The 57,671-nt window shown below is 70.5% G+C and carries 50 protein-coding genes and 2 pseudogenes (1 of these 52 running past the window's edge); 24 read left to right on the top strand and 28 right to left on the bottom strand.

The window, feature by feature from the left end; translation table 11 throughout:
* The 3 genes from GWK61_RS09605 to GWK61_RS09615 form a co-directional block, all read left to right on the top strand.
* On the top strand, nt 1–681 hold a 681-nt coding region (locus tag GWK61_RS09605), incomplete at its 5' end, for an MFS transporter (RefSeq protein WP_194907296.1).
* A gap of 51 nt (nt 682–732) precedes the next feature.
* A complete protein-coding gene (locus tag GWK61_RS09610) occupies nt 733–1,362 on the top strand; it encodes a TetR/AcrR family transcriptional regulator (RefSeq protein ID WP_194907300.1) in 630 nt (209 codons plus the stop codon).
* Nucleotides 1,363–1,428: 66 nt separating this feature from the next.
* Entirely contained in the window at nt 1,429–3,570 is a 2,142-nt protein-coding gene (locus GWK61_RS09615) for a RecQ family ATP-dependent DNA helicase (RefSeq protein ID WP_194907303.1), read from the top strand.
* Nucleotides 3,571–3,849: 279 nt separating this feature from the next.
* On the opposite strand, the gene GWK61_RS09620 is transcribed toward GWK61_RS09615, so the two are convergent.
* The 4 genes from GWK61_RS09620 to GWK61_RS09635 form a co-directional block, all read right to left on the bottom strand.
* Entirely contained in the window at nt 3,850–4,761 is a 912-nt protein-coding gene (locus tag GWK61_RS09620; protein WP_194907305.1) for a trypsin-like serine peptidase, read from the bottom strand.
* Nucleotides 4,762–4,829: 68 nt separating this feature from the next.
* Nucleotides 4,830–5,810, bottom strand: coding sequence for a hypothetical protein (locus tag GWK61_RS09625; RefSeq protein ID WP_194907307.1), 981 nt, complete (start codon nt 5,808–5,810; stop codon nt 4,830–4,832).
* Complete coding sequence (locus GWK61_RS09630) at nt 5,807–6,763, bottom strand: STM4015 family protein (RefSeq protein ID WP_323747478.1); 957 nt, start codon at nt 6,761–6,763, stop codon at nt 5,807–5,809. The genes GWK61_RS09625 and GWK61_RS09630 overlap by 4 nt, the downstream gene beginning before the upstream one ends.
* A gap of 36 nt (nt 6,764–6,799) precedes the next feature.
* A complete protein-coding gene (locus GWK61_RS09635) occupies nt 6,800–7,558 on the bottom strand; it encodes a GntR family transcriptional regulator (RefSeq protein ID WP_194907309.1) in 759 nt (252 codons plus the stop codon).
* A gap of 125 nt (nt 7,559–7,683) precedes the next feature.
* Here GWK61_RS09635 and GWK61_RS09640 point away from each other — a divergent pair, with 125 nt between their 5' ends.
* Nucleotides 7,684–8,649: a bile acid:sodium symporter family protein gene (locus GWK61_RS09640; protein WP_194907499.1), complete on the top strand. Its 966-nt coding sequence runs from the start codon at nt 7,684–7,686 to the stop codon at nt 8,647–8,649.
* Between the two features lie 26 nt (nt 8,650–8,675).
* On the opposite strand, the gene GWK61_RS09645 is transcribed toward GWK61_RS09640, so the two are convergent.
* Nucleotides 8,676–9,458: an IclR family transcriptional regulator gene (locus GWK61_RS09645; protein ID WP_194907311.1), complete on the bottom strand. Its 783-nt coding sequence runs from the start codon at nt 9,456–9,458 to the stop codon at nt 8,676–8,678.
* A 120-nt stretch (nt 9,459–9,578) separates the two neighbouring features.
* Here GWK61_RS09645 and GWK61_RS09650 point away from each other — a divergent pair, with 120 nt between their 5' ends.
* The 16 genes from GWK61_RS09650 to GWK61_RS09725 all read left to right on the top strand — a co-directional run bounded on the left by GWK61_RS09650 (nt 9,579) and on the right by GWK61_RS09725 (nt 28,123).
* Complete coding sequence (locus GWK61_RS09650) at nt 9,579–10,235, top strand: ABC transporter permease (RefSeq protein ID WP_194907313.1); 657 nt, start codon at nt 9,579–9,581, stop codon at nt 10,233–10,235.
* Entirely contained in the window at nt 10,228–11,250 is a 1,023-nt protein-coding gene (locus GWK61_RS09655; protein WP_323747480.1) for an ABC transporter ATP-binding protein, read from the top strand. The genes GWK61_RS09650 and GWK61_RS09655 overlap by 8 nt, the downstream gene beginning before the upstream one ends.
* A complete protein-coding gene (locus GWK61_RS09660) occupies nt 11,247–12,047 on the top strand; it encodes an ABC transporter permease (RefSeq protein WP_323747481.1) in 801 nt (266 codons plus the stop codon). Before GWK61_RS09655 ends, GWK61_RS09660 begins: the two co-directional genes overlap by 4 nt.
* A 57-nt stretch (nt 12,048–12,104) precedes the next feature.
* The gene (locus GWK61_RS09665; protein ID WP_194907315.1) at nt 12,105–13,049 is read left to right on the top strand and encodes a glycine betaine ABC transporter substrate-binding protein; all 945 of its coding nucleotides are present in this window, start codon (nt 12,105–12,107) and stop codon (nt 13,047–13,049) included.
* Nucleotides 13,049–13,648, top strand: a complete 600-nt coding sequence (fae, locus tag GWK61_RS09670; RefSeq protein ID WP_194907317.1) for a formaldehyde-activating enzyme — start codon at nt 13,049–13,051, stop codon at nt 13,646–13,648. Before GWK61_RS09665 ends, fae begins: the two co-directional genes overlap by 1 nt.
* A complete protein-coding gene (locus GWK61_RS09675) occupies nt 13,645–14,748 on the top strand; it encodes a mandelate racemase/muconate lactonizing enzyme family protein (RefSeq protein ID WP_194907318.1) in 1,104 nt (367 codons plus the stop codon). The genes fae and GWK61_RS09675 overlap by 4 nt, the downstream gene beginning before the upstream one ends.
* A gap of 5 nt (nt 14,749–14,753) precedes the next feature.
* Nucleotides 14,754–16,247: an aldehyde dehydrogenase family protein gene (locus GWK61_RS09680; protein ID WP_194907320.1), complete on the top strand. Its 1,494-nt coding sequence runs from the start codon at nt 14,754–14,756 to the stop codon at nt 16,245–16,247.
* A gap of 14 nt (nt 16,248–16,261) precedes the next feature.
* On the top strand, nt 16,262–17,167 hold the full coding sequence (locus GWK61_RS09685; protein WP_194907322.1) for an NAD(P)-dependent oxidoreductase: 906 nt from the start codon (nt 16,262–16,264) through the stop codon (nt 17,165–17,167).
* The gene (locus GWK61_RS09690; protein ID WP_228562022.1) at nt 17,164–18,345 is read left to right on the top strand and encodes an iron-containing alcohol dehydrogenase family protein; all 1,182 of its coding nucleotides are present in this window, start codon (nt 17,164–17,166) and stop codon (nt 18,343–18,345) included. The genes GWK61_RS09685 and GWK61_RS09690 overlap by 4 nt, the downstream gene beginning before the upstream one ends.
* Complete coding sequence (locus GWK61_RS09695; protein WP_194907324.1) at nt 18,342–19,796, top strand: NAD-dependent succinate-semialdehyde dehydrogenase; 1,455 nt, start codon at nt 18,342–18,344, stop codon at nt 19,794–19,796. The genes GWK61_RS09690 and GWK61_RS09695 overlap by 4 nt, the downstream gene beginning before the upstream one ends.
* A 213-nt stretch (nt 19,797–20,009) precedes the next feature.
* Nucleotides 20,010–20,828: an HAD family hydrolase gene (locus GWK61_RS09700; protein WP_194907326.1), complete on the top strand. Its 819-nt coding sequence runs from the start codon at nt 20,010–20,012 to the stop codon at nt 20,826–20,828.
* Between the two features lie 80 nt (nt 20,829–20,908).
* A complete protein-coding gene (locus GWK61_RS09705) occupies nt 20,909–21,751 on the top strand; it encodes a class I SAM-dependent methyltransferase (protein ID WP_194907328.1) in 843 nt (280 codons plus the stop codon).
* A 415-nt stretch (nt 21,752–22,166) separates the two neighbouring features.
* On the top strand, nt 22,167–23,147 hold the full coding sequence (locus tag GWK61_RS09710; protein WP_194907330.1) for an ABC transporter permease: 981 nt from the start codon (nt 22,167–22,169) through the stop codon (nt 23,145–23,147).
* The gene (locus GWK61_RS09715) at nt 23,147–24,085 is read left to right on the top strand and encodes an ABC transporter permease (protein WP_194907332.1); all 939 of its coding nucleotides are present in this window, start codon (nt 23,147–23,149) and stop codon (nt 24,083–24,085) included. The genes GWK61_RS09710 and GWK61_RS09715 overlap by 1 nt, the downstream gene beginning before the upstream one ends.
* Entirely contained in the window at nt 24,082–26,322 is a 2,241-nt protein-coding gene (locus GWK61_RS09720) for a dipeptide ABC transporter ATP-binding protein (RefSeq protein WP_194907334.1), read from the top strand. Before GWK61_RS09715 ends, GWK61_RS09720 begins: the two co-directional genes overlap by 4 nt.
* A 58-nt stretch (nt 26,323–26,380) precedes the next feature.
* Nucleotides 26,381–28,123, top strand: coding sequence for an ABC transporter family substrate-binding protein (locus GWK61_RS09725; protein ID WP_194907336.1), 1,743 nt, complete (start codon nt 26,381–26,383; stop codon nt 28,121–28,123).
* A 151-nt stretch (nt 28,124–28,274) separates the two neighbouring features.
* Here GWK61_RS09725 and GWK61_RS09730 read toward each other — a convergent pair whose 3' ends face one another.
* Both GWK61_RS09730 and GWK61_RS09735 read right to left on the bottom strand, forming a co-directional pair.
* Entirely contained in the window at nt 28,275–30,005 is a 1,731-nt protein-coding gene (locus GWK61_RS09730) for a S53 family peptidase (protein WP_194907339.1), read from the bottom strand.
* Nucleotides 30,006–30,110: 105 nt separating this feature from the next.
* Nucleotides 30,111–30,863: a class I SAM-dependent methyltransferase gene (locus GWK61_RS09735; protein ID WP_194907341.1), complete on the bottom strand. Its 753-nt coding sequence runs from the start codon at nt 30,861–30,863 to the stop codon at nt 30,111–30,113.
* A gap of 77 nt (nt 30,864–30,940) precedes the next feature.
* Between GWK61_RS09735 and GWK61_RS09740 the strand changes: the two genes are divergently transcribed.
* Nucleotides 30,941–31,597 (top strand): pentapeptide repeat-containing protein, encoded by a 657-nt coding sequence (locus GWK61_RS09740; protein WP_194907343.1) that lies wholly within the window; start codon nt 30,941–30,943, stop codon nt 31,595–31,597.
* 10 nt (nt 31,598–31,607) lie between these two features.
* Here GWK61_RS09740 and GWK61_RS09745 read toward each other — a convergent pair whose 3' ends face one another.
* Entirely contained in the window at nt 31,608–32,369 is a 762-nt protein-coding gene (locus GWK61_RS09745) for a GNAT family N-acetyltransferase (protein WP_194907346.1), read from the bottom strand.
* A 92-nt stretch (nt 32,370–32,461) separates the two neighbouring features.
* On the opposite strand from GWK61_RS09745, the gene GWK61_RS09750 reads away from it, so the two are divergent.
* Nucleotides 32,462–34,774 carry an FdhF/YdeP family oxidoreductase gene (locus GWK61_RS09750; protein WP_194907356.1) on the top strand — a complete coding sequence of 771 codons (2,313 nt, stop codon included), beginning with the start codon at nt 32,462–32,464 and terminating at the stop codon, nt 34,772–34,774.
* A 227-nt stretch (nt 34,775–35,001) separates the two neighbouring features.
* On the opposite strand, the gene GWK61_RS58420 is transcribed toward GWK61_RS09750, so the two are convergent.
* The 10 genes and pseudogenes from GWK61_RS58420 to GWK61_RS09805 form a co-directional block, all read right to left on the bottom strand.
* Nucleotides 35,002–35,337: an RNA polymerase-binding protein RbpA gene (locus GWK61_RS58420; protein ID WP_194907358.1), complete on the bottom strand. Its 336-nt coding sequence runs from the start codon at nt 35,335–35,337 to the stop codon at nt 35,002–35,004.
* Nucleotides 35,338–35,716: 379 nt separating this feature from the next.
* Nucleotides 35,717–36,502 (bottom strand): response regulator, encoded by a 786-nt coding sequence (locus GWK61_RS09760; RefSeq protein ID WP_228562024.1) that lies wholly within the window; start codon nt 36,500–36,502, stop codon nt 35,717–35,719.
* Entirely contained in the window at nt 36,499–38,136 is a 1,638-nt protein-coding gene (locus GWK61_RS09765; RefSeq protein ID WP_194907360.1) for a sensor histidine kinase, read from the bottom strand. The genes GWK61_RS09760 and GWK61_RS09765 overlap by 4 nt, the downstream gene beginning before the upstream one ends.
* Before the next feature lie 147 nt (nt 38,137–38,283).
* Nucleotides 38,284–38,988 (bottom strand): response regulator transcription factor, encoded by a 705-nt coding sequence (locus tag GWK61_RS09770; protein WP_194907362.1) that lies wholly within the window; start codon nt 38,986–38,988, stop codon nt 38,284–38,286.
* Between the two features lie 60 nt (nt 38,989–39,048).
* The gene (locus tag GWK61_RS09775; protein WP_194907364.1) at nt 39,049–39,648 is read right to left on the bottom strand and encodes a hypothetical protein; all 600 of its coding nucleotides are present in this window, start codon (nt 39,646–39,648) and stop codon (nt 39,049–39,051) included.
* Between the two features lie 94 nt (nt 39,649–39,742).
* Nucleotides 39,743–40,177 carry a hypothetical protein gene (locus GWK61_RS09780; RefSeq protein ID WP_194907368.1) on the bottom strand — a complete coding sequence of 145 codons (435 nt, stop codon included), beginning with the start codon at nt 40,175–40,177 and terminating at the stop codon, nt 39,743–39,745.
* A gap of 292 nt (nt 40,178–40,469) precedes the next feature.
* Nucleotides 40,470–41,573, bottom strand: coding sequence for an ABC transporter substrate-binding protein (locus GWK61_RS09785; RefSeq protein ID WP_194907385.1), 1,104 nt, complete (start codon nt 41,571–41,573; stop codon nt 40,470–40,472).
* 178 nt (nt 41,574–41,751) lie between these two features.
* The gene (locus tag GWK61_RS09790) at nt 41,752–42,630 is read right to left on the bottom strand and encodes an ABC transporter permease (protein WP_194907387.1); all 879 of its coding nucleotides are present in this window, start codon (nt 42,628–42,630) and stop codon (nt 41,752–41,754) included.
* Entirely contained in the window at nt 42,627–43,487 is an 861-nt protein-coding gene (locus GWK61_RS09795; RefSeq protein ID WP_194907389.1) for an ABC transporter ATP-binding protein, read from the bottom strand. Before GWK61_RS09795 ends, GWK61_RS09790 begins: the two co-directional genes overlap by 4 nt.
* A gap of 632 nt (nt 43,488–44,119) precedes the next feature.
* Nucleotides 44,120–44,647, bottom strand: a pseudogene (locus tag GWK61_RS09805) (TetR/AcrR family transcriptional regulator); the annotation flags it as partial.
* 91 nt (nt 44,648–44,738) lie between these two features.
* Here GWK61_RS09805 and GWK61_RS09810 point away from each other — a divergent pair.
* Together GWK61_RS09810 and GWK61_RS09815 are read left to right on the top strand one after the other, a co-directional pair.
* Complete coding sequence (locus GWK61_RS09810; RefSeq protein ID WP_194907393.1) at nt 44,739–45,623, top strand: NAD-dependent epimerase/dehydratase family protein; 885 nt, start codon at nt 44,739–44,741, stop codon at nt 45,621–45,623.
* Between the two features lie 69 nt (nt 45,624–45,692).
* Nucleotides 45,693–46,472, top strand: coding sequence for an alpha/beta fold hydrolase (locus GWK61_RS09815; protein WP_194907403.1), 780 nt, complete (start codon nt 45,693–45,695; stop codon nt 46,470–46,472).
* 284 nt (nt 46,473–46,756) lie between these two features.
* Here the strand turns inward: GWK61_RS09815 and GWK61_RS09820 are convergent, their stop codons facing one another.
* The 10 genes and pseudogenes from GWK61_RS09820 to uvrC all read right to left on the bottom strand — a co-directional run.
* Nucleotides 46,757–47,536, bottom strand: coding sequence for a MerR family transcriptional regulator (locus tag GWK61_RS09820; protein WP_194907404.1), 780 nt, complete (start codon nt 47,534–47,536; stop codon nt 46,757–46,759).
* Nucleotides 47,537–48,054: 518 nt separating this feature from the next.
* The gene (gene secG, locus GWK61_RS09825; RefSeq protein WP_194907406.1) at nt 48,055–48,300 is read right to left on the bottom strand and encodes a preprotein translocase subunit SecG; all 246 of its coding nucleotides are present in this window, start codon (nt 48,298–48,300) and stop codon (nt 48,055–48,057) included.
* A gap of 86 nt (nt 48,301–48,386) precedes the next feature.
* Entirely contained in the window at nt 48,387–49,178 is a 792-nt protein-coding gene (gene tpiA / locus GWK61_RS56195) for a triose-phosphate isomerase (RefSeq protein ID WP_228562026.1), read from the bottom strand.
* 6 nt (nt 49,179–49,184) lie between these two features.
* Nucleotides 49,185–50,378: a phosphoglycerate kinase gene (locus tag GWK61_RS56200; protein WP_228562027.1), complete on the bottom strand. Its 1,194-nt coding sequence runs from the start codon at nt 50,376–50,378 to the stop codon at nt 49,185–49,187.
* 78 nt (nt 50,379–50,456) lie between these two features.
* Nucleotides 50,457–51,482, bottom strand: a complete 1,026-nt coding sequence (gene gap / locus GWK61_RS09835) for a type I glyceraldehyde-3-phosphate dehydrogenase (RefSeq protein ID WP_194907416.1) — start codon at nt 51,480–51,482, stop codon at nt 50,457–50,459.
* Nucleotides 51,483–51,804: 322 nt separating this feature from the next.
* Nucleotides 51,805–52,755, bottom strand: a pseudogene (gene whiA / locus GWK61_RS09840) (DNA-binding protein WhiA); the annotation flags it as partial.
* A gap of 160 nt (nt 52,756–52,915) precedes the next feature.
* Nucleotides 52,916–53,791 carry an SGNH/GDSL hydrolase family protein gene (locus GWK61_RS09845; protein WP_194907430.1) on the bottom strand — a complete coding sequence of 292 codons (876 nt, stop codon included), beginning with the start codon at nt 53,789–53,791 and terminating at the stop codon, nt 52,916–52,918.
* 119 nt (nt 53,792–53,910) lie between these two features.
* A complete protein-coding gene (locus tag GWK61_RS09850; RefSeq protein WP_323747482.1) occupies nt 53,911–55,056 on the bottom strand; it encodes a gluconeogenesis factor YvcK family protein in 1,146 nt (381 codons plus the stop codon).
* A 44-nt stretch (nt 55,057–55,100) separates the two neighbouring features.
* Nucleotides 55,101–56,084, bottom strand: coding sequence for an RNase adapter RapZ (gene rapZ, locus GWK61_RS09855; protein WP_194907443.1), 984 nt, complete (start codon nt 56,082–56,084; stop codon nt 55,101–55,103).
* 5 nt (nt 56,085–56,089) lie between these two features.
* On the bottom strand, nt 56,090–57,671 hold the 3' portion of the coding sequence (gene uvrC, locus GWK61_RS09860; protein WP_194907445.1) for an excinuclease ABC subunit UvrC. The gene runs 410 nt beyond the window's last position; 1,582 of the gene's 1,992 nt are visible here — the last part of the coding sequence; its start codon lies off the right edge, out of view; the stop codon is at nt 56,090–56,092.

Below are 57,671 nucleotides of genomic sequence, written 5' to 3' on the forward strand. Positions count from 1 at the left end.
GCGCTGGTGGTGGTGGAGCGGTCAGCGACGCAGCCGTTGCTGAGGCCGGGGCTGGTGCGGGATCGTGCGGTCGTGGCCGGGGCGGCGGTGATGTTCGCAGCGACGATCCTGCTGATCACCGGGTTCTTCCTCGTCTCGTGGTACCTCCAGCACCGCGCGGGCTACTCGGCACTGCGGACCGGCGTGGTGTATCTGCCGGTGGCGGTGGCCACGGGTCTCGGCGCGCATCTGGCGTCGCACGGTGTCGGGCACCTCGGGTTCCGTGGCACCGCCGGCACCGGTTTCACCTTGGCGGGCGTCGGTGCGTTGCTGTTGACCAGGCTGCCCGCGTCCGGGAACGCGGCGCTCGCGGTGCTGCCGGGGTTCGTGCTGCTCAGTGCCGGTGTCGGGATGGCGCTGGTGACGGCCACGACGGTGGCGCTGCATCAGGCCGACCACCGCGAGGCGGGGCTGATCTCGGGGCTGGTCAACACCGGGCACGAGCTCGGGTCGGCGCTCGGCGTGGCGCTGGCGTCGGTGCTGGCGGCGGGGAGCCTCGGGGTGGCGGCGACCGGCGTCGGCGGGTTCCGGACGGCGTTCGCGGCGGCGGCCGGCATCGCCGCGGTGGCGGCGGTCGGGGCGCTGGCGGCGCTGCCTGCGGGGCGGCCGGATCCGGGGGCGCGGCCGGTGTTCGGGCACTGAGCCACACCACAGCGCGCGGCGTGGGCTCGCCCCGCACCCTAGGCTTTCCCCATGGCCGACAAGACCGACAAGCGCCCCCGATCCGGCGGCGCCCCGCCGGCGGACGGCCGTCCCGCCAAGCGTGCCGACGCCGAGCGGACCATCACCGCCATCCTCGACGCGGCCCTGGAGTGCTTCGGCACCAGCCCCGACGCCACCGTCACCGAGATCGCCAAGGCGGCCGGCGTCGGCCGGGTGACGGTCTACGGACACTTCGACTCCCTCCCCGCCATCGTCGACGCCCTCCTGGTCCGCTCCCTGACCGAGGCCGACGCCACCTTCGCCACCTTGGACCTGGAATCCGGCACCGCCGCCGAAGCGATGAACCGCCTGCTGCACGCCCCCTGGCTCCTGGGCCGCTACCAAGGCCTGCTCGCCGCCGCCACCGCCCACCTCGGCCCCGAAAAGGTCCGCCGCCTCCACGACCAAGTCTTCGCCCGCATCGAAGCCGTGGTCGCCCGCGGCCGCACCACCGGCGAGTTCCGCACCGACCTACCCCTCCCCTGGCTGACCGCGTCCATCTACGCCCTGGCCCACGCGGCCCTCGCCGAGGCCGACGCCGGGCGCGTGGGACGCGAGGAGGCGGCGGAGTTGCTGAGTCGGACGTTGCTAGGGCTGCTGCGGGAACCGGCTCAGCCTTAGCCTCGCTCCACGGTCCAGTCCGCATTCCGGTCCGCCCTGTCACTGCGAACCTGTACAAATAAGACCATGAGCAACACCAGCGCACCCGCCCCCGACTCGTCCCCCGCCGTCCGCGAGGAGGCCGAGGCGCTGCTGCGGCGGTTGGCCGGGGAGTCGGCGCGCTTGCGGGAGGACCAGTGGACGGCGATCCATGCGCTGGTGGAGGAGCGGAGGCGGGCGTTGGTCGTGCAGCGGACCGGGTGGGGGAAGTCCGCGGTGTACTTCGTCGCCACGGCCTTGCTGCGGGCTCGGGGAGCCGGGCCGACGGTGATCGTCTCGCCGCTGCTGGCCCTGATGCGGAACCAGATCGAGGCCGCTGAGCGGGCCGGGATCCGGGCGCGGACCATCAACTCGGCGAACCTGCACGAGTGGGAGGAGATCCGGGGCGAGGTCGCGGCCGGCGAGGTGGACGTGCTGCTGATCTCGCCGGAGCGGCTGAACAACCCCGACTTCCGGGACGAGGTGCTGCCGAAGCTGGCCTCGGAGGTCGGGCTGCTGGTCGTGGACGAGGCGCACACCGTCAGCGACTGGGGCCACGACTTCCGGCCGGACTATCGGAGGATTCGGACGTTCCTCGCCGACCTGCCGCCCGGCGTGCCGGTGCTGGCCACGACCGCGACGGCGAACGCGCGTGTCGTCGCCGATGTCGCTGAGCAGCTCGGCACGCACAGTGAGGCCGACACGCTGGTGCTGCGCGGGACGCTGGACCGGGAGAGCCTGGCGCTACATGTGGTGCGCCTGGGCGGCCCGGAGGAGCGGTTTGCGTTCCTGGCCGAGCAGCTGCCGAACCTGCCCGGGTCGGGGATCATCTACACACTGACGGTCGCGGCCACGGATGAGGTTGCCACGTTCTTGCGCTCGCGTGGGTTCGCGGTGGCCTCCTACTCCGGACGCACCGAGGACGCCGAGCGGCGGCAGGCTGAGGCGGACCTGCTCGGCAACCGCATCAAAGCCCTGGTCGCCACCTCGGCCCTCGGCATGGGCTTCGACAAGCCCGACCTCGGGTTCGTGGTCCACCTCGGCGCGCCGAACTCCCCGATCGCGTACTACCAGCAGGTCGGGCGCGCCGGGCGCGGTGTGGACCACGCGGAGGTGTTGCTGCTGCCGGGGCAGGAGGACCGGGCGATCTGGCAGTACTTCGCCTCCCTGGCCTTCCCGCCGGAGCAGCAGGTGCGCGCGACCCTGGACGCGCTGGCCGCCGCCGGCCGGCCGCTGTCCACCGCGGCCCTGGAGCCGCGCGTCGACCTGCGGCGCTCGCGCCTGGAGACGATGCTCAAGGTGCTGGACGTGGACGGGGCGGTGCGCCGCGTCAAGGGCGGCTGGGTCTCGACCGGCGAGGACTGGGAGTACGACGGCGAGCGCTACGCGCGCGTGGCGGCGGCCCGCGAGACGGAACAGCGCTCGATGATCGAGTACGAGACCACCACCGAGTGCCGCATGACGTTCCTGCGCCGCCAGCTCGACGACCCCGCGATCGAAGGACCCTGCGGACGCTGCGACAACTGCGCCGGCGCCAAGTTCACCGCCAGCGTCACCGGCGAAGGCGCCGAAGCCGCCCGCGCCGCCCTGGCCAAGCCCGGCGTCGAGATCGCGCCACGCAAGCTGTGGCCGACCGGCATGTCGGCGCTCGGGGTGGCACTGAACGGCAAGATCCCCGCAGGCGAGAGCGCCGAGACCGGACGCGCGCTCGGCCGCCTGACCGACCTGGGCTGGGGCACGCGGCTGCGCGACCTGCTCGCCGACGGGACCGCCGACCGCGCGCTGCCCGAGCCGATGGTCGACGGGATCGTGAAGGTCCTCGCCGCCTGGGACTGGAAGCAGCGCCCGACAGGAGTGGTCTCGATCGGCTCACACAGCCGACCCACCCTGATCGCCGACACCGCACGCCGCATCGCCGCTATCGGTCGCCTGGAGTACCTCGGCACTGTGGACCCGTCCCCGGCCCCGGGACAGGCACGCCGCGGAAACAGCGCGCAACGACTGAAGCAGGTGCACGACGCCTTCACGATCAGCCCGGAGCTGGCCGAGGCGGTGGCAGCGCATCAGGGCCCGATCCTGCTGGTCGACGACCGGGTGGACACCGGCTGGACGATGACGGTCGCGGCCCGGATGCTGCGGCAGGCTGGCGCTGATGACGTACTGCCGTTCGCGCTGGCGATGGAGGCCTGAGGAGGCGGATACAGGCAGAACGTAGCGCGCGCCGCAAGCGGGGCGAGACGCTCACGGCACGCGACCTCCGGGACCTCCAGCTCGTGCAGGTCCAGACCGCCCCGGCCGGCCGCCGGCCGGCGCGCGGGAGGCGACGGCGCCCGAACGTCCATATCCGCATCCTGCGATGCCACCCCGCCGCACGTCCAGGCCCGGCGCCCGAACCCGGAGTTCAGACCCCGGCAGCCGAGCCCGGCGCCGGGGCCACGTCGACAAGACGCCCGACCGAACGGCAACCGATCAAGACCCGGCGGTGGCCCGATAAATCTGCGCGATCTTGTCCGAGAAGTAGATGCTGTACGAGGTGTTCGGCGTGTTCCCGCCCTGCTCGTACCCGCCGAGCACACCGACCAGCCGGTCCCCCGAAGCGATGAACGGACTCCCGCTGGCCCCGTCCGGCAGCCCCTCGCAGTCCAGCTCCAACTGCGTGTCGGAGGCCTTCTTCGTCTTGTTCGCGCACCCGACCGGCTTCGAGGCCGTCAGCGGATAGGCCGCCACGCTGACCGCGTTCTCGTACCCCGGCCACGTGGTGAACGTGTCCGCCCCGGTGAGGCTCTCCAACGTCTGCGACCCGCCGCCGACCTTGCGCACCTTGAGGAACGCTATGTCGGAATCCGGGTCCTCCTTGTTCACCCACCCCGCGTCCACGTACGCCTCGGTGGCCACCCACAGCCCGTACGGCGCGATGTCGTCGTGGTACCCGGGCACGAACACGACGTGGTTCTGCCATCCGGCGAACAGCTTGTCGTAAACGCAGTGCCCGGCGGTGACGATCAGGTTCCCCGACGCGCTGTGCACGACGCTGCCGGTGCAGTAGTGCGCCGAGACCACGCCGCCGACGCTGAAGAACACCGCGCCGACCTTCGGGACCCCGTCGAAGGACTGCGCGGCCACCTTCGCGTCCGCCCCGGTGCCGGTGCTGGTGCCGCTGGGTATCGGGCCGGTGCCCGGAGCCCCCGCGCGCAGGATCGTGTGCGGGTCGACGGGCTTGGACTCCATCACATGCGTGACCACCTTCGACGCGGCCGCGCTGCTGGAAGCCGAACTGGCCGCCGCGCTCTGGCCGGAGGAGCCGCCGGAGCAGGCGGTCGCCGACACCGACACGGCGAGGGCGGTTATTGCGAGCAGGAGACCATGGCGGCGGTGCTTCATGGCGGTGAGAATGCCTCCCGTGTCGGAACGTTGTCAGTCGCGCAGCATACCGGCGGCGACGACGGGGCTCAGGATCCCACAGATAGCGAGCGCAGGACCGCGACCCCCACGGAAACCCGCCCCGGCCCGCCGTTCGGCACCGCCGCGACGCGCCCGGGCAGGGACGCCCCGAACGGATCGACGTCGAGCACGTACTCCGAGCTGTCGTTGTCCATGATGAGATCGACGCCCAGCGACCGGATACCGGGAAAGTACGTAGCGGTCCGCTCGGCCACCTCCACCAGCCGCGCCCAGCGCTCCATCCCGAACCGCTCCATGAACGTCTGGATCTCGGGGCGCCGGCCGCCGTACCACTCGCGCAGGACCACCTGTTCCCGGTTGATCCCGGCGGCGTGCGTGACCAAGCCGTCGACCACCGCGAACCGCATGTCGTGGAACGCGTTGCCCAGGTATACGCGGTGCAGCGACGCGACCCGGTGGATCCCGTCGTCGGCGAGCAGTTCGACCAGCTCGTCGAACCCGTGCCGGGTGCCGGCCGCCGTGCCGGGAGCGCGCCACACCTCGTAGCCGGTGCGCGTGCGGTGCCGGTACAGCCGAGTGCCCGAGCCGTCGATCAGCCAGTCGTCGGAGCCGGCGAAACGGGGACGCAGGATGCCGCGGGCCGCCGAATCGGGCAGCCCCAACACCGGGACGCCGCTCTGGCTCAGGAACTCGTCACGCTTCGTACGGTCCAGCGCCAGCAACGTCGGCTCGACCGCCGCGGCCAGCCGCGCGCCGGCCTTCGTCACCTGGGCGTCCAACTGCCTCAAAGCAACCTCAAGCTCCGCATACCGCGCACGCTGACCGCCGACCGGGTTGTCGGTGACGCACGGATGCAGACGCTCGGCGAAGACGACTTCGCCCGGCAGGAACTCGGCCTCGGAGTCCACCACGGCCGACCACGGCACGAAGCGCGGCGGCGCCACGTCGGCGTCCTGCGCCGCCCGCGACCACTCGGCGCGCGCCGACTCGTCCTCGCGGGCGACGACCGCCCAACTCAGGGTGCTCATTCGGCCACCGCTATGAACCGGTCGGCGTCGCGCCCCAACAGTGCTTCGTCCACGTTGACGTCCACTTCGGGAAGGGCTTGCCACAGCCGGGCGATCATCTCGTCGCTGATCCAGTGGTGGTGCAGGTCCAGCCGGCGCAGGTGGGTCAGCGGCTGCCCGGCCAGCAGCGCGGCCACACCTTCGTCGCCGAGCGTGCCGAGCGACAGGTCCAGCGACTCCAGCTGGGCCACCACCGGTGCGTGAGCGAGCAGCGCCGCCAGGGCGTCGGTGTCCTCGGCGTTGCGCAGTCCCAGGTGGCGCAGGGCCGGGAACGCCGTGCCGGACAGGACGTCGGCGAGGTCGTCGGCACCGGCGCCGCCATCGTAGATCGAGGTGCCGAGGTAGAGGTCCAGGCCGGTGAGCGCCGGAAGATCGGACTGCCCGACGGTGCGCACGACCTGCGGCGGCAGGCCGCCGGTCTGCATCGTCAGCTCGCGCAGGTTCTCGTGGACCAGCGGCTGCATGTCCAGCGCGGAGGCGCCGCGCATGCCGAAAGCGACGAGGGCCGGGAAGGCGGCGAGCAGCGGTCCGGGATCGGCCTGCTCGATCCAGGAGACTTCGGTCATCTCCGAGGAGACGTCGCCGAGGAACAGCGCTTCCAGGTTCGGGAAGCGGCTCGCGTCGGCCAGGAGCGCGTCGCGGGCGTCGTCCCAGCCGGACATGGCCTCCTCGCCGTCCCAGCTGCTGAGCGTCAAGGCTCTGACGCGTGTGGTGTCGACCGAGGCGACGAACAACGCCCAGATCCGGTCGCCGGCGGCGCTGTCCATGTCTTCGCAGCCCACGCGCCAGGCCCAGGCCTCGACGTCCTCCGGGATGTCGGCCGGTTCCACGTCGGCGGCGTCGCCGTACGCGAAGGCGATGATCGGCAGCCCGTGGAACGTGGTCAGGGCGTCATGTCGGAAATCCTGAATCACCCGGGCACGGTATCGCTGTCGATAGTCGTATACAATCTAGGATTCAGGGTCCTGATCCTCGGCAATCGTCTGCGGATCCGGCGGGTCCAGCGGACGGTGCGCCCCGCGGCCCTTGGCGATGTGTCGGGTGACGACGCGCGCCGCCTTGTCCGGGTCGCCGGACTCCAGGACCTCGACGATCTCCCGGTGCTCACGCCAGGAATCCTGCGCGCGGCGCGGCAGCTTGGCCGTGTAGACCCACTCCATCTTCCATCGGAGCTGGGTGATCAGCTCGGCCAGGGTCCGACTGCCGGAGGCCTGGGCCAGCACCTCGTGGAACCGGCTGTTCAGCCGGGCCAGCTCCTCCAGGCGGCCGGCGGCCAGTGCGTCGTCGGCCAGCGCCACCAGCTCCTTGAGCCGGCCGAGCTGCTCGGGGGTGTGGCGGACGGCGGCCCGCGCGGCGCCCAGCGGCTCCAGCAGGGAGCGGATCTCGACCAGGTCCTCGGCCTCGGCGTCGTCGAGTTCGGCGACGACCACGCCGGCGTAGGGGCGCCGGGCGACGAAGCCCTCGGCCTCCAGCGTGCGCAGGGCTTCGCGGACCGGGACGCGCGAGACGCCGTAGCGCGCCGACAGCGCCTCCTCGGCCAGCCGGGCGCCGGGGGCGTGGACCCCGCGGATGATGTCGTCGCGGATGGCGCGGGTGACACCGCCGGCGCCACCGACCCCGGCGCCACCGACCCCGGCAACACTGGCGCCGGCGATACCGGCGCCGCCCCCGACACCCCCGCCGCCGTCCTTGCCAACCCTGCTGTCCATCGGCCACCTTGATTGTATACAATCGAGCCCGACCGGGAGGAGGAAGGGCTGTGGCGAACGTACTACAGCGGGGAGGGCGTACCGCGCGCGGCGCTCTGGCCAAGGTCGGGATCGATCCGCAGCTGATGGCGATCCTCGGCACGGTCGGGCTGGCGACGCTGCTCCCGGCCCGCGGCGGCACGGCGACCGGCCTGAGCCACGCGACGGTGTTCGTGATCGGCCTGCTGTTCTTCCTCTACGGCGCGCGCCTGTCGCCGAAGGCCGCGTGGGACGGCGTGAAGCAGTGGCGGCTGCACCTCGTGATCCTGACCTCGACGTTCGTGCTGTTCCCGTTGCTGGGGCTGGCCGCCGAGGCGGCGTCCGAACCGGTGCTCGGCCCGGATCTGGCCAAGGGTGTGCTGTTCCTGACGCTGCTGCCCTCGACGGTGCAGTCCTCGATCGCGTTCACGTCCTTGGCCCGGGGCAACGTGGCGGCGGCGGTGTGCGCGGCGTCGTTCTCCTCGCTGGCCGGGATCGTGGTGACGCCGGCGTTGGCCTCGGTCGTGCTCGGCGGCGCGGTGCGGGTGGACGGCAGCGCGGTGACGTCGTTGACGGCGCAGTTGCTGCTGCCGTTCGTCGCCGGGCAGGTCGCGCGCCGCTGGATCGCCGACTGGATCGGCGCGCACAAGCCGCTGCTGACCGTCGTCGACCGCGGCTCGATCCTGCTGGTGGTCTACAGCGCCTTCAGCGAGGGCATGGTCGCAGGGGTCTGGCATTCGGTGTCGCTGCCGCGGCTGGGGACGTTGGTGGTGTGCTGCGCGGCGGTGCTCGCCGCGGTGTTGATGCTGACCGGGCTGGCTTCGCGGCAGCTGGGCTTCGCCCGGCCCGAGCGCGTGACGCTGGTGTTCTGCGGGTCGAAGAAGAGCCTGGCGGCCGGGCTGCCGATGGCGGCGGTGCTGTTTCCGGGGCACGCGCTGAGCCTGATGGTGTTGCCGCTGATGCTGTTCCACCAGATCCAGCTGATGGTGTGCACGGTGTTGGCCCGGCGGTGGGGTCAGGAGTCCGTATCGCAGAAGGCTGCCGAACCGATAGTGCTGCCTGCGCCTGCCTGAGCGAATGCGAGCCCTGCTGAACCCGCCTAAGCCCGCCACCCCAGATCCCCCGACAGCCGCCGAGCCACCCCCGCGAGCCGCTGCCCGAGCGCGTCCAGCCGTCCCTCCAGCCGGCTCTTCGGCGCGGCCACGTTCAGCGAGGCCACGGCGATCCCGCGGAAGTCGTACACCGCCGACGAAGCGCCGACCAGACCCGGCTCGAACTCCTCGTCCACCGTGGCGTATCCACGAGTCTTGATACGTGTGCACTCATCAATCAGCTCCGTACGGGTCCTGATATGCCCGGTCGGCGGGACGTCGGGCAGTTCCTCGTCCGGATACAGCGCCAGCAGCGACTCTTTCCCCAACTCCGCCAACAGAACCCGGCCGGCGGTCAGCGTGTGCGCGGGGGCCTCGACGCCGACCCAGGCCAGGCCGCGGAAGCCGTGGCGCGGGATCTCCGAGTGCACCGTCACGCAGGCGATGCCGCGCAGCACGCACAGATGCACCGTCTCCCCCAGCGAGGCGACCAACTCCCGCATCACCGGCTGCGCCCTTCCGGTGAGGCGCGCCTCGGCGGTCATCGCGGCGAAGTGGAACAGCCGCCATCCGAGCCCGAAGCGGCGCGAGGTGTCGTCGCGCGCCACCAGCCCGGCCCGCTCCAACCGCGACAAAGCGCGGGAGACCTGGCTCTTCTCGCGGCCGGTGGCCACGGCTATGTCGGTGAGGCGCAGTCCCTCGCCGGTCCGGGCGATGGCCTCGGACAGGGCTTCCAGGATGTCGAGATCCCGGACAAAACCGGACTCTTTGACCTCTGATATCGGCGGCATGTTGCAACCATAGCAACTTCTGGTGACGCCTATTGAAACTTTCGCTCACGCGGTTCTAGTTTGAGCCACACCTCAAGCTCATGACCGCAACAAACCAGCGGAAGGAAAGGAGGGGGACCCGTGCCGAGCCCGTCGCTGTCGGACTACCTGAGGGTCCAGTGGCCGTACATCAGGCCCCTGTTCTGGGAGCAGATCCAGCTGGTGCTGCTGACGATGGTCATCGCCGCCGCAGTCGGCGTCACGATCGGTGCGCTGGTCTGGGACCGCCCGCGGATCTCGGGGCCGGTGATGGCACTGGCCGGGGCGCTTTTGACGATCCCCTCGCTGGCGCTGCTGACGCTGTTGCAGCCGGCCACGGGCCTGGGCTGGACGACCACCGTGATCGCGCTGGTCGTCTACGCGCAGCTGCCGATCATCCGCAACACCGTGGCCGGGCTGCGCAGCGTGGACCCCGCGGTGACGCAGGCCGCCGCCGGCATCGGGATGGGGCCGGTGCGCCGGCTGGTCCGGGTGCAGCTGCCGCTGGCCTGGCCGGTGATCCTGGCCGGGCTGCGGGTGGCCACGATGCTGGTGTTCGGCATCTCGGCGATCGCCGCCTACGTCTCCGGGCCGGGGCTGGGGAACCTGGTCTTCACCGGGCTGTCCCGGCTCGGTTCGGTCAACGCCACCAACCAGGCGGTCGTCGGCGCGTTCGGGATCGCGCTGCTCGCCTTGGCCTTCGACGCCGTGTACCTCGTGCTGCGCCGCGTCACCGTCTCCAGGGGGATCCGTGTCTGAGAACTCCGACAGCCCGCAGGCGCTCGGCATCGAGCTGGAGCACCTGACCAAGGTCTACCCCGGTCAGCCGGCCCCGGCCGTGGCCGACGTGTCGATGCACATCCCCGCCGGGGAGCTCGTCGCCTTCGTCGGGCCCTCCGGCTGCGGCAAGACCACCACCATGAAGCTGATCAACCGGCTGATCGAGCCGACCTCCGGGGTGATCCGGCTCGGCGGCGAGGACGTCACGCACACCGATCCGGTGAAGCTGCGGCGGCGGATCGGCTACGTGATCCAGTCCATCGGCCTGTTCCCGCACATGACGATCGCCGACAACGTCGGCGCGGTGCCGAAGATGCTCGGCTGGCCGAAGAAGCGGATCGCCGCGCGCTCCGAGGAACTGCTGACGCTGGTCGGCCTGGAGCCGGCGAAGTACCTCTCGCGCTACCCGCGCCAGCTGTCCGGAGGACAGCAGCAGCGCGTGGGGGTGGCGCGCGCCCTGGCCGCCGACCCGCCGGTGCTGTTGATGGACGAGCCGTTCGGCGCGACCGACCCGATCACGCGGCTGCGGTTGCAGCGCGAGTTCAAGGATCTTCAGCGCTCGCTGGGCAAGACGGTCATCTTCGTCACCCACGACTTCGAAGAGGCGCTGCTGCTCGGCGACCGGATCGCGGTGCTGGCCGAGCAGTCGCGGGTGGTGCAGTACGACCGGCCGCTGGCGCTGCTGACGAATCCGGCGGACGAGCACGTGCGGCAGTTCGTCGGCAGTACGGCGCACGTCCGGCTGCTGGCGCTGCTGCCCGCCGCGAACGCCGCCGACCCGGCGATCACGACGAGCTCGCAGGATCCTGCGATCCCCGCCGACGCGACGTTGCGCGAGGTCACCGAGCAGTTGCTGGGCACCGCGCAGGCGGTGCGGATCGTGGACGCGGCCGGGGCGACCCTCGGCGGCGCCGATTTCGCCAGCGTGCGCAAGGCGGTCGCGGCCACGCAGCTGGCCGAGGCTGAGACCGCTTCTGCGGCGGTCGGGCTGTGAGCGCCGTCGAGGCGCCGCCGACCGGCGTCGACGCCGGAAGCCTGGCGTTCACCGTGGCTCGCGACCGGACCTCGCGTCGGAACGCGCTGCGGCTGGCGACCACGCCGGTGTTGATCGCGCTGGCGCTGCTCGGTCTGTATCTGTGGGTCCACTCGCAGACCCTGGACTCCATCGAGCAGCGCACGCTGAACTGGTCGTATCTGAGCACTGCGATCGGCCAGCACCTGAAGCTGACGTTCCTGGCCGCGGGAATCACGCTGGTGATCGCGGTGCCGCTGGGCATCGTGCTGTCGCGGCCGGGGGCGCGGCTGGTCGCGCCGTTCTTCCTGGGCCTGGCCAACCTCGGGCAGGCGTTCCCGGCGATCGGCCTGCTGGTGCTGCTGACCATGAAGCTGGACGTCGGCGTGAAGGTCGCGATGATCTCGATCGTGGCGTACAGCGTGCTGCCGGTGCTGCGCAACACGATCGTCGGGCTGCAGCAGATCGACCCGGCGGTGGTCGAGGCGGCCAGCGGGATCGGGATGCGGCCCGGCGAGATCCTGCGCAAGATCGAGCTACCGCTGGCGGTGCCGGTACTGATGGCCGGCGTGCGGACCACGCTGGTGCTGGCGGTCGGCGTCACCACGCTGGCCACCTTCGTCAACGCCGGAGGCCTGGGCGACATCATCGTCAACGGGCTGAAGCTGAACCGGTTCCCCGTGCAGGTCACCGGCGCGGTGCTGGTGATGTGCATCGCCTTCTTCGTGGACTGGCTCGCGCGCATCGCCGAGGAGTTCACGCGGCCGCGCGGCCTGTAAGTACCTCCGTTTTCCCAAGCACTCCCCCTTACCCCCATTTCGAACGGAGAGCCCCTCATGCGTTCCCGCATTCTCTTGTGCGGCATATCCGCCGCGGCGTTGTTGGCCGGCACGACCGCCTGCGGCAGCTCGAAATCCTCCGGCGGCGGTTCCGGCTCCATGGGCGACGAGCTCAAGGGCGCCTCGTTCACCGTCTCCAGCAAGGACTTCACCGAGAGCATCCTGCTCGGCAAGATCACCGAGTACCTGCTCCAGGCGCACGGCGCGAAGTTCACCGACAAGACCGACATCAAGGGCTCGGTGAACACCCGCACCGCGCTGACCTCCGGCCAGGTCGACATGTACTGGGAGTACACCGGCACGGCCTGGATCACCTACCAGAAGAACACCACGCCGGTCTCGGACCCCACCGACCAGTACGACAAGGTGAAGGCCGCGGACGCCGCCAACGGCATCGCCTGGCTGAATCCGGCGCCGATGAACGACACCTACGCCTTCGCCACCCGCGCCGGCCAGGCCGACAAGCTCGGCGTGCACACGCTGTCGGACCTGGCCAAGCTCTCCCCCTCGGACGCCACGTTCTGCATCGAGTCCGAGTTCTCCACCCGCGACGACGGCTTCCCCGGCATGACCAAGGCCTACGGCCTGACCGTCGGCAAGGGCCAGACCAAGATGCTGGACACCGGCGTCATCTACACCGAGACCGCCAAGGGCGGCACCTGCAACTTCGGCGAGGTGTTCGCCACCGACGGCCGCATCAGCGCCCTGAAACTCACGGTCCTCAAGGACGACAAGCACTTCTTCCCGAACTACAACGCGGCCCTGACGCTGAAGCAGTCGTTGCTGACCAAGTACCCGGCCATCGCCACGATCGTGAACCCGGTGGCCGCCAAACTCGACGACGCCACCATGACCGAGCTGAACGCCGAGGTCGACGCCCAGGGTCTGCCGGCCGACCAGGTCGCCAAGGACTGGCTGAAGAAGAACGGGTTCACCAAGTAATGCCAGCGCAGAACGAGCCACAGCCCTTTCAGGAAATACAGATCGGCGAGTCCTTCATCGGAACGGGCGTCAACGCCGCGCACGTCAACACCGTCCTGGGTCCGCGCACCGGCCCCGCGGGCGCCGCGTGGGCCACCGCGCTGGCCACGCCGAGCGCCGGGCACGTGCCGTTCATGGCCGTGCTGGCGCCGGGGGTGGCGGTGCAGCCGCCGACGTTGTTCGTCACCAAGGCGGCGATCGAGAACGACGCCCACGGGAACCTCACCTGGGGTGCCGCGCAGGCCGGGGTCGCCGGCGGCGTGGCCGACGCGGTGGCGGCCGGGCACGTCGGCGCCGACGCGGTCGGCGGGCTGGTGCTGATCGCCGCGGTCTGGGTGAACCCCGGCGCCGACGACGAGCAGAGCGTCTACCGCAACAACCGGCTGGCGACCGCCACGGCGTTGGCCAACGGGGCGGCGGGGCTGCCCGGGCTCGACGAGGTCATGAAGTACCGCGACGCACCGGCCAACCCCTTCTTCTCCGGCGTGGCCGCGCCCGAGGACAGCGCAGTACCCACTAAGAGCGCAGTACCCACAAAGAGCGAAGCGAGTACAGCGTGAAGATCGCCGACATCCGGTTACTGCGGGCCACCCTGCCCCTGGACCCCCCGTTCGACGCCGCCTGGGACCCGGTGCCGCGCACCCGGTTCGCCGCGACCGTCGTCAAGGTGACCACCGACGAAGGCCTGGTCGGCTACGGCTCCGGGGACACCATGGACGGCTTCGAGCCCTACGCCGAGCTGTTCCTCGGCCACGACCCGCTGGCCATCGCGCGGCACGTCAGAGCCCTGGAGACGATCTCCTTCCACGCCGGCCGCTACTGGCCGCTGGAGGTGGCGCTGTGGGACATCATGGGCAAGGCGCTCGGAGTGCCGGTGGCCACGCTGTTCGGCGGCGCCACCGACCGGCTGCCGGTCTACGCCTCCACCGGCCGGATCCTGGGTCGCGAGGAGCGCGTGGAGAGCATCCTGGCCATCAAGGACAAGGGCTTCCGGGCCGCGAAGATCCGCATCCCGGCCGAGCGCGCCGACGAGGGCATCGCGACCCTGCGCGCGGTCCGCGAGGCCGTCGGCCCGGACTTCGAGCTGATGGTGGACCTGAACCAGAGCTGGCGGATGCCCGGCGACGTGCGCGCCGCCCTGGACCCGGCCGAGGTGCGCCGGATCGCCTCGGCGCTGGCCGAGCTCGGCGTGTACTGGCTGGAGGAGCCGCTGCCGCTGGACGACGTGGCCGGCCTGCGCTCGGTGCGGCAGGCCACCGGAATCCGGGTGGCCGGCGGCGAGATGGTCCGCACCTTCCCCGAACTGCTGGACCTGGTCACCGCCGACGCGCTGGACGTGTACCAGCCGGACGTGGTCCTGGCCGCCGGGATGCTGCGCACCCGCACCATCGCCGAGGTGGTGTTCTCCCGCAACCGCCGCTTCACCCCGCACACCTGGAGCAACGGCATCGGCCTGCTGGCCAACCTGCACGTCACCGCGGGCGTCGGCGGCGGCCCCTTCCTGGAGTACCCCTACGACCCGCCGACCTGGACCGAGGAGCGCCGCGACTTCATGCTGGCCGAACCGGTACGGATCACCGCGGACGGGACTCTGACGGTACCGTCGGCACCGGGGCTCGGATTCGAGATCGACGAGGAACGATTGGCGCGGCTGGCGTGACTGACATGACTGGAACCGACAAGCACTTGACAGATTGGGTCGCGAAGGCGGCCGGGCTACAGATCTCGCGCCGGGATCTGTACATCGGCGGGAAGTTCGTCCCCGCCGCCTCCGGCGAGCGGTTCACCTCCACCTCGCCGCGCGACGGCCGCGCACTGGCCGACATCGCCTCCGGCGGTGAGCGGGACGTCGACGCGGCGGTGCGCTCGGCGCACGCGGCGTTCGAGTCCGGCGTGTGGTCGCGGGCCGATCCAGCCGTGCGCAAGCGGGTCCTGCTGCGCTTCGCCGAGCTGATCGACGAGCACACCGAGGAACTGGCGCTGCTGGAGACGCTGGACGTCGGCAAGCCGATCGGCGACACGACCACGGTCGACGTCCCCAAGACCGCCGCCGCAATCCGTTGGTACGCCGAGGCGGTCGACAAGCGCTACGACGAGATCGCCCCGGCTCCGCGCAGCGCGCTGGCGCTGGTCACGCGGGAGCCGCTGGGCGTCATCGGGGTGATCGTGCCCTGGAACTACCCGCTGATGATCGCCAGCTGGAAGCTCGGTCCGGCGCTGGCCGCCGGCAACTCGGTGGTGCTCAAGCCCGCCGAGGACTCCACGCTCGGCTCGCTGCTGCTGGCCGAGCTGGCGAGCGCGGCCGGGGTGCCGGACGGCGTGTTCAACGTCGTGCCGGGGCTCGGCCCGGTGGCCGGCGCGGCGCTGGCCAAGCACGACCTGGTCGCGAAGATCGCCTTCACCGGCTCGCCGGGCGTGGGTCGCAGGCTGCTGACGTACGCCGGGGAGTCCAACGGCAAGCAGGTCGCGCTGGAGCTCGGCGGCAAGTCGGCGCAGGTGGTACTGGCCGACGCGGATCTGGACGCCGCCGCCGAGGCGATCACCTGGGGCATCTACTACAACGCCGGGCAGACGTGCAACGCCGGCTCGTTGCTGGTGACGGTGCCGGAGGTGCGCGAGGAACTGCTCGCGCTGGTCGCCGCGAAGACGAAGGACTTCGTGGTCGGCGATCCGCTGGACGCGGCCACGCAGGTCGGTCCGCTGGCCAGTGCCGCGCATCGGCGGCGGGTGCTGGGGTGGCTGGACGTGGCCGCCGAGGAGGGCGGCCGGTTCGTGGTCGGCGGGCCGGATGCGCTGGCTTCGCCGTATGTGGCGCCGACGGTGATCGACGGTGTGGCGCCGGGCTCGCGCTCGGCGCAGGAGGAGATCTTCGGGCCGGTGCTGGTGCATCTGGCGGCCTCCGACGCCGAGCAGGCAGTGCGTCTGGCGAACGGCACCCGTTACGGCCTCGCGGCCAGCGTGTGGTCGCGGGATCTGGCCACCGCGCACCGGGCCGCCCGGGAGCTGCGGGCCGGCACGGTCTGGGTGAACACCTTCGACGCCAGCGACGTGATCACGCCCTTCGGCGGATTCGGCGACTCCGGCTCCGGCCGCGACAAGTCGCTGCACGCGTTCGACAACTACACAGCCTTGAAAACGACGTGGATCAACCTCGGGTGATGGAGAGAAACGCCATGCGAGTCGCCTTCATAGGTCTGGGCAACATGGGCGGCCCGATGAGCCGCAACCTCGCCGCCGCGGGTGTGGCGCTAAGGGTTTTCGACACGGACGCGGCACGGACCGAAGCCGCGGTCGGCTACGGCGCGATCGCCGCCGGCACCGCGGCGCAGGCCGCCGAGGACGCCGACGTGGTGGTGACGATGCTGCCGACGCCGGCGATCGTCGAGGACGTGCTGCTGGGTTCCGGCGGGGTGCTGGCCGCCATGCCGGAGAACAGTCTCTGGATAGACATGTCGACATCAGTGCCCGAAGTCGCCGACCGGGTGCGCCGGCGCGCCGCCGAGCACGGTATCAGGGTGCTGGATGCCCCGGTCTCGGGGATGACGAAGGGTGCTGATTCGGGCACGCTGCAGATCTTCGCCGGCGGGGACGCCGCGGACTTCGAGGCGGCGCGGCCGCTGCTGGACGTGCTGGGCGACCCGGAGCGGGTGCTGCACGTCGGCGGGTACGGGGCCGGGTACGCGGTGAAGCTGATGATCAATCAGCTGTGGTTCGTGCAGCTGGTGGCGATCGCCGAGGCGCTGACCGTCGGGGTGAAGGCCGGCGTGGATCTCAGCGTCCTGCATCGCTCGCTGGTGGCCTCGCCGGCGAACTCGGTGCTGCTGGAGCGGGACTTCCTGCCGCTGCTGACCGCCGGGGACTACGACGAGGGCTTCGCGATCGCGTTGGCCTGCAAGGACACCGGGCTCGCGGTCGACCTCGCGCGGGCCGTGCAGGTGCCGGTGGAGGTCGGGGCGATCACCGAGCAGCTGTTCCGGCGGGCCCGGGCGGCGTACGGGGACCGGGCCGGCGAGATGACGCCGGTGCGGTTGTACGAGGACATCGCAGGGGTCGAACTTCGGATGGAGGCGGCGGCATGACCGGCATGAGTACCGATATCACGCGGCAGACGATCGGGATCGGGCCGTTCCCGCCGGCGACGTTCGCCGTGGGCGCCGTCGCCGAGCTGGCGGGCAAGGTGCGGGGGCTCGGCGCGACGCGGGCCGCGATCGTGACGGACCGGGGGCTGGTCGCCACCGCCCTGCCGTCCGATGTCGCCTCGCGGTTGGCGGCCGCGGGACTGCACGTCGAGGTGTTCGGCGAGGTGCACCCGAATCCGACCACTGATGACGTCGACGCGGGTGCGGCGGTGGTGCGGGCCCTCGGCGCCGACACCGCCGTGGTGTCGCTCGGCGGCGGCTCGGCGCTGGACGGCGCGAAGGCGATCGCGCTGGCGGCCGCGAACACCGTGCCGTCGGCGGCGCTGGGCTGGGGCGGGGCGGGACTGGCTCCGGCGCTGCCGATCGTGGCGGTGCCGACGACGTCCGGGACCGGCGCGGAGTGCAACGACTTCGGCGTGGTGACCGACACCGGGACGCACCGCAAGTGCTACCTCGGCGGGCCGAGCTGCCTGGCGCGCGCCGTGATTCTGGACCCGGCGCTGACACTGACGCTGCCGGCCGGGGCGACGGCGGCGTCTGGGATCGACTGCCTGACGCACGCGGTGGAGTCGTTCCTGTCGATCCGCGCCAACGCCTGGGCCGACGGCCTGGACCTGCAGGTGGTGCGGCTGGTCGCGCAGTTCCTGCGGCGCGCGGTGTCCGACGGCTCGGACCTGGAGGCGCGCGCGCACCTGCTGCTGGCCGCGCACACCGCCGGGTTGGCGATGAGCACGACGGGGCTCGGGATCGTGCACGGGGTGGCGCACCCGCTGGGTGGGCGCTTCGACGTGCCGCATGGCGTGGCGCTGGCGATGGTGCTCGGCGAGTGTTTGCGATTCAACCGGCCGGAGCGGGTGGAGCGGCTGGCGCGGTTGGCGGAGCCGTTGGGAGTGTTCGACGCGGGGGCTTCGGCCTCGCGCAATGCGGACGCGGCGATCGCGGCGATCGAGGAGCTGGTCGCGGACGTGCGGCTGGGGCTGCGGCTCGACGGGTTCGGGATCACGAAGGCGGATCTGCCGCAGTTGGTGGCGGATACGTTGGATGATGCGGTGATGGCGAACACGCCGCGCGCTGCCTCAGCCGAAGATGTCCACGCGATTCTTTTGGCGGCGCTGTGAATACTTCTCCCGAGCTTCCGCAGGGGTTTTCGACGAGCCCTTATATCGGCGGCGAATGGGCATCCGGCGACGGCGAGCCCTTCGACGTGCTGAACCCGGCTACCGGTGAGGTGCTGGCGACCGTGTCCGGGGCCGGGCCTCGTGACCTCCAGTCCGCGCTGGCCGCCGCCTCCGACGCGTTGCCGGGGTGGTCTTCGACCGCACCTCGCGTACGTGGCGAGGTGCTGCGCCGAGCGTTCGAGCTCATGCACGAGCGGGCCGAGGAGCTGGCCACGCTCATGACCCTCGAAATGGGCAAGACCCTCGCCGATGCCCGCGCCGAGGTCGGCTACGCCGCCGAGTTCTTCCGGTGGTTCGCCGAGGAGGCGCCGCGCATCGGCGGCGAGTTGCGGACCGCGCCCTCCGGCGCCAACCGCATCCTGACGCTGCGCAAGCCGGTCGGCGTCTGCCTGCTGGTCACGCCGTGGAACTTCCCGGCGGCGATGGCGACGCGCAAGATCGGGCCGGCGTTGGCGGCGGGGTGCACCGTGGTGCTCAAACCGGCCGAGGACACGCCGTTGACCGCGTTGTATCTGGCCGCGCTGCTCGCCGAGGCGGGGGCGCCGGCGGGGGTGGTCAACGTGCTGCCGACGGCGCAGCCCGGGCCTTTGGTGGCGGCGGGGCTGGCGGACGAGCGGGTGCGCAAGCTGTCCTTCACCGGCTCGACCGCGGTCGGGCGGCTGCTGCTGGCCCAGGCCGCGCCACGGGTCTTGCGCAGCTCGATGGAGCTCGGAGGCAACGCGCCGTTCATCGTGCTGGAGGACGCCGACATCGACGCGGCGGTCGAGGGCGCGATGATCGCCAAGCTGCGCAACGGCGGCCAGGCCTGCACCGCGGCCAACCGCTTCCTGGTGCGCGAGGAGGTCGCCGAGGAGTTCACGGCGAAGCTCACGGACCGGATGGCGGCGCTGCGCCTCGGCCCCGGCATCGACCCGGCCACCGGTCTCGGCCCGATGGTGAACCGGCGCGCCGTGGAGCGGATCACCAAGCTGGTGGACGCCGCGGTCGCGGACGGCGCCAAGCTCCGCCTCGGCGGCACCTCGCCCGACGGACCCGGCTACTTCTACCCGGCGACCGTGCTCACCGACGCCGACCCGGCCTCGACCCTGGCGACCGAGGAGGTCTTCGGCCCGGTCGCCGCGATCTACCCGGCATCCTCCGACGAGCAGATCCTGGCCCAGGCCAACGCCACCGAGTACGGCCTCACCGGCTACCTCTACACCCGCGACCTGGCACGCGGCCTCCGCATCAGCGAGCAACTGGAGGTCGGCATGATCGGCCTGAACCGCGGCCTGGTCTCGGACCCGGCGGCCCCCTTCGGCGGCGTACGCCAGTCGGGGCTCGGGCGCGAGGGCGGGTTCGAGGGGATCGAGGAGTACCTGGAAACCTCTTACATCGCCACGACCTGGTAGCCGCACAGGCTGCCGGCACGCCGGGCGACCGCCGGACTCCCTCGCCGACGGTCGCCCGGCTGGTGTGCTGAACGCGGAAGCCCGTCGCAGGGCTGCGGCCCCATAGCTCGGCGACCGGCAAGCCAAGCAGGACCAGTGCTTGGGGGTCGGGGGTCGGGGGTCGGAGGTCGGCGCGAATTCTCTCCCCAAGCCCCGCATGCCAGTCTTGATCGCGTGAACTCACCTCAAGTCATCGCCACCGACCTGGACCGCACCCTTCTGCGCAGCGACGGCACCACCTCCGTGCGCACGCGCGCGGCGCTCGATCTGGCCATGGAGCGTGGTGCGCAGGTGATCGCCGTGACCGCGCGGCCGATTCGGTGGTTGGATCGGCTCAAGCCGTGCTTTGGGCGGCTGCCGCATGTCATCGCTTCGAATGGGGCCGTGTGCTACGACCTGGCCAGTGGCGTCGCTTACGACGCGCGGCCGTTCGAGGCGGCGACCGTGGCGAAGCTGCTGGCCGGGGTGCGGGCCGCGGTGCCGGGGGCGCGGTTCGCGCTGGAGACGCAGGACGGGATGGTGCGGGAGGCCGACTATGAGCTCTCGCCGTTCGACCTGGACGGCGACGATGCGGGGCGGCGCGTCGTGCCCTACGAGGACCTGCCTGAGGCGGTGGCCGGCGCGCCGCTGCTGAAGATCCTCGCCGCCGACCGGTCGCGGAACAGTGCCGACATGTACGCCGAGGCGCTGCCCGCGGTCGGCACGCTCGGCCAGCTCACCTACTCCACCAACCGCGGCGTGCTGGAGCTGGGCCCGCCGGGGGTCGACAAGGCCTCGACGCTGGCCGCCTGGTGCGCCGCGCGCGGAATCGGCGCCGCGGACGTCGTGACGTTCGGCGACATGCCGAACGACATCCCCATGCTGCGCTGGGCCGGGCGCTCGTGGGCGGTGGCGAACGCGGTCGACGCGGCCAAGGACGCCGCGACCAGCATCGCGGCCAGCAACGACGAGGACGGTGTCGCGCAGGTCATCGAAGAGCTCTTCCATGTCTGAGGCCGGAGACCGTCGAGGTCGAGTCTCGTATATCGAGACAGTTCTTCTCAAATAACGGTCGCCTCACTAGAGTCTCCGGCATGACGACGCGGCCGGAGAACATACCCTCTAAAATCCGTCAGAACACGTACACCCACGGCCACCACGAGTCGGTGCTCCGCTCGCACCGCTCGCGCACCGCCGAGAACTCCGCGGCCTACCTGCTGCCCCGCCTAGCGGCAGGTCAAAGCCTGCTCGACGTGGGCTGCGGGCCCGGCACCATCACCGCCGACCTCGCCGAGCGGGTGGCCCCGGGGACGGTGACCGCGGTGGAGATCACCGCCGAGGCGCTGTCCCTGGCGCAGGAGGAGATCGCCTCCCGGGGCATTGACAACGTCCGCTTCGCGGTCGCCGACGTCCACGCCCTGGACTTCCCCGACGACACCTTCGACGTCGTCCACGCCCACCAGGTACTCCAGCACGTCGCCGATCCGGTGCTGGCGCTGAAGGAGATGCGCCGGGTCTGCAAGCCCGGCGGCGTGATCGCGGCGCGCGACGGCGACTACGGCGGCTTCCGCTGGTTCCCCGAGGTCCCGGCGCTCGACGAGTGGCTGCGCCTCTATCAGGCCCTGGCGACGTCCAACGGCGGCCACCCGGACGCCGGCCGACGGCTGCGCAGTTGGGCGTTGGAAGCCGGATTCCCCGAGGACGCCATCACGACTGGCGCCTCGTCGTGGGTGTACGCGACCCCGGCCGAGCGCCAGTGGTGGGCCGATCTGTGGGCAGAGCGCACCACCAAATCCTCGACCGGCACGCAGTACGTCGAAAAGGGCCTCGCCTACGTCGAGGATCTGGACGCGGTCGCGGCCGGCTGGCACTCCTGGGCGGACAAACACGACGGCTGGTTCAACGTCGTTCACGGCGAGATCGTATGCGTGGCCTGATATAGCCCGAATAGCACTCCCGGCCGTCGGAATACGCCGCCGGACGACGTTATTCGGCCCCCGAACCGTTCGGTATCCCGATATTTCCCTGCACAGCCCGGTCCTCTCGCATGCCGAGAGGGCCGGGCTGTTCGTGCACAGTCAGGGTTTTACCGCTATGGTTCCAGCCCATGGACGGCGCCGTGGTGCTCACGACTCGCGGCCACGTGGATTTCTGCCGCGTGGCCAGCGCGCTGTGTCCGCTTTCCCGATAAAGGTCCTGACCTCCCCCGGCGTCCGCATGCCGTCCTTTAGACGAGGGCTTTGCATATAAGCGGTGATTCCCGGGTACCGATCGGTCCGAGAACCGCTCAGCGCCCTGCCAAGTCCTTTCGACACGCATAAGCGTGCCCTGATACGGGAGCCACACGACGCCATGGGTCCTTTCCTGCTGCGCAGGATCGTCAACTATCTGGTTCTGATCTCTCTGGCGACGTGCCTGGGCTACCTGCTCGCGGCCTCCAGCCTGAGTCCGCGCGAGTACTTCGCGCAGCGCCAGCCCCCGCCGCCGGCGGCGTCGGTGAACGCCACGCTGAACCAGCTGAACCTCAACGACAAGACGCCGTTGGAGGACCGGTTCGGGCACTGGGCCGAGGGCGTCCTGACCGGCGACCTGGGCCGGACCATCGACGACACGTCGGTCTCGGCGGAGATGGGCCGCCGCATCGGCGTCACCCTGCGGCTGGTGCTGGTCGGCACCATCACCGGGGCGCTGGTCGGGGTCGCGCTCGGGTTCGTCTCGGCCATCAGGCAGTACCGACCATCGGACCACGCCATCACGTTCCTGTCGTTCCTGGTGCTGTCCACGCCGGTGTTCCTGCTGGCGGTGCTGCTGAAGATCGGCACCGTCAAGATCAACCAGGCCGCCGGCACCACCCTGCTCCCCTACACCAACGAGACCACGGCGGGACTGGCCGGCGGCTGGTTCCGACATCTCGTGGACCGCGGACAGCACCTGGTCGTGCCGACGCTGTCGCTGATGCTGGGGCAGGCGGCGCTGTTCAGCCGGTATCAGCGCTCGGCGATGCTCGACGTGCTCGGCGCCGACTACATCCGCACCGCCCGGGCCACCGGCATGCGGCGCGGGCCGGCGCTGGTCAAACACGGACTTCGCACGGCCCTGATACCCATGGCGACGCTATTCGCCTACCAGATGGGGTTGCTGCTCACCGGCGTGACGTTCACCGAGAAGATCTTCGGCTGGCACGGCATGGGCGAGTGGTTCGTGGACTCGATCGGACGCCAGGACGTCAACTCGGTCGCGGCGATGGTGCTGTTCACCGCAGTGCTGGTGCTGATAGCCGGGCTGCTGTCGGACATCGCGCACGCGCTGCTCGACCCGCGGGTGCGTGTCTGATGGCGACCGGGACGGAGCTCGTGGTCGCCGAGGAGGACGCGGCCAGGCCGGCCGAACCGGAGGCGCTGAGCCGGGGACGGATCGTGCTGCGGCGGTTCCTGGGCCGCAAGCTGGCGGTCGTCGGACTGGTGATCCTGGTCCTGATGTTCGCGCTGGCGTTCATCGGGCCGTATCTGACCTCGTGGAACTACAAGGACCAGGACTACGACAACTTCCTGACCGGACCGTCGGCCACGCACTGGTTCGGCACCACGCAGATCGGCTCGGACGTCTACGCGCAGACCATGCGCGGCCTGCAGAAGTCGCTGATCATCGGCCTGCTCGCGGCCGTGCTGTCGACCGGCCTGGCCGGGATCGTCGGCGCCACCGCCGGCTACTTCGGCGGCTGGACCGACAGGGTCCTGATGTGGTTCGTGGACCTGCTGCTGGTGCTGCCCTCGTTCCTGATCCTGGCGATCACCTCGCCGCTGTTCCACGGCCGCACCTGGCTGCTGTTCGTGATCCTGCTGGCGGCGTTCAACTGGATGGTGACGGCACGTATGGTCCGGGGGCTCGCGCGGTCGCTGCGGGAGCGGGAGTTCGTGACGGCCGCCGAGATCATGGGGGTGCACCCGCTGCGGATCATCACCCGGCACCTGCTGCCGAACATGGCCTCGCTGCTGATCATCGACGCCACGCTGAACGTCGGCGGCACCATCATCGCCGAGACCTCGCTGAGCTACTTCGGGTTCGGCGTGCAGCCGCCGGACGTGTCGCTGGGCACGATCATCGCCGACGGGACCGACTCGGCGCTGAACTTCCCGTGGCTGTTCTACCCCGCGGGCATCCTGCTGATCCTGACGGTGATGGCGGTGGCGTTCGTGGGCGACGGGCTGCGCGACGCGATGGACGACGCGGCCGGCACCGCGTCCTCCTCCAGCACGGGAGGTGCGGCATGAGCAGCGTGAGCACGGACGCGGTGCTGGAGGTCACGGACCTGCGGGTGTCCTTCCCCGGCGAGAAGGGCAAGCGGCTGGAGGCTGTCAGAGGCCTGAGCTACCAGGTGCGGCGCGGCGAGACGCTGGCCATCGTCGGGGAGTCCGGCTCGGGCAAGTCGGTGTCCTCGATGGCGGCGATCGGGCTGCTGCCGACGAACGCGTCGGTGACCGGCTCGGTGCGCTTCCGCGGCCGGGAGCTGCTGGGCCTCAACGACAAGGAGATGTCGCGGATCCGCGGCGCCGGCATCTCGATGGTGTTCCAGGACCCGCTGTCCGCGCTGACCCCGGTGTACCGGGTCGGCGAGGCGATCGCGGCGGCGATCCGCGTGCACCAGGACATATCTTCGGACGCTGCGATGCGCCGCGCGGTGGAGCTGCTGGAGCTGGTCGGCATCCCGGACCCGGTGCGGCGCGCGCAGGCGTTCCCGCACGAGTTCTCCGGCGGCATGCGGCAGCGCGTGATGATCGCGATGGCGATCGCCAACGACCCGGACGTGATCATCGCCGACGAGCCGACCACCGCCCTGGACGTGACGGTCCAGGCGCAGATCCTGGAGGTGCTGGCCACCGCGAAGAAGGCGACCGGGGCTGCGATCGTGCTGATCACGCACGACCTCGGCGTGGTCGCCGGCTTCGCCGACCGCGCGACCGTGATGTACGCCGGCCGGCCGGTGGAGACCGCGACGGTCGAGGAGCTGTTCGCGGCGCCGAAGATGCCGTACACGGCGGGCCTCCTGGGCTCGCTGCCCCGGCTGGACGCCGGACGCGGCGCGCGCCTGCGGTCGATCCCCGGCTCGCCGCCCTCGCTGCTGGAGCTGGGGGCGGGGTGTCCGTTCGCGGCACGGTGCGAGTTCGTGATCGACGTGTGCCGGACGGCCGAGCCGGAGCTCCTGGAGATCGGGCGCGGGAGGGCGGCAGCCTGCCATCGGACCGGCGAGGGGCTGGACCTGATGGCCGCCGAGCCGGTCGTGGCCGAGACCGACGCCGCGGTCGAGCCGATCGGTGGATCAGAGATCGAAGTCGCGACCACAGCCGACACCGATCACGAACCGAGTGTCGCAGAGTCCGTACTCACCGTCCGCGACCTGATCAAACACCACCCGCTGACCAAGGGCTCGATCATCCGCCGCCGCATCGGCACCGTCCGCGCGGTCGACGGCGTCAGCCTGGACATCGCCGCGGGCAGCACGCTGGCGCTGGTCGGCGAATCGGGCAGCGGCAAGACCACGACCGTGATGGAGATCCTGCGCCTGCACACCCCGCAGGCCGGGAGTATCAGTGTCCTGGGTCACGACCTGGACGAGCTGAACCGCGGCCGGAATGTGCGGCGCCGGGCCAAGCAGGTGCGGGCCGGGATCGCGGCGGTGTTCCAGGATCCGCTGGCCTCGCTGGACCCGCGGCTGCCGGTGGGCGACCTGCTGGCCGAGCCGCTGCGAACGCACGGGTACGCGGCGATCGCGCCCCGGGTGCGGGAGCTGCTGGAGATGGTCGGGCTGGAGGCGTCGCACGCGAACCGCTTCCCGCGCGAGTTCTCCGGCGGGCAGCGGCAGCGGGTCGCGATCGCGCGGGCGCTGGCGCTGGAGCCGCGGCTGGTGGTGCTGGACGAGCCGGTGTCGGCGCTGGACGTCTCGGTGCGCGCCGGGATCCTGAACCTGCTCGCCGATCTGCAGCGCAGGCTGGGACTGGCGTATCTGTTCGTGTCGCACGACCTGGCCGTGGTCCGGCACGTCGCCGACCGGGTGGCCGTGCTGAACCTGGGCCGGGTCGTGGAGTACGGGGATGCCGACTCAGTGTTCGAAGACCCGCGGCATCCCTATACGCGTGCGCTGTTGTCGGCCGTGCCGGTACCGGATCCGGTCGTGGAGCGCCGGCGCGAGCGCATCGTGCTGCCCGGCGACCCGCCGAGTCCGGTGGTGCTCGACGGCGACGTCGAGGCGTTGCGCGGCTGCCGGTTCCGAAGCCGGTGTCCGCTGTACGCGGCGCTCGAAGACGACGCGGCGCGCGGGCTCTGCGAATCGCAGGACCCTGAGCTGACGGCCGTCGAAGCGGCCGTCGGAACCGGCGCCGAGACCGGCGTTCCGACCCGCGTTCCGACCCGCGTTCCGACCCGCGTTCCGACCGGCGCCGACCGCTCGGCGGCGTGCCATCACCTGGGCGCCTGGGCACCCGCCCTGATCCCGCACAGCACCGTGGCGTGATCCGCCCGGCGCTGACCGACTCACACCCTCACCACCCTCACCGAAGGAGAACAGCACTGTGAGACGCTCTCCCAGTTCTTTGGTATTGAGCACGGCCGCGGCGGCCGCGCTGGCGTTGGGCCTGGCCGCGTGCGGCGGTTCCTCGTCCGGCAAGTCCGGCGGCTCCAGCACCGGCAGCTCGTCGAAGAACATCAACACCCAGCCGGGCAACGACATCAACCCGCAGCCGCGCGACAAGATCGCCGACGGCGGAACGCTGCGCTGGCCGGAGGCCGGGATCTCGGACCAGCTGAACTACAACGAGGTGGACGGCACCGACGGCTCGACGTCGGACATCATGGGCGCGGTGCTGGAGCAGCCGTTCTACGCCGACTCCAAGGGCGTGCCGCACAACAACGCCAACCTGGTCGCCTCCTACACCGTGACGCCCTCGCCGCAGCAGGTGGTGACGCTGGAGATCAACCCGAAGGCGGTCTGGCAGGACGGCGCCCCGGTCACCGAGGCCGACTTCGAGGCGCAGTGGAAGGCGCTGAACGGCACCAACGCGGCGTTCCAGATCTCCGGCACGGTCGGCTACGACCAGATCCAGAGCATCAAGCAGGGCAAGGACGCCAAGGAAGCGATCATCACCTTCACCAAGCCCTACAGCGAGTGGCAGGGCCTGTTCTCGCCGCTGTACCCGGCGGCGACCAACAGCGACCCGAAGAAGTTCGTCAACGACTTCAAGGACGCGATCCCGAACAGCGACGGACCGTTCAAACTCGGCTCGATCAACCAGACCGCCAAGACCCTGACCCTGGTGCGCAACGACAAGTGGTGGGGCGACACGCCGAAGCTGAACCAGATCGTGTTCATGTCGATCGACCTGGACGCGCAGACCGACGCGCTGGCGAACAAGGAGGTCGACCTGCAGTACGGGATCGGCTCGCACGTGTCGTACTACGCGCGGGTGAAGAACCTGCCGAACGTCACCGTGCACAAGGCCGCCGGGCCCGTGTGGTCGAACCTGACGTTCAACGGCGCCGGCACCGGCCCGCTGTCCGACGTCAAGGTCCGCAACGCCCTGACCGTCGGCATCAACCGCAAGCAGATCGACACCGCGCTGGTCGGTCCGCTGGGCGTGAGCACCGACCCGCTGGGCAACCACGTGCTGCTCACCAACCAGGCGGGTTACCAGGACAACTCCGGTGACCTGGGCAAGCAGGACGTGGCGCGCGCCAAGTCGCTGCTGGACCAGGCCGGCTGGACGAGCACGGACGGCGGCAAGACCCGGACGAAGGACGGCAAGACGCTGAACCTGCGCTTCGTCATCAACTCCACCAACGACGCCAACAAGCAGCTGGCGGAAATCGTGCAGAACCAGCTGGCCGCCATCGGCGTGGGGATCACGATCGTCCCGGTGCCCGGCGCCGACTACTACACGAAGTACGTGAACGTCGGCGACTTCGACGTCGCGCAGGTCACCTTCGGCGGCAACGCCTACCCGATCAGCACGGCGCAGCCTGAGTTCGCCAACCCCACCCCCGGCACCGGCGGCACGGTGAACATCCAGCAGAACTACGGCCGCATCGGCGACCCGGCGATCGACACCCTGTTCACGCAGGCCCTGAGCTCGCTGGGCCGCACGCAGGCCATCTCGTACGCGAACCAGGCCGACGCGGCGATCTGGAAGCTGGACACGATCGTGCCGCTGTACCAGCGCCCGCAGATCGTGGCGACGAACTCGAAGCTGGCGAACTACGGGGCGCCGGGGGTTCAGGACACGATCTACGAGAACTTGGGGTTCGTGAGCGGGAGCTGAGGTGAGGGTTGGAGCTACTGCTGGAGGTACGAACAAGCACTGAAAGGCAGTAGGCGTAAGCGGGCCGTCGGTTCTGGCCGGCGGCCCGTTGGCGTTTTCGGCGGCCACGAGCGACGTCGATGACCTCATAAACGACCCCGCAGAGCACCGCTCAGCGGGACGCCTTGCGCAGCCGGGCGACGAACGCGCCGCCGTTCGGCGTACCCACGCCGGTCACCGTGTCGTACCCCTTCGCAATGACCTGCGACTGGCCCGGACCCTGCGCGCCGAAGACGTCCAGGCTGGGAGTGAGACCGTCGGCGGCCGGAGTGTAGGCGGCCCGATCCTGCTGCGGCGCGGAGGCGCTGGGCGGCAGGACGTCGCGCACCGCCGACGTGCCGGCCAGCCGGTAAAGCAGCGGGTTGATGAAGCCGAACGGAGCCTGCTCCCCCTGCTCGGCGTCCGCGACCAACGCGGCGATCAGCGGCGTCGCCAAGCTCGTGCCGGCGTTCGGCGCGGTCTGGTACGGCCCGGGCTTGGCGTCGGTCCCGGTCTGGATGTACCCGACCAGCATGCCGGTGTCCGGGTCGGCGTCGGCGGCGATGTCCGGCGCCGCGCGGTTGACGAGCGTCTTGCCGCCGACCTGGACCTGCGACATCGACGCCGGGACGACGCCCTTCTGGTACGCAGGCTGCGCCCAGTCCAGGCTGGTGCCGCCGCCGGCCCCGCTGATGCCGAGGTCGTTCCACTTCCCGTCGTCCAGCGAGCCGGTGTCGGTGGACCAGCCGGTCTCGAAAATCCGCTCGTTGCGCGCGCCGATACCCAGGGTCGTGCCGCCGACCACCGTCGCGTAGGGGTCGGAGCCGGGCATCGTCAGGCCCGGGGTGTCGCCCGAGGCGACGTACATGCCGACGCCTTCGGCCGCGGCCCGCAGGTCGATCGCGTGCATGACCTGCTTGGGTTCGGAGCCGAGCGGGATCTGCCAGGAGTTGGACACGATGGTCGCGCCGGGATGGGTGCCGTCGCCGACCAGGACCGAGAGCGCGGCGTCCAGCAGACCCTGGTTGCAGCCGCCGCCGACGACCATCAGCTGGTCGGCGTCGGGGGCCAGCGCGTAGACGGCTTCGGAGTCCATCTGCGCCTCGTCGTCGACGCGGACCGAGTCGGCGGTGGCGTGCGCGGCAGCGATGTCGCTGCAGGTCCCGTCCTGCACCTGCCGGAACTGGGAGCTGCGCGGGAGCGGCAGGTGATTGCGCTTGGCGTACTCGGTGAGCGTCGCGAACATCGCGGCCGGGGACGAGTCCTCGGTCAACGCGATGGTGACGCCCTTGCCGGTGTTCGCGGGGGTCACGCCGTAGGCGGCGCGCAGCTGAGCGGCGGAGTAGCCGCAGATCGGGAGCGAGGCCTTGGTCAGCCCCTGGTATGCGGGCTGGACGCTTTGCACGTGCTGGGCCCAGTACTGCGAGCAGGTCGGCGCTGCGGCAAGCGTGGCCGGGGCAGCTGATTCGGCCGGGGCGGCGGGCTTGGCCGAGGCTGTCATGCTGCTGCCATCGCTGTCGTCGGCCAGCCCCGTCACGCCCAGCACGTACGGCGCGACCGAGGCCGGCGGCGTCAATCTCGTCACCGCGCCGCTCGCCGAGACGTAGTCACGGCCGCTGCTGACGTGCACCTGCTTCAGGCCCGCGCCCGCCAGCCAGTCGCCAACCGCCTTGGCGTGCGCGGCCGAGAGGCCGAACCGAGCGGTGTAAGCGTTCGGACTCAGGTACTGATGGAATCCCGGGTTCCCCGGCGTCGCCGCCGCATCGGCGAACGCCGCGGCGCCCGCGAGATCAGGCTTCAGCCATACCTGTACGGTGACCGACGGCGCACTGGCGGCGCGGGCGGTCCCAGGCAATCCGAGCATTGCTCCGCAGGCTGCTACGGCAATCACTTTGCTCACAGTTTTTGCACTCACGCTTCGTACGACGTGGTATGCACCGTTCAGGTTGACAACGACCACCCTTATGGCTCAGTGATCCCGCCTGCGGCCGATGAACACGTACTCCTTGCCCATCCGGTCAGGGGCCTCGCGGACGTCCGCGACATCGAATCCGCACTCCCCCAAGGACGATTCCAGCTCGTCGCGCTCACGGAAGCGCAGCGTCGACTCCGAAGTCAGGACGGCGTCGTCGGGGAATCGGTAGGTGTAGCGGAACGACACATACGGCAGGTCGACGCTGAACACCTCGTTCCGCTGCTCGACCGGGCCGATTCCGGACACCTCACGCACCACCGGCGCGGTGTCGGCGGCCCAGTCCTCCCACGCGCGCCGCCGGGGACGTCGGGTCTCGAACACGAAGTGGCCGCCGGGACGCAGCGCGGCGGCGATGGCGCGGAGCGTGCCGGCCCAGTCCTCGTCGGTGAGGAAGACCTGCGCGACGTTGCCGGTCATCACCGCGAGATCGGCTGCCAGCGGCGGGAGCGCGGTGGCGTCGCCTTCGACCCAGGTGACGGCGTCGGCGTGGGGCTTGCTCCGGGCGACGGTCAGCGAGGCGGCGGCCGGATCGACGCCGACGACGCGGTGGCCGAGCGCGGCGAGCCGGACCGCCAGGTTGCCGGTGCCGCAGCCGACGTCCACGATCGTGGCGGAGCTGGGGTCGGAGCCGAGGTCGGCGCCGAATTCACCGACGAGCGCGACATACGCGTCCAGGTCGGAACGGTCCCCATCGAAGGTGTCGTAGATCTCTGCGAGCCGGGGATGGGCGAAGATCGCGTCAGGCATGTCTGCCAGATTATGCGCGGGAGTGCGTGGACCGGCGGCCCGGCAACAGAATCGCACAGTGGTCCACAATGATCGGCATGCCATCTTCACAACCGGTCCCGCCGCCCCGCCCCGACCTGCCGCCCTTAGCCGAGCTGGCGCCCCTGGACTCCCGGGTGCGCGACGAGGGCCACTACGAGTACCAACGCGCCGCGGACCTGAGCTGGGACGACGTCTTCGCCAGCCATGCGCGCTTCAGCCAGTGCCTGCTGGCCGAGGTGACGCTGGTCGGCGGCGAGTGGAGCAAGACCACGTTCTCGGACGTGCGGCTGGAGGACTCGAGGCTGCTCGGGCCGGACCTGTCGGCCTCGCACTGGCGCGACACCGAACTGGTGCGGGGCATCGCCTCGGGCGTGCAGTGGCACGACGCCGACATCCGGCGCGTGCACTTCGACCAGGTGAAGCTGGACGCGGTGAACTTCCGCGGCGCGGCCCTGACCGACGTGGTGTTCACCGACTGCCTGCTGCGCGAGATCGACTTCGGCGGGGCGAAGCTGACCCGCGTGCGGTTCCCGGGCTGCACGTTCGAGGAGGCCGACTTCAGCCGCGCCAAGCTCGCCGACGTCGACCTGCGCGGCGCGCGGCTGCACTTCAAGGCCGGTCTGGACGCGCTGCGCGGGGCCACGATCGACGGCGGCCAGCTGGTGGATCTGGCGCCGGCGATGGCGGCGCACCTGGGGCTGCGGATCGCGTGAGACGAGGCGTCTACTCCTTCACCCGGAAGTAGAACGGGACCAGCTCGGTGAACCCGACCCGGCCGTACAGCCGCATCGCGGTCCCGTTCTCGTGCTCGGCCTGCAAGTACATCCGCGGCACGTCGTTCACCGCGGCCCAGTCCGCGAGTGCGGCCAGCACCGCGCCGGCCGCGCCCTTGCCGCGGGCCTCGGGGCGGGTCGCCATGTTGAACACGCCGGCCCAGCCGGCTTCGGCGACCGCGCGTCCGACCGCGACGGTCTCGCCGCCGAGGTCCACGCGCACGTAAGCGCTGCGTTCCTCGATCCGTCGCAGCAGCCGCCACTTCGGATCCGGGTCGCCGCCGGTGATGCCGTGCCAGACGTCGAACCACTCGCGCGTCGGTTCCTCGTCCAGCCGGGCGCGCAGCGAGCCGGTCGGGGCCAGGGCCAGGACCTCGGCCGTCGTGGCGATCTGCAGCGACACAGAGGTCTGACGTTCGTAGCCGCGCGCCTCCAGGATCGCGTCCAGCTCCGGCGGGACGGCTCCGGGCGTCATCTGCATCAGCGTCGGGATGCCGCGCTCGGCCGTGTAGGCCTCGGCCGCGGAGATCAGGCCGTCCAGCTCGGCCCGGGAGGAGATCGAGTTGCCGCCGTGCGGCATATGCGGCAACACCGAGCCGATCCACCACGAGCACCCCGGGGCATGCCGGAGCCACCACGGCCCGATCCGGGTCACATACTCGGCGGGCACGGCGCGTGCCGCGCGTTCCTGAAGCTCGGTGGCGCCAACCATGCCGCCCAGCCTAGTGCCGGGCCGGACATTTCCACGTCGGCGTCCGTGGCGCGACAATGGCGGGGAACCACCGAGGCAAAGGAGCCCGCATCATGGCCCGCAAAGCGCCGAAGACCGACCCCGGCGACGAGAACCTGTCCGTCGGCCACGCCAAGGACTGGGCGGCGGGGGTCCCGGCGGTCACGGTGGCGCTGCGGGACGCGGTGAACCAGATGGGCGTCAAGCGCTCGGCGGAGACGCTGCTGCGGCTGAACCAGAAGAAGGGCTTCGACTGCCCGGGCTGCGCGTGGCCGGAGGAGGACAAGCGGCACATCGCCGAGTTCTGTGAGAACGGCGCGAAGGCGGTCGCCGAGGAGGCGACGCTGCGGCGGATCACGCCGGAGTTCTTCGCCGCGCACTCCGTCGCCGAGCTGGCCGAGCGCAGCGGGTACTGGCTCGGGCAGCAGGGCCGGCTGACCACGCCGATGCTGCTGGACGACGGGGCGACGCACTACCGGCCGGTGACGTGGGACGACGCGTTCGGGGTGATCGCCGAGGAGCTGCGCGGGCTGGACTCCCCCGACGAGGCGGTTTTCTACACCTCCGGCCGGACGTCGAACGAGGCGGCGTTCCTGTACCAGGCGTTCGTGCGCTCCTTCGGGACCAACAACCTGCCGGACTGCTCGAACATGTGCCACGAGTCGTCGGGGTCGGCGCTGACCGAGACGCTGGGGGTCGGCAAGGGGTCGGTGTCGCTGGCCGACCTGGGCAAGGCCGACCTGATCCTGGTCGTCGGGCAGAACCCGGGCACCAACCACCCGCGCATGCTGTCGGCGTTGGAGAAGGCCAAGCGGGGCGGGACGCGGATCACCGCGGTGAACCCGCTGCCGGAGGCCGGGCTGCTGCGCTTCAAGAACCCGCAGAACCCGTCGGGCGTCGTCGGCAGGGGCACGCCGCTGGCCGACCGGTTCCTGCAGATCAAGGTCGGCGGCGACCTGGCGCTGTTCCGGGCGTTCGGGAAGCTGATGCTGGAGGCGGAGGAGGCCGCGCCGGGGACGGTGCTGGACCAGTCGTTCATCGACACCTACACGCACGGCTTCGACGACTACGCGAAGGCCGCGCGCGGCACCGACTGGCCGGAGATCCTGGACGCCACCGGCCTCACGCGCGCCGAGATCGAGGCGGCGTTCGAGGAGGTGCGGGCCTCCGAGCGGCTGATCGTCTGCTGGGCCATGGGCCTGACGCAGCACAAGCACGCGGTGCCGACCATCCGCGAGGTGGTGAACGTGCTGCTGCTCGGCGGGCACGTGGGGCGGCCCGGGGCCGGGGTCTGCCCGGTGCGCGGGCACTCGAACGTGCAGGGCGACCGCACGATGGGGATCTACGAGAAGCCGAAGGACGCCTTCCTGGACGCGATGGAGGCGGAGTTCGGCGTGCCGATGCCGCGCGCGCACGGGTTCGACACGGTCGACGCGATCCGGGCGATGCGCGACGGCCGCGCGAAGGTGTTCTTCGCGATGGGCGGCAACTTCGTCGCGGCCACCCCGGACACCGACGTCACGGAGGCGGCGCTGCGCAGCACGGCGCTGACGGTGCAGGTGTCGACGAAGCTGAACCGCTCGCACGTGGTGCCGGGGCGGCGCGCGCTGATCCTGCCCACGCTGGGGCGCACGGAGCTGGACCGGCAGGGCGCCGACGCACGTGACCCCGAGGGGCGGGAGCAGTTCGTCACGGTCGAGGACTCGATGGGGCTGGTGCACGCCTCGCGCGGCCGGCTGGCCCCGGCGAGCGAGGCGCTGCTGTCGGAGGTGGCGATCGTGGCCGGGCTGGCGCGCGCGGTGCTGGGGGCGGAGCACCCGGTGCCGTGGGAGGGCCTGGCGTCGGACTACGACCGCATCCGCGACCGCATCGAGCAGGTGGTCCCCGGCTTCGAGCAGTTCAACGCCCGCGTCCGCCGCGGCTCGGGCTTCGCGCTGCCGCACGCCCCGCGCGACACGCGCACCTTCCCCACCGCGACCGGCAAGGCGAACTTCACGGCGAACGCCTTCGAGGCCCCGGTGGTCCCGGAGGGACGGCTGCTGCTCCAGACGATCCGCTCGCACGACCAGTACAACACCACGATCTACGGCCTCGACGACCGCTACCGCGGCATCCACCAGGGGCGCCGCGTGGTGTTCGTGAACCCGGACGACCTGAAGGCCCTCGACATCCGCGACGCGGCGATGGTGGACCTGGTCTCGGAGTGGACGGACGGCTCGGAACGGCGCGCGCCGGGCTTCCGGGTGGTGGCTTACGACACGGCGCGGGGGTGCGCGGCGGCTTACTTCCCGGAGACGAACGTGCTGGTGCCGTTGGATTCGACGGCTGAGGTGAGCAATACGCCGACTTCTAAAGCGATCGTGGTGCGGTTGGAGGCTGCGGCGTAGTTTCGGGGGCACGCAAAAGCCCCGGCTCTCGCATTCGGGAGTCGGGGCTTCGGCACGTCAGCAGGTCAGTGCCGCGAGCGTCGGCACCGCGCGGCGCGGCACGCCAGCACATATCGCCCGACGGCCGAGTGGGGCCCGGCCGGACGGTGGTGCGGTGGTGCGGTGGTGCGGTGGTGCGGTGGTGCGGTGGTGCGGTGGTGCGGGGCTCGCCGGTCCGGGCGGGGTCCTCAGATCTGGCCGCGCAGCTTGGCCAGCGCCTCGGCAAGGATCTGGTCGCCGTCCTCGGCGGAGCGGCGCTCGCGGACGTAGGCCAGGTGCGTCTTGTAGGGCTCGGTGCGTGAGCGCGCCGGCGGGTTGTCCTTGTCCGGGCCGGCGGGGAAGCCGCAGCGGGGGCAGTCCCAGGTGTCGGGGATCTGCGCGTCGCTGGCGAAGGAGGGCTTGGTCTCGTGCTTGTTCACGCACCAGAAAGAGATGAACACCCGAGGGGCGCTCTCGCCGCGCTCGGCCTCCCCCATCGGTCCCGCACCGACGCGACTGCCTCGGATCGCGTTTCCACTTGCCACTGTCTGGTCTCCCTTGGGTTCCGATCTACACGCCCCGCCGCCCCGTGGGTGCCCGAGCGCCCGTGGAGATGCGGTGCAGACAGTGTAGGCATGTGCTGATGCACGATTCAGCAGGACCAGCCGGAAATCGCCGCCTTGGCGCTGCGATAAACGGACAAATAGGGGCGGAAGTCAGGGTTTCGTTATCGAAGCGCGACTGCTGGTGGCGTCCGTGAGGACTGTCGCCGAGGACGTCGCGCGTGCGGTTTCCGAGGGCCCGCAAGGGTTTTCGACCACGCGGCACGCACTCGCGGACACCCTGTGCGAGCGGAACCGGATCCGGGGCGGTGCGGCGGGAGAACGGGACGGGAAACGTGACGGGGAAAACGCGACCCCCGCCTCACCCCACCGCCGAATACCGGTGCTCCGGACGCCCGGTCGCCCCGTAGCGCAGCTGAAGCCGCACCACCCCGTGCCGAGTCAGATAGCTGAGATAGCGCTGCGCCGTCGGCCGCGAGATCCCCACCAGCTCGGCCACCTCCGAGGCCGACACGTCGCCGCCGGCCGCCCGCACCGCGTTGCGCACCAGCTCCAGCGTCGGCGCCGAGTGCCCCTTGGCCGGGAGCGCCGGCAGCGCCGGCTGCCCGCGCAGCAGCCCGAACAGCTCGTCCACGTCCGCCTGGTCGGCGTCCGCGTCGTCCAGCGTCTCCATCCGCCGCCGCAGGTCCAGGTAGGAGGTCAGCTTCTCGGCCATCGCCGGGTAGCCGAACGGCTTCACCAGGTAGTGCACGGCCCCGAGCTGCATCGCGGTGCGCACCGTGCTCACGTCGCGCGCCGCGGTGATCACCACGAAGTCCGGGCGCGGGCCAGCTGACCCCGACGACCCCGCCGACTCCGGCGCCTCCAGCAGCTTGCGGATCACCCCGAGCCCGTCGCCGTCGGGCAGGTAGACGTCCATGAGCACCAGGTCCGGCCGCAGCACCTCGATCAGGTCCAGGGCCGCCTCGGCGGAGTGCGCCTGGCCGCAGACGGCGAAGCCCGAGGTGCGGTCGACGTACGCGGCGTGGATCTTCGCGACCCGGTAGTCGTCGTCGACGACCAGGACCCGCACGGTCCCGGCGACGGCGGCGCGCGCGGACTGGGACTGGGGTGAAGGCGGCCCGGCGGCAGCCATAGCGGCGCTCATCGTGGTCTCCTACCTCCTCCGGTGCTCAGCAGAGTCCCCCGGTTCTCGGCAGCCTTCGGCAGCCGCACGGTGAACACCGCGCCGGGCCCCTCCGACGCCGTGATGCTACCCCCGAGACGCTGCACCAGCCGATGGACCAGGGCCAAACCGAGACCCCTTCGCATCGAACCCGTTGCCGGCTTGGTGGTGAAGCCGTCGGTGAACACGTGCTCGGCCGCCCCGGCCGGGATGCCGGGGCCGTTGTCGGCGACCCGCACGCCGATCCCGTCGTCGTCCTCGACGATCGACACCAGCACCCGCCCCTGCTTCCCGGGGTCGACGCCGGGCCCGGAGACGGCGTCGAAGGCGTTGTCGATCAGGTTGCCCAGCACCGTGGTCAGCGCCTGCACCTTGTCCGGGGTGTCGCCGAGCCAGGTGTCGTCGGTCAGCTCCAGCTCCACCCCGCGCTCCCCGGCGACCGCGGCCTTGGCCAGGATCAGCCCGACCAGCACCGAGGGCGCGATCCGCGAGCGCACCGACTCGGCGAACGCCGCCTCGGCCCCCGACAGGTCGGTCAGGAACTGCAAGGCCTCGTCGGTCTCGCCGAGCTCCAGCAGCCCGGCGACGGTGTGCATGCGGTTGGAGAACTCGTGCTGCTGGGCCCGCAGCGCGTCGGTGAGGCTGGTGACGCTGTCCAGTTCGCGCAGCAGCCCGGACAGCTCGGTGCGGTCCCGCAGCGTGACGACCGCGCCGTGCGGCTTGCCGGCCAGCGTCACCGGCATCCGGTTCACCGTCAGGTAGTGCTCGTCGGTCAGCACGACCTGGTCCTTGCCCTCGATCTCGCCGGAGAGCAGGTCCTGCAGCCGCCCGGGCGGAACCACGTCCTCCAGGTAGCCGCCGATCCCGCCGAACATCGGCAGGCCCAGCAGCCGCCGCGCCTCGTCGTTGACCATGGTGACCCGGCCGGCCCGGTCGAAGGCGATCATGCCCTCGCGGATGCCGTGCAGGACGGCTTCGCGCTCCTGCAGGAGCTTGGAGATCTCGTCGAGCTCCAGGCCGAAGGTGCGGCGCTTCAGGCGGCGGGCCAGGGCGTAGGAGGCCAGGGCGCCGACGCCGAGCGCAGCGCCGAACCACGCGGCGTAAACGGGAAGCTGGCCGACGAAGACCGAGGTCACGGAGGTCACCTTGCGCCCGACCGACACCTCGCCGATCTGGTTGCCGAGCGGGCCGTACAGCGGGACCCGGCCGTTCACCGACTCGCCGACGCTGCCCGGGTCGAACCGGACGTCGGGCCCGGTGACCAGCGGCTCCTCGATCAGCTGGCCGCGCAGCGAGGGGTTGGGGTGGGTGTGGCGGATCCGGTTCTGGTCGACGATGACGACGTAGTCGGTCTTGGTGTCGCGCTGGAGCCGGTCGGCGATGTTCTGCAGCGTCCCGTCGCAGTTCGTCTCGGGGAACGCGATGCAGGACTTGACCTCCGGCGTGTCGGCCACGGTCTGCGCGATCTGCAACGCCTCGTCCATGTACTGCCGGTCCACCTGCTTGCGTTCCTGGACCGCGAACAGCCCGAATCCCACCAGCACCACCACCAGCAGGATCGACACCTGGCTGACGAAGATCTGGCTGCTCAGCCGTCGTCCCGATCCCTGTCGCATTGGTCAGATTGTGTGCCGTTCCCGCAGATCAGACAAGGGCTGGCCCGCTGAGCAAAACGAGCAAAACAGCGAGTAACGCGGCAAACGCGGGTCGTGTGCGAAAAGCCGGCGTAACGACGGCGACGCTCTCGTCAGCCCGTCAGCCCGTCACCCCGGCACGCCGCCGGCGACCAGCAGCTTGTACCCGATCCCCCTGGCAGCCTTGATCTCGCAGTGCGGCCGCAGCTTCCGGCGGAGCGCCGTGACGTGTGATTCGAGGCTGTGGGCCGCCGAATGATCGAACACGCCCCAGATCTCGCCCAACAGTTGTTCCCGCCGGATGACCGCACCCGGCAATCTCGCCAGAATAGCAAGTATTTCGAATTCTTTGCGAGTGACCTGGATCGATTCTGATTTCACAGTGACGCACCGAGTCGTATAGTCCATCTGCAAATCCCCGCTCACCAACGCGACACTGCCGTCAAGACCCGTCTTCATTGCGCAACGCCGCAGAACCGCCGCCATCCGCGCGACGAGTTCACGAGTGGCGAACGGTTTGACGACATAGTCGTCCGCACCGAGGCTCAGCCCTTGAACGACCGATTCGCCGTCGGACCGACCCGTGACGACGATGATCGGCAGCTGCGAAACCCTCCGCATCTCGCGCAGCGACTGGAAGCCGACCGCTCCCGGAAGCGACAGGTCCAGCAGGATGATCCCGGGATCGGCCGACAGTGCGGCCACGGCCTGCGGGATCGTGCCGGCGACGATCACCTCGATCCCGTGTGCCGCCAGGAGTCGACGCTCCAGCGCCACGACCCGCGCGTCGTCCTCCACCAACAGACACTTCACGATGATCCCCCGTTCGACCACGGACGTGGACCACGTCCGCACCGTGATTCATGATCTTGCTCTGCGCTAAAGCGACAGCGGCTAGCTCAGCCGGGCCACGGCGTGGCCCGAGGAGTTGCGCCCGGTCACAGCCGCGATGTCCGTCCAGCTGATGCTGTGTTGTGCCGTCATCGGCAGCCACAGCGCGTAGGCCCCGGTGGAACCGCCCCCGCTCAGCGTCACCACCTTGGATGAGACCACATCGCCCGATGCCATGGTGACCTCGACCGACGTAACACCGCCGGTGACGAATCCGACGGCCAAGATGGTCTTCCCGTCCATGGGATGCGGTTCGCTCAGGAAGTGCGGCTTCGACCACAACACAGGCGAGCCGTTGCCCGTCGACGGCACCGCCACACAGTGGTGCTTCTCGGTCCGCGTGAAGTCGGCGGGAACCGCGCTGCCGTAACAGGCTTGGCCACTGTCGACCCAGCCGACCGCGGCTATGTCCGACGGCGTGGCGTCACCGCGGGCCGGAGCCAGCACGGACACGGCCCGTCCGCTGCTGCGATGCGTGACCACACCGACCACGGTTGCCACGCCGACGACGGCCAGCACAGCAGCCGCGACGATCCACCAGCGGCGGCGGCGATCGGAAAGTCCCGTGAGCCGGAGCGGGCCGGCTTCGGTACGAACAGTCATTGGCGGTCCTTGCGGTGGCTCGTCCGCCCTCGGCGGGTGGAGCGCCGCGCCCCATCAGGGTGCTGACCCTGGATATGGGGCGCGGCGAGTAGGATCAGTAGTAGAGGTAGATGCCGCCGGTGCTGTTGCCGGTCAGCCCGGACTGCGAGGATCCGACGACCTCGATGATCCGCTGGTAGCTGCTGGTCGGCCAGACGATCTGGTCGCAGGAGGCACCGCAGGTGTCCGACCCGCTCCCCCAGTTGGACTGGACGTACTTGGCCTGCTCGTTCCCGCCGTTGTCGACGTAGACCAGCTCCAGGTAGGTGACGCTGCAACCGCCGCCGCCGTCGGAGTTGGCCACGAACTGGCCGTGCGCCCAGCCGCCGACGGCCGTGCCGCCGCTGGTGGAGTTCTGACACCGGTCCACGGTGTGGACGCCGGACTGCCACGCGTAGGTCGGACCGTTGGCGAACGCGCCCCCCGCCGATATCACAGAAATGGCTGCCGTCGCCGCGCCGACCGCGGCCAGCTTCTTCAGAATACCCATCTGATTCCCCTTCACATATCCGGCAGTGATCTCGCGAACTCCTCGGACTCGAAGAGACTCAAAGAAAACGTGTCAGCACTCTTCGAATCCGTTCGCCGAGCCGCTCAGATTGTCGATCGGAAAAGGGGTCATGATCAAGGATCTTGAGTGTTTCTTGAACTTCACAGACCTTGAACTTCACAGACCTTGAACTTCACAGACCGGTCCGCGCACGGCGGACGCCCGGGCCACAGACCCGGACGTCTGCCGTCGTGGAACTGCTTGGGAGGCGCCGGTCGCCGCCGGCCCGGCCTCAGCCCGCGGCGCCGGCCGGCGTCGAGGTGGTCGTCGTGCCCTCCAGCTTGTTCGCGGCGATCGCGAAGTCGTTGGTGAAGGTCGTCGACAGGTCGACCTTCGAGGTGTCGACGCCGACGATCTTCTCGGTCGCGAGCACCGTCTTCGGCCCGCCGGCCGGCATGATGCCGTCCGGGAGGAACTGGCCCTTGTCCTGGGTCAGGGCCTCGATGTAGTCGGCCTTGGTGATGGTGCTGTTCTGGACGTAGGTCGCGGGCAGCGCGTTGGCGATGTCGGCGGCGGTGTGCGTGTCGATCCAGTGCATGGTCGCGACCAGGGCGTTGACCACGGCCTGGGCCTCGGTCTTGTGGCTGTTGACCCAGCTGGTCTGGGCCAGGACGCCCGCGGAGGGCCAGGTGCCGCCCATCGCGGCCGTCGCGCCCTGCGCGGTGGCCAGGTCGATCGCCGAGTAGCCGATCTTCTGCTTCTCCATCGCGAGCACCGTCGGCTGCGTCGTCATGACGCAGGCCGCCGTGCCGTGCTGCAGGGCCGCGATGGCCGTCGCGCCCGCGCCGGCGGCCAGCTTGTGGTACTTGCTCGGGGCCAGGTTGTTCTGCGCGGCCAGGAACGTCGTGAGCGTGTCGGTGCCCGAGCCCAGGTCGGTGACGCCCAAGGTCTTGCCCGCGAAGTCGGCCGCGGAGTGCACACCGCTGTTCGTGGCGCACATCTCGCGCTCGCCCGGCGCGCCGGAGAGGTTGACGATGTCCTCGACGGCCTTGCCCTTGGTCTGGAAGTCGATCGTGTGGACGTACCACGCCCCGGCCATGTCGACGCTGCCGGAGATCATCGCGTCCTCGGCGCCGACACCGCCCTGCGTCTCGGTGCTCAGCTCGACGTTGACGCCGTACTTCTTGTAGAAGCCCAGCTGGTCGGCCAGCTTGTAGGGCAGGTAGATCTGCTTGTCGATGCCGCCGACCATGAGCTTCACGGTCGGCAGGCTCCCGCCGGCGGCGGCGCCGTTGCTGGAGGAACCGGAGCCGCTGCTCTTCGAGCTCGAGCACGCGGTGACGGTGGTGACGGCGAGAGCGCAGACCGCCGCGCCGATGAGTGTCCGCTTGAACATGGCTGACGTACCTTTCGCTGAATTCGGGGTGGGATCCGCCGGCGAGGGAACCGGCGGACGGTGGTGGCGGTGGTGGTGCCACCGGGCAGTGGTGGCGGTGGTGGCAGTGGTGGTGCTGGCGAGCAGGTGCGGCCCGGTGGAAGATCAGGACCTGTGGAGAATCAGGACCGGCGCCGGATCAGATCGACGCGGTCTCCGACGGCGACGGCGGGCGCCAGGACAGCAGCCGGTGTTCGACCTGGGTGATGATCCACTCCGCGGCCAGCGCGAGGACCGCGATGACGAGCATCGTGGCGTACACGCCGTTGGAGTCGAACTTGCCCTGGTCGGTGGCGATGACCAGGCCCAGGCCGCGCTGCGCGCCGATCACCTCGCCGACGATCGCGCCGGTCAGCGCGAAGCCGAAGGCGCTGTGCAGGCTGGCGATGATCCAGGTGAGCGCCGAGGGCAGGATCACGTGCCGGACGATCGCGAGCCGCTTCGCGCCGAGCACCTTGGCGTTGGCCAGGATGTTGCGGTCGACCTCGCGGACGCCCTGGAAGGCGTTGAAGAAGACCACGAAGAACACCAGGACCGCGGCCAGCAGCAGGTGCGGGAGCTCACCCAGGCCCAGCGCGACCAGGAAGATCTCGCCGAGCACGATGCGCGGGATGGAGTTGAAGATCTTGATGTACGGATCCATGACCTCGGCGAGGAAGCGGTTCATGCCGAGCAGGACGCCCAGGACGACGCCGACCGCGGTGCCGAGCAGGAAGCCGAGCCCCGCCTCGCGCAGGGTCGTCTCGATCTGCAGCCAGTAGGAGCCGAACTCGGTGGCCTGGTCGCCCTTGGTGAAGTAGGCGTACAGGCTGTCCCAGATCAGGGTGGGCTTGCCGTAGGTGAACGGGTCCACCCCGAGCCACTTGTTGGTGGCGAACAGCTGCCAGCCGCCGAGCATGACGACGGCGAAGCCGATCTGCGCCGCGTGGATCTTCAGCTTGCGCTTGCGTCGCAGGCTCAGCCCGGTCTTCTTCGTGGCCGGCTGGACCGACGTGGACGCGATCGTGTCCGCGCTCATGCCTTCTCTCCCGTCGTGCGTGCGTAGGAGCGCTGGACCTCTTCGCGCAGCGTCTCCCAGATCTGGTGGTGGAGTTCGAGGAACCGCGTGTCGAAGCGGATCTCCTGCACCGAGCCGCGCGGGCGCGGCAGGTCGATGTCGAAGATCTCCTTCACCGTCCCGGGCCCCGCGGACAGCACCACGACGCGGTCGGCCAGCGCCACGGCCTCCTCGAGGTCGTGGGTGATGAAGAGCACCGAGGGGCGCAGCTGCTCCCACAGGCCGAGCAGCTCGTTCGACATGATCGCCTTGGTCTGCACGTCCAGCGCGCCGAACGGCTCGTCCATCATCAGGATCGACGGCTCGTTGATCAGCGCGGCGGCCATCGCGACGCGCTTGCGCATGCCACCGGACAGCTGGTGCGGGTGGTGGTCCTCGAAGCCGGCCAGGCCGACGCGGCGGATCCAGTCCCGGGCCAGCGCCTGGGCGTCCTTCTTCTTGGCGCCCTTGAAGATCGGGCCCATGGCGACGTTGCCGAGCACCGTCTTCCACGGCAGCAGCGCGTCGGCCTGGAACATGAAGCTCGTGCCGTCGGTGATCCCGGTGACCTCCCGGCCGCCGACCTTGACCGAGCCCTCGCTGGGCTTGTCCAGGCCCGCGACCAGGCCGAGCGTCGTGGACTTGCCGCAGCCGGTGGGGCCGACGACGGCGCAGAACTGGCCGGGCTCGACGGTGAAGGAGACGTCGCGCAGGGCCGTGAAAGCGTCGCCGGACGGTGTGAGGAACCGCTTGGTGACGCCGGTGATCTCGATGCGAGCGTTCTCCCGATCGGTTCGGCCGGCGGCCGGGGCTGTCGCGGAAGCGCTTCGTGCAGCCATCGAATCCGCTCCTTTTCTCATATCGGGGTTTCGTTCCGGGGTACGGAATGCAGACGCTAAGGACGTGACCTGTGTTACGTCTTCGTTTCGTCGCTAAGCCGCGATATGTGCGTTCGGAAGGGTTCTGCTCATTTAGCTCATGCCTGGTCAGGACCCCTATGAGGCTTTTGGGATCACGATCCGGTCACGGCTGGGGGAGATCTCCGGGTGCCCTTGTTGAACGGCCGTGAGAAGTTCACAATCGGCAGCGGCGACTTGGCGCCCGGAGCCGGAACCGGGCGCTCGCGGTCGCATTCCGCCTCGCGATGCGAGGGCTCCACGATCAGCACCACCGGCGGCGGGTCCCCACCCCCATCGCAGACCCGCCGCACGCCCGGGTTCCATCCCTCGCCCCGGGCGGGCCGCCGTCTCCCGGTTTCGGGAGGCGGCGGCGTTAATGCTTAGTCAAGTGCTGTTGCTGCGTCGCGTAGCAATGTGAGTGCCTGTCGCGTGTGCTCGACCAGGCTGCGCCGGGCCGCGGGATCGGCTGGGTTGGCCGGGTTGGCCGGGTTGGCCGGGTTGGCCGGGTTGGCCGGGTTGGCCGGGTTGGCCGGGTTGGCCGGGTTGGCCGGGTTGGCCGGGTTGGCCGGGTTGGCCGGATCAGCTGGGTTAGCAAGATCAGCTGGATCGACCCAGCGCTCGAAGGCCTCGTCGAAGGCCAGCATTCCCATGTCCGCCGCCAGCGCCGCGGTCCGGTCGGCGACGCCGCGTTCGCGCAGGCCGTCGGCGATGGCTGCGGCGAGGATGGCGTGCTTGAACGCGGAGCGCTCCTGAAGTTCCGCGTTGCCGGCGATCAGCACAAGCAGCTTGCTGCCGAGTTCGCGGCGGTCCTCCTCGAAGGAGCCAGCCAGGGCGTCGAGGGCTGCCGCGACCGCGGTCAGCGGGGTGGCGTCCGGCGGGGCGGCGGCGAGCGCTTCGGCGAGCAGGCGGGCGTGGGTCTCCTGGCCGGCGAACAGGACCTCGCGCTTGTCGGGGAAGTGGCGGAAGAAGGTGGTCTTCGTCAGGCCGCCGGCCCGGTCGGCGATCTGCGTGACGGTGGTCGCGTCGTAGCCCTGCTCTGTGAACAGGTCGACGGCGGCGCGGACCAGGCGTTCGCGTGCGTTCGGTTCCCATCGGGCCATGGGGACAGCCTAGTTGATGTGACTTGGTCACATCACTGCGCTACAGTCGTGATGACGTTACTGAGTCACATCACCTTTCCTGGGAGTCCCCATGCGCATCTTCGTCACCGGCGCCAGCGGCTACATCGGCTCCGCCGTCGTGCCCGAGCTTCTTCAGGCCGGGCACCAGGTCGTGGGCCTGGCGCGCTCCGACGCCTCCGCCGACGCGGTCACGGCGATGGGCGCCGAGGTCCGGCGCGGCGACATGACCGACCTGGACCTGCTGGCGTCCGCTGCCGCCGACGCCGACGCGGTCGTCCACCTGGCCTTCGACCACGCGACCATCGCGGCGGGCCGTTTCCCCGACGCCGCCGCGACCGACCTGAGCGTCGTCCGCGCCTTCGGCGACGCGTTGGTCGGTACCGGCAAGATCCTGGTCGGCATCGGCATCCGCCGCACCGGCGACGCGCAGCGTGATGCCGCCTTCGGCGCGAACCCGCGCTCGATCGTCACGGCAGCGCTGGAGGAGTACACCGAGCGCGGCGTGCACACGATCTTCATGGCCATCCCGTCGGCCACTCACAGCTCGCGCGACAAGCACGGCTTCATTCCGCAGATGATCCGCATCGCGCGGGAGCGGGGGGTTTCCGGGTACGTCGGTGACGGGGCCAACCGGTGGCCGGCCGGGCATGTTTTGGATGTCGCGCGGCTCTACGGGCTGGCGCTCGACAAGGCGCCGGCTGGAGCGCAGCTGTTCGCGGCGGCCGAGGAGGGCATCGCGGTACGGGACGTCGCCAAGGCGATCGCGCGGAACCTCGGTGTTCCGGCGGTCAGCGTTCCGACCGAGGAGGCGGCGGAGCACTTCGCCGGGTTCCCGTTCGCCGCCATGGACATCACGATGCCGAACGCTGCGACCCGTGAGTTGCTGGGGTGGGAGCCGCAGGAGGCTGGGTTGATCGCGGACATCGACGCAGGCCACTACTTCGCGGCTGCGTAATAACCGAACGGGACCGTCGGGCCGGAAAGTCGGCTGAGCAGCCGGGCGGGCCGGTATACGCTCCGGCACATGTCCAACCCCGCAGTGTCCTTCTTTTCCGCCCAAGACGGAGTCCGCCTCGCCTACCGCGAAGTAGGCGAGGGCAGGCCCTTGCTGCTTCTGCACGGTGCGCTCGGGGACAGCACGCTGTGGCTCCGCGACGACCGTGCCGCCACGATCGCGGCTCACGGGCACCGCGTGATCCTTCCCGACTTCCGCGGCCACGGCAGCAGCGCCAAGCCGCACGACGCCGGCGCGTACCCGAGCGACGTCCTCACCGACGACGCCCTCGCGCTGGTGGAGCACCTCGGGCTGGCGAAGGCCGACTACGACCTCGCCGGGTACTCCCTCGGCGCGCGCATCGTGGTGCGGATGCTGGTCCGCGGTGCCACCCCGCGCCGAGCGGTGGTCGGCGGCCAGGGACTGAAGCAGGTGGAGGGCTTCGGCGGCGGCGTGGCCCGGATGCTGCGGCGGATCGTGACGGCGACGGAGCCGCTCGAGCCGGGCTCGCCGGACGCGCGCACCGCGCAGTGGCTGCAGGGCGGCGACATGGACACCGTCGCACTGCTGCACGCGCTGGACTCGCTCGCGGCGACTCCGGCGGCGCAGCTTGGGAGCGTGCAGGTGCCGACGCTTGTGGTGATGGGCAGCGAGGATGAGCGGGCCGAGTCGGTGGACGAGCTGGTCGCAGCGCTGCCGCGGGCACGGAAGGTGATGGTGCCCGGGGATCACGGGACGGCGGTGGGCGAGCCGGCGTTTCTCGCGGCGGTGCTGGATTTCCTTGGCGATGGCAGCGAAGGCGAGGGCTGATCTGCCGGGCCACTCGCCCACCAAGCAGGCGGCGCTAAAGCAGAAAGCGGCCCGGGCGTGACGAGCCGGTTGGGCGGGGCTTGGCGTGCTGACGGGCTGGTGCTCGGCTGGCTGCTGGCTGGCGATTGGCGCTCGGCTGTGTGCCGAGGTCTGCTGGCTGGCGGCTTCTGCCTGCCGGCTTCTGCCTGCCGGCTTCTGGCTGCCGGCTTCTGGCTGCCGGCTCAACTGTGGCCAACGTCTGTCGGCTGTTGGTTGCTGGGCGGCTGGCAGATGGCGGCTGGCACTCAGCTGGCAGCCCGTCGGCAGTTCGCGATGATGGCATCGTGAACGTACTGCGACAGCCCCGGCACCATGTCGTCGTAGTTCCGTCCGCTGCGCCGGTTCGCGCGGTAGTGCTCGGCCATCTCGCGGTGCGTCTCGTAGCCGCAGTCGTGGAACCAGCGGTCCGTGTGCTGCCGAAGCTGCTCGGCCAGGTCCATCGCCGTCGGATCCGTGGCCGGGAGCCCTCGCGTCATGGTGTCGGCCAGGCCCTGGTTGATCGCCGCCAGCTCGGCGCGTAGCCGCTGCCAGTCCTGCTCTCCGTAGCGCGCGGTCCGCTGTCGGCGCTGCGTGAACTCCGGTGTGTCGCCCCACTCCCGTTCGGTATCGGCGGCGTGGTCCAGCAGCCGCTCGACGAACTGTCCCTCGCCGAAGACCTCGCGGCGCTCCCCCGGCGTCAACGCGATGCCGACGGCGCGGGCCGCCAGCTCCTTGTCGATCACCGCGAGCATGCTGCGGTAGCGGGTGATGCGCTCTTCGATCAGCTCCCGCTGGCGACGCAGGTGGTCCTCGTCGGTGGCGTTCGGGGCGGCCAGGATCTCTGCAATGTCGCCGAGTTCCAGGCCTAGTTCCCGGTAGAAGGCGACGCGTTGGAGCACCGACAGGTCGGCGTCGGTGTAGAGGCGGTAGCCCGCGGCGCTGCGGCTGCTGGGACGGGCGAGGGCGATCTGGTCGTAGTAGTGGAGGGTGCGGATCGACATGCCGGTCAGGTCGGATGCCGCGCCTACTGTGTACTCGTCGTTCATGCCGCCTACTGTGCGCCCTGACGTGGTGTGAGGGTCAAACAGGGCGCGCTTGCTGGTGCGGTTGGGGTGTGGCTTACAGGCGATTTTTACAGCTTCGCCAATGGTTGGATGGCCTCGCAGGGGACGCAGTTCGGTGAAGCGTCACGGGTTGCGCTGGCGGCTGGCGGTTTTCGTGGCCACGACCACGCATGAGTCCGAGTCACTGCGCGCGCGTTGCGTAGGCGGCAATCGTCGTGCGTGGTGGGTGCCTTGAGGCCTCTGGCGGGCCTCCTCGACGAGGGGGCGACCCGCGCGTCGGGCTGTTGGGCGGCGGCCCGTGACTGTTCGGCTTTCTATCCGCTGTTGCCTGCGTCGCGTTGGTTGGCGGCGGTGTTGCTTGTGGTCGCCGAGGTCCGGTCGGAACCGGCGAACCACGTGGCCGGTCAGGCCGCCCCGTCACCAACCGTAGCCGCACCCGCGAAAAAGGCGCCGGCCCGGAAGAATCCGGGCGGGCGCCAGTACTCCTACCCTGCTGCCGTTCAGACGTTGTGCTTGTAGAGCAGCGCGAGGCCCACGATGCACGAGATCCAGATCACCGACAGGACGACGCTGATCCGGTCCAGGTTGCGCTCCACCACCGAGGAGCCCTGCAGGCCGCCGGAGACGCCGCCGCCGAACATGTCGGAGAGGCCACCGCCCTTACCTTTGTGCAGGAGCACCGACATGATGAGGAGCAGGCTGGTCGCGACCAGGATGCCCGAGACGATCCACTGGTAAAGAGTCACTTCGGCGGTCCACTCGCTCTTCCGATAAGGACAGGGACGGGATGCCAGGGCACCCCGCCCCCTACATTACGCAATGGAACCGGCGCTCAGCCAGCGGCAACTGCGGAATCGCGGAAACGGACGATGCGGGTGAAGTCCGCGGCGTCCAGGGATGCGCCGCCGACCAGGGCGCCGTCGATGTCGGGCTGGGCCATCAGTTCGGCGGCGTTGGCGCCCTTCACGGAGCCGCCGTACAGGATGCGGGTGTTGTCCGCCACGCTCTTGTCGAACAGGACGGCCAGTTCGGCGCGGATCGCGGCGCACACCTCCTGGGCGTCCTCGGGGGTCGCGACCTCGCCGGTGCCGATGGCCCAGACCGGCTCGTAGGCGATGACCGAGGCCTGGACCTGCTCGGCGGACAGGCCGGCCAGGGAGCCGCGGGTCTGCTCGACGCAGTGCGCGACGTGTGCGCCGTCCTTGCGGATGTCCAGGTGCTCGCCGACGCAGATGATCGGGGTGATGCCGTGCTTGCGGGCGATCACCGCCTTGGCCGCGACCAGGGTGTCGGTCTCGCCGTGGTACTGGCGCCGCTCGGAGTGGCCGACCACCACGTAGTGGCAGTCCAGCTTGGCCAGCATCGGGGCGGAGATGTCGCCGGTGTAGGCGCCCGAGGGGTGCTCGGAGACGTCCTGCGCGCCGTACTGGATGCGCAGCTTGTCGCCCTGCACCAGGGTCTGGACCGAGCGGATGTCGGTGAACGGCACCAGGACCGCGACGTCGACCGCGTCGTAGTCCTTGTCGTGCAGCGAGAACGCCAGCTCCTGGACGTGCTTCATCGCCTCCAGGTGGTTGAGGTTCATCTTCCAGTTGCCCGCCATAAGGGGCTTACGCTCAGCCATGGAGACCTACTTCCCTTCCTCGAGCACGGCCAGGCCCGGGAGGGTCTTGCCCTCCAGGTACTCCAGGCTCGCGCCGCCGCCGGTGGAGATGTGGCCGAACGCGGCCTCGTCGAAGCCCAGCTGCCGCACCGCGGCCGCCGAGTCGCCGCCGCCGACCACGGTGAACGCCTCGGAGTCGATCAGGCCCTGCGCGACGGCGCGGGTGCCGCCGGCGTACGGCTCCATCTCGAACACGCCCATCGGGCCGTTCCAGAAGATGGTCTTGGCCGAGGAGAGCTTGTTCGCGAACAGCTTGCCGGACTCCGGGCCGATGTCCAGGCCCAGCCGATCGGCCGGGATCTCCGAGGCCGAGACGACCTCGTGCTCGGCGCTGGCGGAGAACTCGGTGGCGGCGATGATGTCGATCGGCAGGACGAACTCCACGCCGCGCTCGGCCGCGCGCTGCAGGTAGCCGCGCACGGTGGGGATCTGGTCCTCCTCCAGCAGCGAGCGGCCGACCTCGTAGCCCTGCGCCTTCAGGAAGGTGAAGACCATGCCGCCGCCGACCAGGATCCGGTCGGCCTTCTCCAGCAGGTTCTCGATGACCGCGAGCTTGTCGGAGACCTTCGAGCCCCCCAGGACCACCGCGTAGGGGCGCGCGACGTTCTCGGTGAGCTTCTTCAGGACCGCGACCTCGGTCTGGATCAGCAGACCGGCGGCGGAGGGCAGGAGCTTGGCGATGTCGTAGACCGAGGCGTGCTTGCGGTGCACGGCGCCGAAGCCGTCGGAGGCGAACACGTCGGCCAGGGCCGCGAGCTGCGCGGCGAACGCGCCGCGGGCGGCGTCGTCCTTGGCCGTCTCGCCGGCGTTGAAGCGGACGTTCTCCAGCAGCACCACCGAGCGCTCGGGCATCGCGGCGACCGCGGCCTGCGCGGACTCCCCGACGGTGTCGGCGGCGAAGGTGACCGGGACGTCCAGCAGCTCGCCGAGCCGCTTGGCCACCGGGGCCAGGCTGTACTTCGGGTCCGGCTCGCCCTTGGGACGGCCCAGGTGCGCCGCGATGATCACGCGCGCGCCCCTGTCCAGCAGGGCGTTGATGGTCGGGACCGAGGCGCGGATACGGCCGTCGTCGGTGATGCGCGCCCCGTCCAGCGGGACGTTCAGGTCCGAGCGCAGCAGGACCTTCTTGCCGGCGACGTCGAGGTCGTCGAGGGTCTTCATACGGAGTCCTTTGTATTCAACGAAAAACCCGCACGAGCCCGGAACGGGGCTCGTGCGGGCACGGGTTCTGTCTGCGGCTTACAGCGAGGCGCCGACGTACGCGACGAGGTCGACGAGGCGGTTGGAGTAGCCCCACTCGTTGTCGTACCAGCCGACGACCTTGACCTGGTTGCCGTTGGCCATCGTCAGCTTGCTGTCGAAGATGCAGCTGTGCGGGTCGGTGACGATGTCGCGGGAGACGATCTCGTCCTCGGTGTACTTCAGGAAGCCCTTGAGCGCACCGGTCTCGGCGGCCTTCTTGAACGCCGCGTTGATCTCTTCCTTGGTGGTCTCCCGGCCCAGGTCCACGGTCAGGTCGGTGACCGAGCCGGTGGGGACCGGCACGCGCATCGCGAAGCCGTCGAGCTTGCCCTTGACCTCCGGGATGACCAGGCCGATGGCCTTGGCCGCGCCGGTGGAGGTGGGGATGATCGACTGCGGGGCGCTGCGGGCCCGGCGCAGGTCGATGGTGCCCTTGCGGGTCAGCGCGATCTGGTCGAGCAGCTGCTGCTCGGTGGTGTACGCGTGCACCGTGGTCATGTAGCCGCGCTCGATGCCGAACTCGTCGAGCAGGACCTTCACCAGCGGCGCCAGGCAGTTGGTGGTGCAGGACGCGTTGGAGATGATCGCGTGGTTCGCCGCGTCGTACTTGTCCTGGTTGACGCCCATCACGATGGTGACGTCGTCGTTCGTGGCGGGCGCCGAGATGACGACCTTCTTGGCCCCGGCCTCGATGTGCTTGCGCGCGTCGTCACCGTTGGTGAACAGGCCCGTGGACTCCACGACCACGTCCACGCCGAGCTCCTTCCACGGCAGCGCCGCGGGGTCGCGCTCGGAGAGGACCTTGATGGCCCGGCCGTTCACGACCAGCTCGCCCTCGGTCGCCTCGATGGTGCCGTCGAAGCGGCCCAGGATCGAGTCGTACTTCAGGAAGTGCGCCAGGATCGGGGCGGCAGCGAGGTCGTTGATCCCCACGACCTCGACGTCAGCACCGGAGGCGACGATCGCGTGGAAGAAGTTGCGGCCGATGCGGCCGAATCCGTTGATGCCTACCCGGACGGTCACTGTCGCAGGGCTCCCTTCAGGTTGCCGGGCGCTCTTGTGCTCACCCGGTCGAGAGTCGACGCATAACGTGGCGATCCACCGAATCATGCGATTCGGGCCGCGCACGCTTCCGAGCCTATCGTGAACCCGGGGAAGACAACGCACCCGGCCCGACCTGCGAGACGATGGCAGAATCCGTACTCGTCGGTAGGTCGTCGGACGTCTGACCGACCGCTGGCGCGAGACCTGCGCCAGCCTGCGCGGGAACACTGAGCCGCGCGGCCAGTGCGTCGTCCTTGTAAGATACGGACTGGGGTCCGTATCCCGATCCGGAGGCCGGGACGTCGGTGCCGTCCACGCCGAGCTCGAACGCCCGGCGGTCGGCCATCGCCAGCAGCCGGCGGATCCGGCCGGCGATCGCGTCCTTGGTCAGCGGCGGGTCGGCCAGCGTGCCCAGCTCCTCCAGCGAGGCCTGCTTGTGGTCCAGACGCAGCCGGCCGGCGGCGGCCAGGTGGTCCGGGGCGTCCTCGCCCAGGATCTCCAGGGCGCGCGAGACCCGGGCCCCGGCGGCGACCGCGGCGCGGGCGCTGCGGCGCAGGTTCGCGTCGTCGAAATTGGCCAGCCGGTTGGCGGTGGCGCGCACCTCGCGCCGCATCCGCCGCTCCTCCCAGGCCAGCACCGCCTCGTGCGCGCCGAGCCGGGTGAGCAGCGCGCTGATCGCGTCGCCGTCGCGCAGCACCACGCGGTCGCTGCCGCGCACCTCGCGGTGCTTGGCGCCGGGGATGCCGAGCCGGCGCGCGGCCCCGGCCAGCGCGATCGCCGACTCCATGTTCGGGCAGTTGATCTCCAGGGCCGAGCTGCGGCCGGGCTCGGTGAGGCTGCCGTGCGCCAGGAACGCGCCGCGCCAGACCGCCTCGCAGTCGCACAGCGGGCCGTTGACCAGGTACGGAGGCAGGCCGAAGGCGGGACGGCCCTGGCCGTCGACCATGCCGATCTGCCGGGCCATCGCCTCCCCGCCGGCGGTCACCCGCAGCTGGTAGCGGTGGCCCCGGCGCAGGCCGCCGGGCGACTGGATGACCAGCTCGGCGCGGTGCGAGTAGACCTCCCAGATGTCCTTGCGCAGGCGCCGGGCCGCGGCCCCGGTGTCGAGCTCGGCCTCGATCGCGATCCGCCCGGACACGATGTGCAGGGAGCCGCCGTACCGGAACACCGAGGCCACCTCGGCCTTGCGGCAGCAGGGCTTGGTCACCGCCAGGCGGCTCAGCTCGTCCTTGACCGCCGCCGTCATCGCCATCGCGCCGCTACCCCTTTTTCGCCTGTCATCGCAGCTCAGAGTGCCGAGCCGGAACCGTTCGCCGTCAGCGGTCCACCCTAACCAACGCGAACCGGCGCCGTGTGCTTCCACCCGCGCATTCACGAGGTTGGATGACGCTCGTTCGGCCTAGTGGGACCGTTCAGAGCCTGCTGGCGATCATGGAGGCGACCGCGCTCTGCCCGGCCGGATTGGGGTGCACGGGTGCGGCGGGCTGGGCCGGGATCACGGGCTCGACCCAGCGGGTCCACGGCCACTGGCAGGCGTCACGGCCGGTCACGCCGTTGGGGTTAACACTGAGCGCTCCGTTCGCGGCGGCTTCGGTGGAGAGCATGGTGTTCAGCTTCTGCTCGATCCCGTGGAGCCAGGGTACGTCTCCGACCGCCACCGGCATGCTCGGCCAGCATCCGCCCGAGGCCGGAAGCACGGGCAAGTAGCCGACCACGACGACCGTGGCGTGCGGGGCACGCTGGTGGATGCCCTGGATCACGGCGTCGATGGTCGGCGCCAGCGCGTCGATCCGGGCCACGAGCTGGTCGGTGCCGTTGACGGTGAAGTGCTGCTGGCAGGGGTTGCCGAAGACGTCCAACGACAGCTCGCCGCAGGTGGTCACGATGTCGCCGAAGCCGATGTCGTTGCCGCCGATGCCGACGGTCACCAGGTCGGTGTCCGGGGTCAGGGAGTCGAACTGCGCGGGGTTGGTGCCGCCGATGACCGACTGCGGGCCGGTCATGTCCGCGGTCACCGCTCCCCCGCAGGAAGCGTCGACGAGGTCGGCGACGTGCAGCCGGGCCGCCAGGTCGTGCGGGAAGTTGACGCTGCTGCGGAAGCAGCCCAGCGGACCGCCGGCCGGCTGGAGCAGGTCGCCGACCGCGGTGTAGGAGTCGCCGAGGGCCACGTACTTGTGGAAGCCGGCGGCGGTGGCCTGCGCCGGGGCCGTGACCAGGGCGAGGCTCGCGGCGGAGAGGGCGAGGGCGGCGGAGAGGACGGTCTTGCGGCGGTTCGGCGTACGCAGCATGGGAGACCCCTTAGGCGATCGGAAACACCCTTGTTACCGACCAGTCAGTATGCTGCGGCACCCCCACCTCGACAATCACCCTGACGGGTGATCAGATTCTTGTGATCAAACTACTGCGATCAGACCCTTGCGAACGCCCCGCGGAACGCCTGCGCCAGCAGCGCGTGGTCGTGCCGCGGGCTCTTGTCCCCGGTCCGGTACGGCGCGGCCAGCGGAGCCAGCACGACCTGCGCCCCGAGCGCGGCGGCCGCCTTCTCCAGCGGACCGTGCACGCGCGGTGCCCCGCACGACACTTCATCGGCCAGGACCACGTCCAGGCGCAGGCCCGGGCAGTGGTCGGCAAGGACCTCGATGTGCTGCTCGGCGGAGAAGCCGTCGGTCTCGCCGGGCTGCGGGGACAGGTTGAAGACCAGCAGCTTGCGCGCCTTGGTCTCGGCCAGGGCCGCACACAGCTCCGGCACCAGCAGGTGCGGGATGACGCTGGTGAACCAGGAGCCGGGACCCAGGACCGTCCAGTCGGCGGCCCGGATGGCGGCGGCCGCCTCGGGCGCGGCCGGCGGCTCCGGCGGGCTCAGCCGCACCGAGAGCACTCTGCCGGGTGTCACCGCGAGCTCATGCTGGCCGCGGATGACGTCGGTCGCCCCCGGGTTGGCCGGGTCCACCCCGGCCACCAGGGCCTCGATCTCCAGCGGCACCGTCGACATCGGCAGCACCCGGCCGCGCGCGCCGAGCAGCCGTCCGACCCAGTCCAGGGCGCGGACCGGGTCGCCGAGGCGTTCCCACAGCGCGGCGATGAGCAGGTTGCCGACGGCGTGGCCGTGCAGGCCGCCCTCGGCCGGGCCGCCGAAGCGGTGCTGCAGGACGTCGGCCCAGGTGCGGCCCCACTCGTCGTCGCCGCACAGCGCGGCCAGCGCCATCCGCAGGTCGCCGGGCGGCAGGCCGCCGAGTTCGCGGCGGATGCGGCCGGAGGAGCCGCCGTTGTCGGCGACGGTGACGATCGCGGTGAGCGCGTCGGTGACGGTGCGCAGCGCGGCCAGGGTCGCGGACAGGCCGTGGCCGCCGCCGAGAGCGACGACGTGCGGTGCCGGACGGCCGTCGGCGGCGGTGTTGAAGGCCTTGAACTCGACGGTCGGGGCTTCTTCGAGGGCCGGGTTCCAGTTCGCGGCGGCGGCAGCGGCACCGATCATCGGGAAGCCGTCGGCAGCGCCGGTGTGCGCTCCCGCCGGCTCCGGCCGGAACAGGTTCCCGGAGATGGTCGGAACCACCTCGTTCTGTATGACCCGCCTGGACGACGCCCGATCAGCCGCCGTCACTCGCGACCCATGTCGCGGTGCACGACCACGGTGTCCACGCCCTCGGCCGACAGCCGCGCGGCGATCTGCTCGGACATGGCGACACTGCGGTGCTTGCCGCCGGTGCAGCCGATCGCCAGGGTCAGGTAGCGCTTGCCCTCGCGGCGGTATCCCTCGGTGACGATGTTCAGTACCTCCGCGTACCGGTCCAGGAACTCCTTGGCGCCGTGCTGGGACAGCACGTACCCGCTCACCTCAGGGTCCTGACCCGTGCGCGGACGGAGTTCGGGCACCCAGTGCGGGTTTGGCAAGAACCGTACATCCGCGACGAGGTCGGCGTCGACGGGCAATCCGTACTTGAATCCGAAACTCATGACGGTGGCCCGCAGCGGCACGTCGTCGGAGTCGCCGAAGGCGGACTCGATGGTGGTCCGCAGCTCGTGCACGTTGCGCGCCGAGGTGTCGATCACCAGGTCGGCCTCGCCGCGCAGCTCGCGCAGCAGCTCCCGCTCGCGCTCGATGCCGTCGGTGACCCGGCCCTCGCCCTGCAGCGGATGCGGCCGGCGCACGCCCTCGTAGCGGCGCACCAGCACGTCGTCGTCGGACTCCAGGAACACGATGCGGTGGTTCAGCCCGGCCGAGTCCAGCTCGTCCAGGGTGCTGCGCAGCGTGTCGAAGAAGGCCCGGCCGCGCACGTCGACGACGAACGCCAGCCGGTCGGTGCTGCGCGACTCGCGCATCACCAGGTCCACCATCGGCGCGATCAGCGTCGGCGCCAGGTTGTCCACGACGTACCAGCCGAGGTCCTCGAAGACCTTGGCGGCGGTGGAGCGGCCGGCCCCGGACATGCCGGTGACGATCACCAGCTCCGGTGCGTGCGGGCCGTCCTGCGCGGCGTCGGGCTCGTCGGCGCCCTGGGCAGCCTGTGCGCTCTCGGGCTCTACGGCCCCAGGCTCCGACTCCCCGTGCGCATCCTGCTCGCTCGGTCTGTTCTCCCTCACGCGCGTCACTCCTCGTCCGGCCCGATCCTGCTCTCTCCCCCCTCCAGGATCTCACCTGTGGCGGCGTTCACCGCACGACTTACCGGAAGCTCGGCCAAAGCGCTGTGGATCTGGCGCGCCGTGGCGGGCCCGATACCAGGTACTTCGGCGATTTCTGCCACATTCGCCGCGCGCAGTTTGCGAAGAGTTCCGAAATGGGCCAACAGCGCTTTACGCCGTACTTCCCCCAACCCGGGCACATCGTCGAGCGCGCTGGCGATCATCGACTTGGACCGCTTCTGGCGGTGGAAGGCGATGCCGAAGCGGTGCGCCTCGTCCCGGACCCGCTGGAGCAGGTACAGGCCCTCGCTGCTGCGCGGGAGCAGGACCGGGTCGTCCTCGTCCGGCAGCCAGACCTCCTCCAGGCGCTTGGCCAGGCCGACCAGCGTGACGTCGCTGATCTCCAGGTCGGCCAGGGCCCGCGCGGCCGCCGCGACCTGCGGCTGGCCGCCGTCGACGACCACCAACTGCGGCGGGTAGGCGAACTTCTTGCGGTCGCCAGTGGTCTCGTCGATGAGCTTCTCTTCCTCTTGTTCCTTGAGGAAGGCCTTGAAGCGGCGGGTGATGACCTCGTGCATGTTGCGCACGTCGTCGTTGGTCGCGCCGGTCTCCGCTTCACCCTTGATGGTGAAGCGGCGGTACTCGCTCTTGCGCGGCAGGCCGTCCTCGAACACCACCATCGAGGCGACGACGTTGGTGCCCTGGAGGTGAGAGATGTCATAGCACTCGATGCGCAGCGGCGCCTGGTCCATGCCGATGGCGTCGGCCAGCTCCTGCAGGGCCACCGAACGCGTGGTCAGGTCCGAGGCGCGGCGGGTCTTGTGCAGGACCAGGGCCTGCTTGGCGTTCTGCGCGACGGTCTCCATCAGCGCGGCCTTGTCGCCGCGCCGGGGGACGCGGACCTCGACCTTGGCGCCGCGGCGCTCGCACAGCCACTCCGTTATGGCCTCCACGCTGCCCGGCAGCTCCGGGACCAGGATCTCCCTCGGCACGGTCTCCGTGTCGATGCCCTGCTCGCCCTGCTCGGAGCCGTAGAGCTGCTGCATGAAGTGCTCGACCAGGCCGGCGGTGTCGACGTCCTCGACCCGGTCCACGACCCAGCCGCGCTGGCCCCGGATGCGACCGCCGCGCACGTGGAACACCTGGACCGCGGCCTCCAGCGGGTCCTCGGCCAGCGCGATGACGTCGGCGTCGGTGCCGTCGCCGAGGACGACCGCGTTCTTCTCCAGAGTCTGCCGCAGGGCTTGGAGGTCGTCGCGCAGGCGCGCCGCCTTCTCGAACTCCAGGTCCTTCGCAGCCTCCTTCATCTCGTCTTCCAGACCCTTGATGTACCGGTCGGTGCGGCCGGCCATGAAGGTGACGAAGTCCTCGACGATCTCCCGGTGCTCCTCGGCGCCGACCCGGCCGACACACGGCGCGGAGCACTTGCCGATGTAGCCGAGCAGGCAGGGCCGGCCGGTCTGCGCGGCGCGCTTGAAGACGCCGGAGGAGCAGGTGCGGATCGGGAAGACGCGCAGGAGGGAGTCCAGCGTCTCGCGGATCGCCCAG

Origin of the sequence: Catenulispora rubra (genome assembly GCF_015356825.1) — a bacterium.
Lineage (GTDB): Bacteria > Actinomycetota > Actinomycetes > Streptomycetales > Catenulisporaceae > Catenulispora > Catenulispora rubra.

Coding starts and splice junctions, on each gene's coding strand:
- GWK61_RS09690 (WP_228562022.1), top strand. CDS start 17,164: ATGACCGGCATGAGTACCGATATCACGCGGCAGACGATCGGGATCGGG.
- GWK61_RS09760 (WP_228562024.1), bottom strand. CDS start 36,502: ATGAGCGCCGCTATGGCTGCCGCCGGGCCGCCTTCACCCCAGTCCCAG.
- GWK61_RS09730 (WP_194907339.1), bottom strand. CDS start 30,005: ATGCTCGGATTGCCTGGGACCGCCCGCGCCGCCAGTGCGCCGTCGGTC.
- GWK61_RS09790 (WP_194907387.1), bottom strand. CDS start 42,630: ATGAGCGCGGACACGATCGCGTCCACGTCGGTCCAGCCGGCCACGAAG.
- GWK61_RS09745 (WP_194907346.1), bottom strand. CDS start 32,369: ATGGTTGGCGCCACCGAGCTTCAGGAACGCGCGGCACGCGCCGTGCCC.
- GWK61_RS09810 (WP_194907393.1), top strand. CDS start 44,739: ATGCGCATCTTCGTCACCGGCGCCAGCGGCTACATCGGCTCCGCCGTC.
- GWK61_RS09820 (WP_194907404.1), bottom strand. CDS start 47,536: ATGAACGACGAGTACACAGTAGGCGCGGCATCCGACCTGACCGGCATG.
- GWK61_RS09720 (WP_194907334.1), top strand. CDS start 24,082: ATGAGCAGCGTGAGCACGGACGCGGTGCTGGAGGTCACGGACCTGCGG.
- GWK61_RS09815 (WP_194907403.1), top strand. CDS start 45,693: ATGTCCAACCCCGCAGTGTCCTTCTTTTCCGCCCAAGACGGAGTCCGC.
- GWK61_RS09780 (WP_194907368.1), bottom strand. CDS start 40,177: ATGGGTATTCTGAAGAAGCTGGCCGCGGTCGGCGCGGCGACGGCAGCC.
- GWK61_RS09775 (WP_194907364.1), bottom strand. CDS start 39,648: ATGACTGTTCGTACCGAAGCCGGCCCGCTCCGGCTCACGGGACTTTCC.
- GWK61_RS09765 (WP_194907360.1), bottom strand. CDS start 38,136: ATGCGACAGGGATCGGGACGACGGCTGAGCAGCCAGATCTTCGTCAGC.
- fae (WP_194907317.1), top strand. CDS start 13,049: ATGCCAGCGCAGAACGAGCCACAGCCCTTTCAGGAAATACAGATCGGC.
- tpiA (WP_228562026.1), bottom strand. CDS start 49,178: ATGGCTGAGCGTAAGCCCCTTATGGCGGGCAACTGGAAGATGAACCTC.
- GWK61_RS09795 (WP_194907389.1), bottom strand. CDS start 43,487: ATGGCTGCACGAAGCGCTTCCGCGACAGCCCCGGCCGCCGGCCGAACC.
- GWK61_RS09635 (WP_194907309.1), bottom strand. CDS start 7,558: ATGGACAGCAGGGTTGGCAAGGACGGCGGCGGGGGTGTCGGGGGCGGC.
- GWK61_RS09740 (WP_194907343.1), top strand. CDS start 30,941: ATGCCATCTTCACAACCGGTCCCGCCGCCCCGCCCCGACCTGCCGCCC.
- GWK61_RS09615 (WP_194907303.1), top strand. CDS start 1,429: ATGAGCAACACCAGCGCACCCGCCCCCGACTCGTCCCCCGCCGTCCGC.
- GWK61_RS09750 (WP_194907356.1), top strand. CDS start 32,462: ATGGCCCGCAAAGCGCCGAAGACCGACCCCGGCGACGAGAACCTGTCC.
- GWK61_RS09710 (WP_194907330.1), top strand. CDS start 22,167: ATGGGTCCTTTCCTGCTGCGCAGGATCGTCAACTATCTGGTTCTGATC.
- GWK61_RS09640 (WP_194907499.1), top strand. CDS start 7,684: ATGGCGATCCTCGGCACGGTCGGGCTGGCGACGCTGCTCCCGGCCCGC.
- GWK61_RS09680 (WP_194907320.1), top strand. CDS start 14,754: ATGACTGGAACCGACAAGCACTTGACAGATTGGGTCGCGAAGGCGGCC.
- GWK61_RS09645 (WP_194907311.1), bottom strand. CDS start 9,458: ATGCCGCCGATATCAGAGGTCAAAGAGTCCGGTTTTGTCCGGGATCTC.
- GWK61_RS56200 (WP_228562027.1), bottom strand. CDS start 50,378: ATGAAGACCCTCGACGACCTCGACGTCGCCGGCAAGAAGGTCCTGCTG.
- GWK61_RS09685 (WP_194907322.1), top strand. CDS start 16,262: ATGCGAGTCGCCTTCATAGGTCTGGGCAACATGGGCGGCCCGATGAGC.
- GWK61_RS09610 (WP_194907300.1), top strand. CDS start 733: ATGGCCGACAAGACCGACAAGCGCCCCCGATCCGGCGGCGCCCCGCCG.
- GWK61_RS09785 (WP_194907385.1), bottom strand. CDS start 41,573: ATGTTCAAGCGGACACTCATCGGCGCGGCGGTCTGCGCTCTCGCCGTC.
- GWK61_RS09735 (WP_194907341.1), bottom strand. CDS start 30,863: ATGCCTGACGCGATCTTCGCCCATCCCCGGCTCGCAGAGATCTACGAC.
- GWK61_RS09715 (WP_194907332.1), top strand. CDS start 23,147: ATGGCGACCGGGACGGAGCTCGTGGTCGCCGAGGAGGACGCGGCCAGG.
- GWK61_RS09625 (WP_194907307.1), bottom strand. CDS start 5,810: ATGAGCACCCTGAGTTGGGCGGTCGTCGCCCGCGAGGACGAGTCGGCG.
- GWK61_RS09620 (WP_194907305.1), bottom strand. CDS start 4,761: ATGAAGCACCGCCGCCATGGTCTCCTGCTCGCAATAACCGCCCTCGCC.
- GWK61_RS09665 (WP_194907315.1), top strand. CDS start 12,105: ATGCGTTCCCGCATTCTCTTGTGCGGCATATCCGCCGCGGCGTTGTTG.
- GWK61_RS09845 (WP_194907430.1), bottom strand. CDS start 53,791: ATGCTGCGTACGCCGAACCGCCGCAAGACCGTCCTCTCCGCCGCCCTC.
- GWK61_RS09705 (WP_194907328.1), top strand. CDS start 20,909: ATGACGACGCGGCCGGAGAACATACCCTCTAAAATCCGTCAGAACACG.